This window comes from Companilactobacillus zhongbaensis (genome assembly GCF_003946515.1).
Classification (GTDB): domain Bacteria; phylum Bacillota; class Bacilli; order Lactobacillales; family Lactobacillaceae; genus Companilactobacillus; species Companilactobacillus zhongbaensis.
In genome coordinates, this window is the sequence record NZ_RHOM01000004.1 from 1 (window position 1) to 57,671 (window position 57,671).

59 protein-coding genes (1 of these 59 running past the window's edge) are annotated in these 57,671 nt (G+C 38.2%); 5 read left to right on the forward strand and 54 right to left on the reverse strand.

The window, feature by feature from the left end; translation table 11 throughout:
• Positions 1 to 184: 184 nt before the first annotated feature.
• A complete protein-coding gene (rpsO, locus tag EKM69_RS02655) occupies positions 185 to 454 on the reverse strand; it encodes a 30S ribosomal protein S15 (protein ID WP_125702624.1) in 270 nt (89 codons plus the stop codon).
• A 215-nt stretch (positions 455 to 669) separates the two neighbouring features.
• Here rpsO and rpsT point away from each other — a divergent pair, with 215 nt between their 5' ends.
• Complete coding sequence (gene rpsT / locus EKM69_RS02660) at positions 670 to 921, forward strand: 30S ribosomal protein S20 (protein ID WP_125707856.1); 252 nt, start codon at positions 670 to 672, stop codon at positions 919 to 921.
• Between the two features lie 128 nt (positions 922 to 1,049).
• On the opposite strand, the gene holA is transcribed toward rpsT, so the two are convergent.
• From holA to EKM69_RS02750, 18 genes are all read right to left on the reverse strand, one after another.
• Positions 1,050 to 2,063 carry a DNA polymerase III subunit delta gene (holA, locus tag EKM69_RS02665; RefSeq protein ID WP_125707858.1) on the reverse strand — a complete coding sequence of 338 codons (1,014 nt, stop codon included), beginning with the start codon at positions 2,061 to 2,063 and terminating at the stop codon, positions 1,050 to 1,052.
• 5 nt (positions 2,064 to 2,068) lie between these two features.
• Positions 2,069 to 4,306, reverse strand: coding sequence for a DNA internalization-related competence protein ComEC/Rec2 (locus tag EKM69_RS02670; RefSeq protein WP_125707860.1), 2,238 nt, complete (start codon positions 4,304 to 4,306; stop codon positions 2,069 to 2,071).
• Positions 4,306 to 4,932 carry a helix-hairpin-helix domain-containing protein gene (locus EKM69_RS02675; RefSeq protein WP_125707862.1) on the reverse strand — a complete coding sequence of 209 codons (627 nt, stop codon included), beginning with the start codon at positions 4,930 to 4,932 and terminating at the stop codon, positions 4,306 to 4,308. Before EKM69_RS02675 ends, EKM69_RS02670 begins: the two co-directional genes overlap by 1 nt.
• A gap of 64 nt (positions 4,933 to 4,996) precedes the next feature.
• Complete coding sequence (locus EKM69_RS02680; RefSeq protein ID WP_125707864.1) at positions 4,997 to 6,037, reverse strand: SepM family pheromone-processing serine protease; 1,041 nt, start codon at positions 6,035 to 6,037, stop codon at positions 4,997 to 4,999.
• A 4-nt stretch (positions 6,038 to 6,041) separates the two neighbouring features.
• Positions 6,042 to 6,536, reverse strand: a complete 495-nt coding sequence (gene coaD / locus EKM69_RS02685; RefSeq protein ID WP_125707866.1) for a pantetheine-phosphate adenylyltransferase — start codon at positions 6,534 to 6,536, stop codon at positions 6,042 to 6,044.
• Positions 6,536 to 7,090, reverse strand: coding sequence for a 16S rRNA (guanine(966)-N(2))-methyltransferase RsmD (rsmD, locus tag EKM69_RS02690; protein ID WP_125707868.1), 555 nt, complete (start codon positions 7,088 to 7,090; stop codon positions 6,536 to 6,538). Before rsmD ends, coaD begins: the two co-directional genes overlap by 1 nt.
• Positions 7,090 to 7,359 (reverse strand): YlbG family protein, encoded by a 270-nt coding sequence (locus EKM69_RS02695; RefSeq protein ID WP_125707870.1) that lies wholly within the window; start codon positions 7,357 to 7,359, stop codon positions 7,090 to 7,092. Before EKM69_RS02695 ends, rsmD begins: the two co-directional genes overlap by 1 nt.
• A gap of 4 nt (positions 7,360 to 7,363) precedes the next feature.
• The gene (locus EKM69_RS02700; RefSeq protein ID WP_125707872.1) at positions 7,364 to 8,539 is read right to left on the reverse strand and encodes an FtsW/RodA/SpoVE family cell cycle protein; all 1,176 of its coding nucleotides are present in this window, start codon (positions 8,537 to 8,539) and stop codon (positions 7,364 to 7,366) included.
• 713 nt (positions 8,540 to 9,252) lie between these two features.
• A complete protein-coding gene (gene typA / locus EKM69_RS02705) occupies positions 9,253 to 11,100 on the reverse strand; it encodes a translational GTPase TypA (protein ID WP_225423815.1) in 1,848 nt (615 codons plus the stop codon).
• A 71-nt stretch (positions 11,101 to 11,171) separates the two neighbouring features.
• The gene (locus EKM69_RS02710) at positions 11,172 to 11,954 is read right to left on the reverse strand and encodes an inositol monophosphatase family protein (protein ID WP_125707876.1); all 783 of its coding nucleotides are present in this window, start codon (positions 11,952 to 11,954) and stop codon (positions 11,172 to 11,174) included.
• Positions 11,926 to 12,237 (reverse strand): UPF0223 family protein, encoded by a 312-nt coding sequence (locus tag EKM69_RS02715; protein ID WP_225423816.1) that lies wholly within the window; start codon positions 12,235 to 12,237, stop codon positions 11,926 to 11,928. The genes EKM69_RS02710 and EKM69_RS02715 overlap by 29 nt, the downstream gene beginning before the upstream one ends.
• 69 nt (positions 12,238 to 12,306) lie before the next feature.
• Positions 12,307 to 13,734 (reverse strand): dihydrolipoyl dehydrogenase, encoded by a 1,428-nt coding sequence (lpdA, locus tag EKM69_RS02720; protein ID WP_125707879.1) that lies wholly within the window; start codon positions 13,732 to 13,734, stop codon positions 12,307 to 12,309.
• A gap of 7 nt (positions 13,735 to 13,741) precedes the next feature.
• Entirely contained in the window at positions 13,742 to 15,028 is a 1,287-nt protein-coding gene (locus EKM69_RS02725) for a 2-oxo acid dehydrogenase subunit E2 (RefSeq protein ID WP_125707881.1), read from the reverse strand.
• 33 nt (positions 15,029 to 15,061) lie between these two features.
• A complete protein-coding gene (locus EKM69_RS02730; protein ID WP_125707883.1) occupies positions 15,062 to 16,039 on the reverse strand; it encodes an alpha-ketoacid dehydrogenase subunit beta in 978 nt (325 codons plus the stop codon).
• Entirely contained in the window at positions 16,039 to 17,145 is a 1,107-nt protein-coding gene (gene pdhA, locus EKM69_RS02735) for a pyruvate dehydrogenase (acetyl-transferring) E1 component subunit alpha (RefSeq protein ID WP_125707885.1), read from the reverse strand. Before pdhA ends, EKM69_RS02730 begins: the two co-directional genes overlap by 1 nt.
• Positions 17,146 to 17,266: 121 nt before the next feature.
• Complete coding sequence (locus EKM69_RS02740; RefSeq protein ID WP_125707887.1) at positions 17,267 to 18,262, reverse strand: D-2-hydroxyacid dehydrogenase; 996 nt, start codon at positions 18,260 to 18,262, stop codon at positions 17,267 to 17,269.
• Positions 18,263 to 18,316: 54 nt separating this feature from the next.
• A complete protein-coding gene (locus tag EKM69_RS02745) occupies positions 18,317 to 19,066 on the reverse strand; it encodes an LrgB family protein (RefSeq protein WP_125707889.1) in 750 nt (249 codons plus the stop codon).
• Positions 19,050 to 19,511, reverse strand: coding sequence for a CidA/LrgA family protein (locus tag EKM69_RS02750; protein ID WP_125707891.1), 462 nt, complete (start codon positions 19,509 to 19,511; stop codon positions 19,050 to 19,052). The genes EKM69_RS02745 and EKM69_RS02750 overlap by 17 nt, the downstream gene beginning before the upstream one ends.
• 189 nt (positions 19,512 to 19,700) lie before the next feature.
• Between EKM69_RS02750 and def the strand changes: the two genes are divergently transcribed.
• The 4 genes from def to EKM69_RS02770 all read left to right on the forward strand — a co-directional run bounded on the left by def (position 19,701) and on the right by EKM69_RS02770 (position 23,324).
• Positions 19,701 to 20,261 carry a peptide deformylase gene (def, locus tag EKM69_RS02755; RefSeq protein ID WP_125707893.1) on the forward strand — a complete coding sequence of 187 codons (561 nt, stop codon included), beginning with the start codon at positions 19,701 to 19,703 and terminating at the stop codon, positions 20,259 to 20,261.
• A 154-nt stretch (positions 20,262 to 20,415) separates the two neighbouring features.
• Positions 20,416 to 20,628, forward strand: a complete 213-nt coding sequence (locus tag EKM69_RS02760; RefSeq protein ID WP_125707895.1) for a DNA-directed RNA polymerase subunit epsilon — start codon at positions 20,416 to 20,418, stop codon at positions 20,626 to 20,628.
• Positions 20,629 to 20,631: 3 nt separating this feature from the next.
• Positions 20,632 to 22,323 (forward strand): ribonuclease J1, encoded by a 1,692-nt coding sequence (gene rnjA, locus EKM69_RS02765; protein WP_125707897.1) that lies wholly within the window; start codon positions 20,632 to 20,634, stop codon positions 22,321 to 22,323.
• 41 nt (positions 22,324 to 22,364) lie between these two features.
• Complete coding sequence (locus tag EKM69_RS02770; protein WP_125707899.1) at positions 22,365 to 23,324, forward strand: diacylglycerol/lipid kinase family protein; 960 nt, start codon at positions 22,365 to 22,367, stop codon at positions 23,322 to 23,324.
• A gap of 68 nt (positions 23,325 to 23,392) precedes the next feature.
• Here EKM69_RS02770 and EKM69_RS02775 read toward each other — a convergent pair whose 3' ends face one another.
• From EKM69_RS02775 to EKM69_RS02945, 35 genes are all read right to left on the reverse strand, one after another.
• Entirely contained in the window at positions 23,393 to 23,707 is a 315-nt protein-coding gene (locus tag EKM69_RS02775) for a rhodanese-like domain-containing protein (protein WP_125707901.1), read from the reverse strand.
• A gap of 1 nt (position 23,708) precedes the next feature.
• Positions 23,709 to 24,125, reverse strand: a complete 417-nt coding sequence (locus EKM69_RS02780; RefSeq protein ID WP_125707903.1) for a hypothetical protein — start codon at positions 24,123 to 24,125, stop codon at positions 23,709 to 23,711.
• A 21-nt stretch (positions 24,126 to 24,146) separates the two neighbouring features.
• Positions 24,147 to 25,037 carry a nucleoside hydrolase gene (locus EKM69_RS02785; RefSeq protein WP_125707905.1) on the reverse strand — a complete coding sequence of 297 codons (891 nt, stop codon included), beginning with the start codon at positions 25,035 to 25,037 and terminating at the stop codon, positions 24,147 to 24,149.
• Positions 25,027 to 25,647: a TIGR04282 family arsenosugar biosynthesis glycosyltransferase gene (locus tag EKM69_RS02790; protein WP_125707907.1), complete on the reverse strand. Its 621-nt coding sequence runs from the start codon at positions 25,645 to 25,647 to the stop codon at positions 25,027 to 25,029. Before EKM69_RS02790 ends, EKM69_RS02785 begins: the two co-directional genes overlap by 11 nt.
• Positions 25,640 to 26,647: an aminoglycoside phosphotransferase family protein gene (locus EKM69_RS02795; protein ID WP_125707909.1), complete on the reverse strand. Its 1,008-nt coding sequence runs from the start codon at positions 26,645 to 26,647 to the stop codon at positions 25,640 to 25,642. Before EKM69_RS02795 ends, EKM69_RS02790 begins: the two co-directional genes overlap by 8 nt.
• On the reverse strand, positions 26,647 to 27,321 hold the full coding sequence (locus tag EKM69_RS02800) for a TIGR04283 family arsenosugar biosynthesis glycosyltransferase (RefSeq protein ID WP_125707911.1): 675 nt from the start codon (positions 27,319 to 27,321) through the stop codon (positions 26,647 to 26,649). The genes EKM69_RS02795 and EKM69_RS02800 overlap by 1 nt, the downstream gene beginning before the upstream one ends.
• Positions 27,322 to 28,311 carry an ABC transporter ATP-binding protein gene (locus tag EKM69_RS02805; RefSeq protein WP_125707913.1) on the reverse strand — a complete coding sequence of 330 codons (990 nt, stop codon included), beginning with the start codon at positions 28,309 to 28,311 and terminating at the stop codon, positions 27,322 to 27,324.
• A gap of 1 nt (position 28,312) precedes the next feature.
• A complete protein-coding gene (locus EKM69_RS02810; RefSeq protein WP_125707915.1) occupies positions 28,313 to 29,098 on the reverse strand; it encodes an ABC transporter permease in 786 nt (261 codons plus the stop codon).
• Positions 29,095 to 29,847 carry an ABC transporter permease gene (locus tag EKM69_RS02815; protein WP_225423817.1) on the reverse strand — a complete coding sequence of 251 codons (753 nt, stop codon included), beginning with the start codon at positions 29,845 to 29,847 and terminating at the stop codon, positions 29,095 to 29,097. The genes EKM69_RS02810 and EKM69_RS02815 overlap by 4 nt, the downstream gene beginning before the upstream one ends.
• Before the next feature lie 112 nt (positions 29,848 to 29,959).
• Positions 29,960 to 31,195, reverse strand: coding sequence for an ABC transporter substrate-binding protein (locus EKM69_RS02820; protein ID WP_125707919.1), 1,236 nt, complete (start codon positions 31,193 to 31,195; stop codon positions 29,960 to 29,962).
• Between the two features lie 12 nt (positions 31,196 to 31,207).
• On the reverse strand, positions 31,208 to 31,861 hold the full coding sequence (locus EKM69_RS02825; protein WP_125707921.1) for a TVP38/TMEM64 family protein: 654 nt from the start codon (positions 31,859 to 31,861) through the stop codon (positions 31,208 to 31,210).
• A gap of 4 nt (positions 31,862 to 31,865) precedes the next feature.
• Positions 31,866 to 32,849: a TVP38/TMEM64 family protein gene (locus EKM69_RS02830; RefSeq protein ID WP_225423818.1), complete on the reverse strand. Its 984-nt coding sequence runs from the start codon at positions 32,847 to 32,849 to the stop codon at positions 31,866 to 31,868.
• A 158-nt stretch (positions 32,850 to 33,007) separates the two neighbouring features.
• Positions 33,008 to 34,045 (reverse strand): sulfurtransferase, encoded by a 1,038-nt coding sequence (locus tag EKM69_RS02835; protein WP_125707923.1) that lies wholly within the window; start codon positions 34,043 to 34,045, stop codon positions 33,008 to 33,010.
• Between the two features lie 345 nt (positions 34,046 to 34,390).
• On the reverse strand, positions 34,391 to 36,826 hold the full coding sequence (gene recD2, locus EKM69_RS02840) for an SF1B family DNA helicase RecD2 (RefSeq protein ID WP_125707925.1): 2,436 nt from the start codon (positions 36,824 to 36,826) through the stop codon (positions 34,391 to 34,393).
• Positions 36,819 to 37,463: a tetratricopeptide repeat protein gene (locus tag EKM69_RS02845; protein WP_125707927.1), complete on the reverse strand. Its 645-nt coding sequence runs from the start codon at positions 37,461 to 37,463 to the stop codon at positions 36,819 to 36,821. Before EKM69_RS02845 ends, recD2 begins: the two co-directional genes overlap by 8 nt.
• 8 nt (positions 37,464 to 37,471) lie before the next feature.
• Positions 37,472 to 38,122 carry a histidine phosphatase family protein gene (locus EKM69_RS02850; RefSeq protein ID WP_125707929.1) on the reverse strand — a complete coding sequence of 217 codons (651 nt, stop codon included), beginning with the start codon at positions 38,120 to 38,122 and terminating at the stop codon, positions 37,472 to 37,474.
• A 671-nt stretch (positions 38,123 to 38,793) separates the two neighbouring features.
• Positions 38,794 to 39,912 (reverse strand): tRNA 2-thiouridine(34) synthase MnmA, encoded by a 1,119-nt coding sequence (gene mnmA, locus EKM69_RS02855; protein WP_125707931.1) that lies wholly within the window; start codon positions 39,910 to 39,912, stop codon positions 38,794 to 38,796.
• 13 nt (positions 39,913 to 39,925) lie between these two features.
• Positions 39,926 to 40,264, reverse strand: coding sequence for a hypothetical protein (locus EKM69_RS02860; RefSeq protein WP_125707933.1), 339 nt, complete (start codon positions 40,262 to 40,264; stop codon positions 39,926 to 39,928).
• Between the two features lie 53 nt (positions 40,265 to 40,317).
• Positions 40,318 to 41,466, reverse strand: coding sequence for a cysteine desulfurase family protein (locus EKM69_RS02865; RefSeq protein WP_125707935.1), 1,149 nt, complete (start codon positions 41,464 to 41,466; stop codon positions 40,318 to 40,320).
• A gap of 21 nt (positions 41,467 to 41,487) precedes the next feature.
• Positions 41,488 to 42,177 carry a 5'-methylthioadenosine/adenosylhomocysteine nucleosidase gene (locus EKM69_RS02870; protein WP_125707937.1) on the reverse strand — a complete coding sequence of 230 codons (690 nt, stop codon included), beginning with the start codon at positions 42,175 to 42,177 and terminating at the stop codon, positions 41,488 to 41,490.
• Between the two features lie 15 nt (positions 42,178 to 42,192).
• Positions 42,193 to 42,477: a hypothetical protein gene (locus EKM69_RS02875; protein WP_225423819.1), complete on the reverse strand. Its 285-nt coding sequence runs from the start codon at positions 42,475 to 42,477 to the stop codon at positions 42,193 to 42,195.
• 1 nt (position 42,478) lies between these two features.
• Complete coding sequence (locus tag EKM69_RS02880) at positions 42,479 to 43,051, reverse strand: NUDIX hydrolase (protein WP_125707939.1); 573 nt, start codon at positions 43,049 to 43,051, stop codon at positions 42,479 to 42,481.
• 826 nt (positions 43,052 to 43,877) lie between these two features.
• The gene (locus EKM69_RS02885; RefSeq protein WP_125707941.1) at positions 43,878 to 44,093 is read right to left on the reverse strand and encodes a cold-shock protein; all 216 of its coding nucleotides are present in this window, start codon (positions 44,091 to 44,093) and stop codon (positions 43,878 to 43,880) included.
• A 9-nt stretch (positions 44,094 to 44,102) separates the two neighbouring features.
• Complete coding sequence (gene ileS, locus EKM69_RS02890; RefSeq protein WP_125707943.1) at positions 44,103 to 46,880, reverse strand: isoleucine--tRNA ligase; 2,778 nt, start codon at positions 46,878 to 46,880, stop codon at positions 44,103 to 44,105.
• 215 nt (positions 46,881 to 47,095) lie between these two features.
• Positions 47,096 to 47,833 carry a DivIVA domain-containing protein gene (locus EKM69_RS02895; protein ID WP_125707945.1) on the reverse strand — a complete coding sequence of 246 codons (738 nt, stop codon included), beginning with the start codon at positions 47,831 to 47,833 and terminating at the stop codon, positions 47,096 to 47,098.
• A 16-nt stretch (positions 47,834 to 47,849) separates the two neighbouring features.
• Entirely contained in the window at positions 47,850 to 48,647 is a 798-nt protein-coding gene (locus EKM69_RS02900) for a YlmH family RNA-binding protein (protein ID WP_125707947.1), read from the reverse strand.
• Positions 48,648 to 48,914, reverse strand: a complete 267-nt coding sequence (locus EKM69_RS02905; protein ID WP_125707948.1) for a YggT family protein — start codon at positions 48,912 to 48,914, stop codon at positions 48,648 to 48,650.
• 14 nt (positions 48,915 to 48,928) lie between these two features.
• Positions 48,929 to 49,342, reverse strand: coding sequence for a cell division protein SepF (locus EKM69_RS02910; protein WP_125707950.1), 414 nt, complete (start codon positions 49,340 to 49,342; stop codon positions 48,929 to 48,931).
• A gap of 16 nt (positions 49,343 to 49,358) precedes the next feature.
• Positions 49,359 to 50,609: a cell division protein FtsZ gene (gene ftsZ / locus EKM69_RS02915; protein WP_125707952.1), complete on the reverse strand. Its 1,251-nt coding sequence runs from the start codon at positions 50,607 to 50,609 to the stop codon at positions 49,359 to 49,361.
• Between the two features lie 48 nt (positions 50,610 to 50,657).
• Positions 50,658 to 51,995, reverse strand: a complete 1,338-nt coding sequence (gene ftsA, locus EKM69_RS02920) for a cell division protein FtsA (RefSeq protein ID WP_125707953.1) — start codon at positions 51,993 to 51,995, stop codon at positions 50,658 to 50,660.
• Between the two features lie 76 nt (positions 51,996 to 52,071).
• Positions 52,072 to 52,773 carry a cell division protein FtsQ/DivIB gene (locus EKM69_RS02925; protein WP_125707955.1) on the reverse strand — a complete coding sequence of 234 codons (702 nt, stop codon included), beginning with the start codon at positions 52,771 to 52,773 and terminating at the stop codon, positions 52,072 to 52,074.
• Positions 52,774 to 52,790: 17 nt separating this feature from the next.
• A complete protein-coding gene (gene murG, locus EKM69_RS02930) occupies positions 52,791 to 53,891 on the reverse strand; it encodes an undecaprenyldiphospho-muramoylpentapeptide beta-N-acetylglucosaminyltransferase (RefSeq protein ID WP_164505832.1) in 1,101 nt (366 codons plus the stop codon).
• Between the two features lie 13 nt (positions 53,892 to 53,904).
• Positions 53,905 to 55,269 carry a UDP-N-acetylmuramoyl-L-alanine--D-glutamate ligase gene (gene murD, locus EKM69_RS02935; protein ID WP_125707959.1) on the reverse strand — a complete coding sequence of 455 codons (1,365 nt, stop codon included), beginning with the start codon at positions 55,267 to 55,269 and terminating at the stop codon, positions 53,905 to 53,907.
• Positions 55,270 to 55,279: 10 nt separating this feature from the next.
• The gene (gene mraY, locus EKM69_RS02940) at positions 55,280 to 56,245 is read right to left on the reverse strand and encodes a phospho-N-acetylmuramoyl-pentapeptide-transferase (RefSeq protein ID WP_125707961.1); all 966 of its coding nucleotides are present in this window, start codon (positions 56,243 to 56,245) and stop codon (positions 55,280 to 55,282) included.
• A gap of 13 nt (positions 56,246 to 56,258) precedes the next feature.
• Positions 56,259 to 57,671, reverse strand: partial view of a penicillin-binding transpeptidase domain-containing protein gene (locus tag EKM69_RS02945; protein WP_125707963.1) — the 3' portion only. Its footprint extends 759 nt past the window's final position; 1,413 of the gene's 2,172 nt are visible here — the last part of the coding sequence; its start codon lies beyond the right edge, outside the window; the stop codon is at positions 56,259 to 56,261.

Below are 57,671 nucleotides of genomic sequence, written 5' to 3' on the forward strand. Positions count from 1 at the left end.
AAGAATATAAAAAAGACCAACGCAAAATGGTTACGTCGGCCTCAAGTCATATATAGCTAGCTAGCAACTACAGTATACAAATTTTTTTTCGTAATGGCTAGTAGCTTATTTAGTGCACCCTATTATTAGGTTTATTTCATATAAAAAGCCTCCAAACAAATGGAAGCTTCTAAATATCTACATATTAACGACGTAAACCAAGTGACTTGATCAACTCACGGTAACGTTGAACATCCTTGTTTCTCAAGTATGAAAGCAAGTTACGACGGTGACCGATCTTCTTCAACAAACCAACATATGAATGGTGGTCTTTCTTGTTAACTTTCAAGTGGTCGTTCAATGCGTTGATGTCATAAGTTAAAACAGCAACTTGAACTTCTGGAGAACCTGTATCTCCATCTTTACGAGCGTACTTTTTGATAATTTCGTTCTTTTGTTCTTTTGAAATAGCCATGCTTTTTCACCTTTTCCTTTATAATTTAGCCGTACCATGCAAAACGTTGGTGATTCGTTTAACAGAGCAACGGTTAACACAGCTATTAAGGTTACTATATAAAGAGAATTTTTTCAAGTGAAGTTTTTTTGAAACAATGCATTGCATTGGAGATAAACCTTAGGTATAATATGCGTATTGTGTTTATAACAAACAATTAATCGGAGGTGAAATTAATGCCACAAATCAAATCAGCTATCAAACGTGTAAAGACTGCCGAAAAAGCTAACCTTCGCAACAATTCACAAAGAAGTGCTATGCGTTCTGCAATCAAGAACTTCGAAACAGTTGTTGCAAACAACGGTGATAACAAAGAAGAATCATACAAGAACGCTGCGCGCGCAATTGATATGGCCAAATCAAAAGGCTTGATTAAAGCTAACAAAGCTGCACGTGATAAGTCACGTCTTTCAAAGAAATTTAAATAGTAATTTCTTAAGCAACTGAATGGTTGCTTATTTTTTTTGCACTATTTCTACCTATATTATGACATTTTAAACGGTATTAAAAAAGCGACCGAAAAACTTTCGGCCGCTTTTTATGTTTCTCAAATATCTTAGGCAAATTTAGCGATAAAAAGATCAAATAACAATTCCTTATCACCCTGCCCTGATTTAACTTGATAATCCAGATCGACAATTTCTTGAAACATTGCCGATAAATCATCAAGTTTTAAATGACGAGATTGTTTGAGCGACATCTTCACCCGGTATGGATGGATCTTTAATTGTTTAGCAATGGTAGCCTCACTCAATCCTTTATTACTCAAGATCTTCGTTTGGATCAATGAGCGTAGTTGCGATGTAAAAATCGCTGTTAATAAGATTGGATCGATCTTCTGAAGTAAAAATTGATGATACAATTCTTCTGCTTGATAGACGTTGCGACCTAATATTTGATTCATTAAGTCAAAAACATTGTCATCCAAACTTTGTGGTACTAGCTCGTTGACCGCTGCTGTATCGATCATCTTCGTTTGCATGGCATAAAGTTTTAATTTATCCAATTGATTTAACGCCAAAGAATAACTACCTTTAGTCTTGTTGACCAACAGTTCCATGGCATTATTTTCAATTTGGAAGCCTTCGCTATTTAACTGCTTAGCTAACTCCTTTGCCAATAAATGACTATCGAGCTTACCTGCATCTACCTCAGTCGCTGATTTTTTAAGTTGTTTTGTGATTTTCTTTCGCTGATCTAATTTCTCGTATGTCGCATAAATAACCAAAATCGTTGATGGTGTGGGATTCTTTAAGTATTCAATCAATAAATCAACATTTTGTTCAAAACTGTGCTTGATTTTCTCACCGGTCAAAAAATAAGGGTCTTCGGCAAACACCAGACGCTGTTCGCCAAAAAATGGTGCTGAGATTGCTTCACCGATCATATCTTCGAGCGAAACATCAGTCAGATCAAAGCTCGCAAAGTTCATCTCAGCTTCTTCAGGTGTCATTAATTGTTTAAAAAGCTGTTGCACCTCTTGTACAAAAGCCGATTCTTGCCCTGTAACATAATAAACATTATCAATTTGCCCTGATTTTAGTTGCTTCTTTAACTCGTTGATTTTCAATGACTTCACCCTATAAACGTGTCTAACTTTTGATAGTTACTAAATGGAAAATAGTACCAAGTAATCATACCATACTCTGCCGTATTGAGATGTTGGACATGATATTTGTCTAGACGCTGGATAGTTTCTTTATTTGGATGCCCATATCGATTGTTGATCCCTGCAGAAATTAAGGCTAATTTTGGCTCAGTCATGTCTAAAAGTTGTTCACTAGTGGATGTTTTCGATCCATGGTGGCCAGCCTTTAAGATATCAACTCGAAAAGCTTGCTCTTTTAAGATCCTATGTTCACTATCTTGATCCAAATCTCCGGTAAAAAGCCAATTCGTCTGTTTGATTTGGGCCAACATTGTCAACGAATCTGGGTTCTCACCAATGCTGGGTTTGTTAGGCCACAATACTTGCCAATTGATGGGCCAAGTTGAAAACCGATCTCCTTGTTTCAATTTAGTAAAGACTGTTCTGGGGTTATTTTTGATCAAGTCACTGATACGCTTGTTTTGTTGCAACCCAGTTCCAAAGCTGACTTGATTAACCGGAAATTTGTCCAATAATACTTCGATGTTACCGATATGATCAGTATCCTTGTGTGATAAAAACACGCGATCAATGTGACTTACCCCTAACGATTTTAAATACGGCAAGGTCGATTTTTCCACTTGTGTCAAAGTTTTCTTTTCTTGCCATGGTTTTTTAGCGAATGATAAAGTTCCTCCGGTGTCGATCAACATCGTCTGACGCATCAAGGGAGTCGTGACCAAAATACTGTCACCCTGCCCAACATCGATCATCGAGACTGATCCATACAAAGGAAACTTCACCCAAATTAGTGATATTAAAAAAACCATCAAGTATTGCCTGAAATATCGATTGAATAACTTTTTATGCTCGATGTTAAATAACGCGATTACTACTAAAGCTAGAATCGATATTATTGGAAATTTTCCCACGATAAAATTCAAATTTGAATCATTGGCGAATACATTGAGAAAACCATAAATACCCTCGAATATCTGATTAAAGAAATCCCACAGCTTAGGTAAATAATTTAAAAATAACGCCGAAAGTATTACCGTGGGTATGATTAAGTAATTGAAGAGCGGAACGAAGATCAAATTCATTAAAACAATCAATAAATTCAACTGGTATGTGTAAAAGCTAACGATCGGCATGCTTAATAAATTCATTTTGATCGTCGTCATAAAAACTTGATCCTCTTTTAAAAAGAGTAAGGCTCCCGACAAAATAAAACTCAGCTGTCCACCCATTTCGATAAAACAAAACGGATCTAGTAACAGACAAATCAAAACGGTCAAGCTAAAGACATCAAGACTACTGATTTTCAAATGAATCTTTTTAAAGACAATTGCTAACAATGCCAACACGATTGCTCGACTGATCCCCGTTTTTAATCCTACAAAAATCCCATAGATCGGCAAGATGATCAAGAAAGTCCATTCGATCCATTCCTTAGGTAATCGGCAAAAAGAACTCGCTTTATATAGGAAAGTGATCAAGATAAAAATATGTAATCCGGACAAGCTAAATAAATGGATCACTCCTAGCACGCTCAAGACTTGGTAAAGTTCTCGTGCATCTTGGCTAGTATAACCGACCAACAAGCCTTGAGCATGTATCTTTAGCCATTTTGGCAAGCGACTCAAATAATTCAGAAATTTAATTTTCTGTAAATGGATCCAGTCAGCGAAATCTCGTGCTTGGTGTTCCCTGACGATGACGATTTTCTTTGATTTGACCGACTCAAAAATCCCTCGATGATTGGAGTAAGTTTTAAAATCAAATTCCCCTGGATTTCTCGGCCCAGAGATATAACTGATTTCTCCGTCGACAATTCGGCAATCGACTGCGTGATCCAACGATTGCCAGCTCTTTTGGGTTTCTTGATCGCTCAATTTGTTAAAAAATTGATAGTATTGAGCTTCATGTACAAATTTTCCACTCAAGGAATCTCCATTAACATGGATTTCATCCGGATAAATAGTTGCTGTTTTAACTTCTTTGGTTAATGGCGGAGCATCCAGATGTTGGTCGACCGTAAAGAAGTAAATCCCAAAAACTGCCATGATCACCGTCGAGCAAAGGAATATCTTTGTTTTCTTCAAGTAATAAATCCTAATCAAAAACAAGATCAAGGCTAGGCTTGCGATAACGAAATGATCATTGAAAATCAAAAAAGACATCCCTGTGGCCATGATTGCACTAAAAATCCAATAACCACGCATTATATTGTTAAGGAATCACGCAATGTATCAATTGTCTTCGTTCCAAATCCTCCGACCTTTGTAAGATCTTCAATTTTTTTAAATGGGCCCTTTTGCTCACGAAATGTCACGATTTTCTCGGCTTTTTTCGGACCGATCCCTTTAACCTTTTGAAGATCTTCCACAGTGGCAGAATTTAAGTTGACCATTTCTTGACTGCCACTCGCCGGATCAGCTCCTTTAGGTGACGTAACAGTTTTAACTTCACCGTTGATAGGAATATAAATTTGCATAGCATCGGTCACTTTTTGAGCACGATTGATCTGCTTAACATCGGCGTCGTCACGCATCCCACCAGCTGTTTGTATAACGTCATATACGATAGCCCCTTCCTTTAAATGGTAAACGCCAGGATTATTGACCGCTCCTTGAATATCGACGGTCAAATGCTTACCACTTAATGGCTTGGTACTCGATTTTGTCTTCTTTATTTGTTGCGTGGATTTCTTCGATGTACTAACAACATTAGCTTGATTTGCCGTAGGTCGTTGATAAAAGCCTTTATACAAAAAAGCTCCACCAATTACTAAAACTACGACTATTATTGCTACCTTAAACTGTTTGATTTTTTCCAATAAAACTTCCATTTTTATCACCTCAAACTAAAGTACGCAAAAAAAAGCCATTCTCACGTCAACGCGTGAAAATGACTTATTTTTCTAGATAATTAATGGCATCGTCCAAAGTCTTGACTGGAACAATTTTCATCTTAGTATTGATCTTTTTAGCAGCTTTCTTAGCTAAATGGTAATTGTTGACGTAATTAGGATCATACTTCTTGATCTCTTTAGTAACGGGATCATCTGGAGCGAAGAAAATCGTAGCCCCTTGTTCAGAAGCGGCGACGACCTTCTTGTCGATACCACCGATCGGACCAACTGTCCCATCGGGACTGATCGTACCAGTACCAGCAATCGTACGTCCTTGTTTCAGGTCTTTATGAGCAACTTGAGAGTAAACTTGTAAAGTAAACATCAAACCGGCCGATGGACCGCCAATTTCACCAGCATCGATCTTCGTCTTCGGAGTACCAGTGGCGACTGTGTCGTCGATCAAAGTAATCCCTAATCCGTAGCGTTTAGTCTCCTTCAACTTGACCAAACTTCCCGTAGCGGATTTTTGCTTATCATCATGCAAAAATTTGATCGTCACTTTAGCATCCTTATCGAGTTTCTTAACGTAGTTGATGAATTGCGTCGAACTCTTAAACTTGTAACCGTTGATCGAATTGATGGTATCACCGACACTCAATTTATTTTTGAAGTCAGAATTATCCATTAATTCCATCACGTAAACACCTTTATAAACCTTTTTGAAAGGCTTATTAGCTTTGTCATACGCAGCTTGAATAGCACTATTCGTGGCTGATTTCATATAATATTGCTGAACTTGAAAATATTGGCTAGTACTTTCGTCACCCATCAAAGCTTCACGAGGATATGCTGTTTCAAAATCATTTCCAAGAGACTTAACTAATAAAAATGGTGTCGCCTGTTCAATACCAACTGTAGTTAATAACAGGTCTCCTTTGGATTTATCTTTCTTACCAGCAACCTTGACGTACTGAGCAGTCGATTCAGCACTTCCGGGAACTTCCAAGAAATAATTGGTCGGTAAAAAGAAAAATAAAACAACGACCAAGAAAAGAAAAATGCCACCAAGAATTTTGTTTCTGGATTTATTGAATTTCAAACGTTTAGTTTCCCTTCTGCAATCGTTTTATCAATTCAGGAGCCACAGAACTCGGAACAAACTTAGAAATATCACCGTTGAACTTCGCAACTTCTTTGATCATTGACGAAGAAATTGTACTGTACTTACTGTCTGATATCAAAAAAACAGTTTCCAGATCGTCATCTAATGCTTTATTGATCGACGAAACACCGGATTCATATCCAAAATCATCTGCATTACGCATCGATCTAACTAAAAAAGTTGCGTGATGTTTTTTGGCTAATTCGGTCGACAATTGATTTTCACCATCGACAACAATAACATTGCTTAGATCAGCAACCTCATCTTCAATGAACGACTTCTTTTCCTCATAAGAAAACAAATATCTTTTTGAAGTGTTAGTCATCGGTGCCACGATCAATTTATCAAAAAGCTTGGCCGCTCGTCGGATAATGTCTACGTGTCCATTAGTAATAGGATCAAAACTTCCTGCGTATAGTCCGATTTTCTCTGACATTACTTTCCTCCGTATTGATATAGTGCAACTTTCGTATCTTTATAATCTTTTTTCTTGATCAACTCTAATGAAGTTAACCCACTGAGGTCGATTTCATAATCAGTCTCATCAACAATAATGGCACCATCTTCGAGTAGATCTTGCTCGATCATATCTTGAATCAGTGTCTCAGTGATTTTCATTCGATAAGGTGGATCAAGAAAAACTAGTCCAAACCTAACCTTATCATCAGAAAAATTCTTCAAGGCTTCAGTAGCAGCCATTTTGAGAACTGTAAATTGTTCCTCACTTTTAGTTTTTTCAACATTTTCTTTGATGACTGAAATAGCCTTATAGGCTTTATCAACTAAGTAAGCGTGGTCGTATCCTCTTGAAATTGCTTCGATCCCTAGTGAACCAGTCCCGGCAAATAGATCCAAAACGTTGCCATCATTAAAATAAGGCGTGATCATACTGAACATAGCTTCTTTGACTTTTCCAGAAGTTGGTCGAGTATTTTTACCCGGTACTGGCTTTAAATTGAGACCTCGAAATGATCCAGATATAACTTTCATTAGTCCTCTTCCTCAGTATCCTTACCAGATACTTTCATTTCAAAATGTTCGTCTAATTCTTTACGATGTGCCATTGAGATCCGCTTGACGAATTTTTTCGAGAGTAATTCTTTCTTGATCTCAGGTGCACGGCTAGAATTGACGTAGAGCATCACGTATTTCATTTTAGGTGAAGTGTAATAGATCGTGCCATAATGCTGCAACTTCTTCTTCCACTTCATCGAATAAAGCCAGATATACATCGCCTGGCGTTGCGTTTCTTTAAACATTGAATCACCTTGATTTAATTGATTGATACTTTTCAGAAGCTTCAAGATTTAAAACGATCCCTAAAGCTAATGATAAAATAATCATACTTGAACCACCATAACTAATAAATGGCAGCGTAACACCAGTTAGTGGAATAAAGCCTAACAATCCACCAACATTTAAAACTGTTTGCGTCAACATCATTGTTGCCACACCATACAATACGAGTGAGGTATAGGTATTTTTTGAGCGAATACCCATCAACAACATTCTTAACATCATCGTTGTTAACAATCCTAAGACGATCAAGACGCCGACTAGTCCTAATTCTTCACTAATGATCGATAAAATAAAATCGGTGTGAGGTTCCGGCAAATATCCACGTTTTTGAATACTATTACCAAGTCCAACACCAAAAATACCACCATTACTAATAGCATAAAAAGAGTTAACAATTTGCGCACCAGCATTTTTTTCCAATGCAAAAGGATGCAACATAGCCAAAAATCTTTGATACTGATAAGTATGAACAAAAAACGACGGTTTAACAGTAAGAACAAAAGTTAACCCAGCAGCAGCAAGGCCAATTATGGAAGAATTCATAATGATCATCGTTTTACTAGGCATCGAAGAAGCCGAAATCAAAACAATACAAAGAACCGTCAAAATCATCGATCCACCGACATCAGGTTGAGCAAAAACCATCACAATAATAGTAAACAAAAACCAAAATTGAGCCTTATTGTCACGATACATAGCACCAATAGTCATATCACCCAAACGATCCTCTTTCGAAGTCAAAACCAAGGCCAAATACAAAATAAAAACAATCTTAGCCAACTCCAAAGGTTGAAAGTTAAAAAACTTCAAATCGATCCAACCAGAAGCACCATTAACACGACTACTAGGACTAACAAAACCTTTAACCAGCAAAAATAGTAAAGAAGTCCAGGTAACAATACCCAAAATAACCAAAACGCCCCGACTCTTCAAAATATTTTCCTTAAGCATAAAAGCCAAAAAACAGACCCCCATACCAACCAAGGCAAAAAGAGCTTGTTTAATCAAATATGAGGTAGTATTCCCACCTTGCACCATCGTATTATAAAAACTAGACGAATAGACCATAACAACCCCAATGCCCAACAAAAGCACATATGGAATAGCGATCCATAAATCAATCAGCTTAATCTTCTTCACATCAAAACTCCCAAAATCTAATAATAAGATTATACCACCAAACAATATCATGTAGGAAACCATGATACATCGGAGAAAAAATAAAACCCAAAAAAGAAAGACAAGTCAAACACATAAGTAATCTCTTATCCATCATAAAGAATAAAGCCAAAACAAGCAATTAAGAAAAACCAATAAAAACAAGAAACAAAAACCACTGCGATTTTTACAAAGCGACGAAGGAGCAGCGTGAAAGAGCAAAAAATGAAACGAATCAACTAAGAAGAAATAACAATGTAATCAAAATAAAATACAACCGATGACACCCGAAGCATAAATTGAAATAGATAAAACTCGAAGACTAACTCAAAACATCAAACCAAATTAAATCCATCTACATAAACCAAAGCATCATACCACAATAGAAATAAGTACCGTGCCCCCACAAAATCAGTTAGTTTGATCCATCCTAGGTTCTGCGGAGGGTGGAGAGAATTCGCTGTCAGGTGTGAAATTCTTCTTAGCGACGAAGGAGCTTAGAAGAAGACTCGTATTTGAGATCGTCGAAGTGGTCTCCTTCGAGGAGCTCAAATCGACGTCCACACCGTTCCACAGCGCAATTCTCGGAACCCTCCGCAGAACCGGCAGTGAACCACCAACAAACAAACCAAAACCAACAAAAAAATACAAAAAAAAGCTAGAGACAAAAATCATCCCTAGCTTCAAAACAACATCTATGCCTTCTTAGACATCTTACGTTGCTTATCATACTTCTTACGTTCATTAGTATTCAAAATCTTCTTACGAAGTCTTACATTAGTAGGTGTTACTTCACAAAGCTCATCTTCGTTCAAGAACTCAATAGATTGTTCAAGTGACATATCCTTAGGAGTCTTGATAGCTGCAGCATGGTCTTTACCTGAAGCACGAGTATTAGTAAGGTTCTTACCTTTAGTAACAGTAACAGCGATATCTTGGTCACGGCTACTTTCACCAACGATCATACCTTCATATACATCAACACCGGCACCGATGAACAATGTTCCACGGTCTTCAACTGATTGCAAACTGTATGTAGTTGATGGTCCTTGGTTGATTGAAACCAAAGCACCTGATCTTCTACCTGGTTCCCAGTTCTTAACAACTGGCTTGTATTCTGAGAATGTGTGGTTCATGATACCGTAACCACCTGTCATTGAAAGGAATTCTGTTGAATATCCGATCAATCCACGAGAAGGTGCAGAGAAGACCAAACGAGTTTGACCGTTTCCTGTACTTTCCATGTTACCCATATCACCTTTTCTTTGAGCCATTGAGTCAATAACTGATCCAACGTATTCGTCAGGTGTATCGATAGTAACTTCCTCATATGGTTCGCAGTTAACGCCATCAACGTTCTTGTAAATAACTTCTGGACGTGAAAGTTGTAGTTCAAATCCTTCACGACGCATTTCTTCAACAAGAATTGAAAGGTGAAGTTCACCACGACCTGAAACCATCCATGTTCCGGCTTTATCAGCATCTTCAACCTTCAATGAAACGTCAGTGTGAAGTTGTCTCTTAAGACGTTCTTCGATCTTTCTAGCAGTAACTTCTGTACCTTCACGACCAGCAAATGGTGAATCGTTTTGTAAGAACATCATTTGTAGTGTTGGTTCGTCAATACGAAGTAATGGTAGAGCTTCTTGATGGTCAACTGGTGTAACAGTTTCACCAACGTAAATGTCTTCCATACCTGAAACGGCAATCAAGTCACCGGCTTTAGCAGTTTGAATTTCAACACGATCTAGTCCCATGAAACCAAATAACTTGGTTACTCGGAAGTTCTTCGTTGAACCATCCAGCTTCATAACAGTAACTTGGTCACCTACTGAAATTGTTCCTCGGAAAATACGTCCGATACCGATACGACCAACATAGTCGTTGTAGTCTAGTAAGGCAACTTGGAATTGAAGTGGTTCGTCTGAGTTGTCAACTGGAGCTGGGATTGTCTTGATGATTGTGTCAAACAATGGCTTCATTGTGTGTTCTTGATCATCAGGATTTGATGAATAACTTGAAGTACCGTTGATAGCTGAAGCATATACAACTGGGAAATCAAGTTGGTCATCGTTAGCACCTAATTCGATAAATAGTTCGAGTACTTCGTCAACAACTTCTTCAGGACGAGCACCTGGTCTATCGATCTTGTTAATAACAACGATAGGTGTCAAATGTTGTTCAAGAGCTTTCTTAAGAACAAAACGTGTTTGTGGCATTGTTCCTTCATAAGCATCAACAACTAGCAATACACCGTCAACCATCTTCATGATACGTTCAACTTCACCACCGAAGTCCGCGTGTCCTGGTGTATCCAAAATATTGATCTTCTTGCCATCATAATCAACCGCTGTGTTTTTGGAAAGGATTGTGATACCACGTTCTCTTTCAATTGCGTTTGAATCAAGGGCACGATCTTGAATTTGGTAATGCTCCCCTAATGTGTCTGATTGCTTTAGCATTTCGTTAACTAAAGTTGTTTTACCGTGGTCAACGTGGGCGATAATAGCAATATTTCTAATATCTTCTCTTGTTTTAGTCAAATTACTTCTTCCTTCCATATAACATGCGTTGAATAACTTGCAATAAAAAAACTGTGATTGTAATTCACAGTTTAGTTTGAATTTTTAACTGTCTTAAGTACATCAGAAACTGCGTTCTTTGTACCAGCTATTACGACTTGTGATTGTAGCATATTAACTGGTTGTCCGTCAACTCCCACAACCATCAAGCCCATTGTCTCACAAAGTACTCGACCGGCTGCTAGATCCCAAGGACGCAAATAAGACATGTAGATCACTTCTTTACCCTTCAAAAGGTGTTCAAAGACTAGGCCTGCACAGCCCAGAACTCGCAAACCACTGCTCTGACTGACAACTTCTTGAGTATTATCGAAGTCAGCAAGAACCATCGGTGCGGAAATGATCACCAAACCATCCTTTAAAATTGTATCAGAAGGTGGTGTCAATTGGCGATCATTTTCGAAAACTCCTAATTCTGGACCACCATGAAAAATCTTATTTTCCATCACATTGATAATCCCGCCAACAAAGGGTTTTCCATCTAAATAAACTCCGATCATTGAAGCAAAACTGTCGTGACACTTAACAAAATTCATTGTCCCATCGATGGGATCGACAAAAAAGACTAAGCCTGCCATGGACTTAACGTCATCACCATAACCTTCTTCACTCACGATCGTGGCGTCAGGAAAATGGTCTTTGATTATGCCAACGACATTTTTTTCGGTAGATTTGTCAAAATTAGTCACTAAGTCATTAGGTCCCGATTTAGTGTCGACATTTTTATTCTTGTTAACATCTTCACGAAGACTTTGACCGACTTTTGACAGCAACTCTACTAAAAAATTATCTATTTCTTGACTTGTCTCTTTCATAATGTAGCCTGACTTTCTCATTACTTGGTGTAGTTTGACTTTGCTTAAATACTTTATAAATCGAGTATCCTGACTCTAGTTCAAATTCCTTATCGAGTCTGCGTTGATCCATTTTCATTGGAACAACTTCGCAAAAGGAGCGGTATTTCTGCAAAAATGTTTCGCGTTTGATGCCTTTTTCATACGCAGCTTCAACAGCGTTGTATAAGTCAATAACCTTGACTATATCGTCATTACTCCATTCAGGTTCTAGTGGATAACTGTAATTTTCTCGCATCGTCATACTCCCCCATTCTTATTACACTTCTAATGATACAAAAAAAGCGATGCAATTGCATCGCTTTTAAGTAAATTAAACGTGTGTTGGGAAACCAATAAGAATATCTGCAGCTTCTTGTACAGGTTCGCCCAATGTTGGATGTGGATGAATTGTCAAAGCAACATCTTCCGCATTCAATTGACAGTTAACTGCCAAGCTTAATTCAGAAATCAATTCACTAGCACCAGGTCCAACAACTTGAGCACCAATGATTGTGTTTGATTCTTTTTCAGCAACGATTCTTACGAATCCTTCTGCTTCATCCAATGAAACGGCACGTGCATTTCCGGCAAATGGGAACTTAGCAACGTTTGTTTCGATTCCTTTGTCTTTAGCTTCTTCTTTAGTCAAACCAACTGAAGCTAGTTCAGGGTCTGTAAAGCAGACAGCAGGAACACCGATGAAGTCGTTTGCTGTATTCTTACCTGAGATAGCACCTGCAGCAACCTTAGCTTCAAAGAAAGCTTTGTGAGCTAGAGCTGGACCAGGAACGATATCACCAACGGCATAAATGTTAGGAACTGATGTACGACCTTGTTCGTCGACTTCGATCAATCCACGATCGTTAGTCTTAACGTCTGTCATTTCAAGTCCAAAGTTGTCTGTGTTAGGACGTCTACCAACAGTAACCATGCAGTAATCTGCGGTAACTGTTTGTTCCTTACCATCAACTTCATAAGTTACAGTAACGTCTTTGTCAGTTTCATCAGCTTTCTTAGCCATTGCGTTAGTAATAATATCTACGCCTTTAGCTTCAAGGTTCTTCTTAACAACGGAAACCATGTCTTTTTCAAAGTTAGGAATGATTTGTTTTGTACCTTCAAGAATAGTTACGTGTGCACCAAGGTCAGCATAAGCACCAGCTAATTCTGATCCAACGTATCCACCACCGATAACTACGAATTCCTTAGGAATTTCTGGTAGGTTCAAACCACCTGTAGAATCAATGATACGGTCGCTAAACTTGAATCCTCTGATTTCAACGGGACGGCTACCTGTTGCCAAAATCAAGTTCTTGAACTTAATTGTTTGGCCTCCACCGTTATCCATGAATTGACGAGGACCGCTTGGCATTACACGTAATTGTGTATTGCTATCTAAGTAAGCTTCACCATTGATCAATTCAACTTTGTGTTTTTTAAGAAGCATGTTAACACCACTTGTCATACGATCAACAACTTGTGTTTGTTTCCATTCTTGAGTCTTTGAGAAATCAATTTCGGCACCTTGTGTTGTAATTCCGTAAATTGATGAGTCTTTGTCTTGTTTTAGTCTGTTACCTGCGGCAATAAGAGCCTTTGAAGGTACACATCCAACGTTTAGACAAACACCACCAACTGTGTCTGATTTTTCAATAACTGCGACTGTTTGGCCATATTCTGCTGCACGAATAGCTGCAACATATCCACCAGGACCTGAACCAATAATTACTGTATCTTTTTCAACAACATTTTCTGCCATGTTTTATCTAGCCCTCCATTAATAACATATCTGGATCATGTAGAAGTTTCTTCATTAAGTTCAATGCGTTTTGTGCTAAGGCACCATCGATCAATCTGTGATCATAACTCAATGAAAGTTTGAGCATCTTACCAACTTGGATATTGCCCTCTTCATCAACATAAGGTTCGTTAGCAATCTTACCAACACCTAAAATAGCACTTTCAGGTTGGTTGATAACTGGTGTGAACCAGCCACCACCGATTGAACCAACATTACTGATAGTAATTGAACCGCCAGACATCTTATCCATGCTCAACTTGTTGTCATAAGCAAGTTGTGAGTTTTCAGTGATTTCTTTGGCAATTTCAAACATACCTTTAGAATCAGCGTTCTTAATGTTTGGAACGTATAGACCATGGTCAGTGTTTGTTGCGATACCAACATTGTAGTAGTGCTTGTAAACGATTTCTTGTGTTGTGTCATCGATTGAAGCGTTGAATTCTGGATATTCTTTCATTACAGCAACTAAGGCTTTAACGATGTATGGCAAGAATGTCAAATGAATATCTTTGTCAGCAGCGATCTGCTTGTACTTCTTACGGTTAGCCATTAATGCTGAAACTTCAACGTCATCGAAACTTGTAACGTGAGGAGTTCTATGTTTACTTTCAGACATTGCCTTAGCAATAGCCTTTCTAGTCATAGTCATCTTTTCACGAGTTTCAAGTTCAGGTGTAGCTGATGTGTAAGGTTTGATTGGTGTAGCTGTTTCTGCTGGAGCAGCGGCTGCTGCAGGAGCTGCAGCTGCGGCTGGTGCTGCTGCACCTGAACCTGCTGCATCAACGTCTGCTTGTGTGATTTGTCCATGCTTACCTGATGGTGTAACTGTTGAAAGATCAACACCCTTATCACGAGCATATTGACGTACTGATGGCATTGCTAAGTAATTTTCATTAGCTGAGCCAGTTGCTTCTGCTGGAGCTGCGGCTGCTGGTGCAGCATCTGCTGCAGGTGCAGCGTCTTCAGCTTTAGCATCGTCTGCTGCTGGAGCTTCGTCGTCACCTGTATCGGCTGATCCATCATCGATAACGATCAATGTATCACCAATTTCAACAGTATCTCCTTCTTGAGCCACGATTTGTTTTACAGTACCAGAAACTGGAGAAGGTAGTTCCTCAACTGATTTATCATTTTGGATTTCAACTAAAGAATCGTCTTCTTTAACTTCGTCTCCTTCTTTAACAAGCCAGCTAGCAACTTCACCTTCGGCCATTCCTTCACCTAATTCAGGTAATTTAAATTTAAAGGCCATGTTTAGAACCCTTCCCTTCTATGCTTTAAAAAATTAGTAGTTTAAAATTTCGTTTGCTTTTTCGACAATTTCATCTGCGCCAGGAATCCAGTAATCTTCGGCCTGAGCAAATGGATAAACACTATTTGGAGCGGCAACTCTACCAATTGGTGCATCGAGTGAAAGGATGGCATCTTCAGCGATTGCTGATGCTACTGTAGCACCAACACCGGCCATCTTTTGTGCTTCTTGAACAACGACAACTTTATGTGTCTTTTCAAGTGACTTGAAGATTGTTTCTGTATCGATAGGTGAAACTGTTCTAAGGTCGATGATTTCAACAGAAACTCCGTCCTTAGCCAATGTTTCAGCAGCTTTCTTAGCTTCATTAACTTCAGCACCGTAAGCCACAATAGTAATATCTGTTCCTTCTTGAACAACGTTTGCTTTGTCTAATGGAACAGTGTATTTACCTTCTGGAATATCGTCTTTCATTGAACGATATAACTTAAGGTTTTCCATGAATAGCACTGGGTCATTGTTTTCAATAGATGAAATCAATAGTCCTTTAGCATCATATGGGTTACTTGGCATAACAACACGTAGGCCTGGTGTTGATGCAAAGTAGTTTTCTAAGTTATCAGCGTGCATTTCAGCAGTATGTGTACCACCACCGTAAGGTGTACGGATAGTAATAGGAGATGTTTGCTTACCGTTGAAACGGAAACGCATTCTAGCAGCTTGGCCCACGATTTGGTCCATAGCTTCAAATGAGAATCCCATGAATTGAATTTCTGGGATAGGACGGAATCCTTTAACACCTAAACCTGTTGCTAATCCTAAGATACCTGATTCAGCAAGTGGTGTATCGAAGACACGTTCTTCACCATATTTTTCTTGTAAACCTTGAGTTGTTCTGAAGACACCACCGTTTTTACCAACGTCTTCACCGAAGATCAATGTTTTGGGATCATCTTCTAGCATGATGTCCAAAGCATCAGTGATAGCCTTAATATAAGTCATTTTTGCCATTATTCTTTAGACTCCTTTGCTTCGAATTTTTCGATTTCTTTTCTCAATTCTGGAGTTGGAATTTCAAATGTACGTTTCAACATATCTGAAACTTTGTCCTTAGGAACAGCATCTGCTTCCTTGATAGCATCCTTGAATGAGTTCTTATATTCTTCAACAAGTTTGTCTTCTTGTTCATCTGACCAAAGTCCCTTGTCTTCAAGAACCTTTCTCAAACGAATGAGAGGATCTTTTTCATGCCAAGGTTTAACTTCGTCTTCAGTTCTGTAACGTTTAGGATCATCACCAGCACTTGAGTGAGCACCATAACGATATGTTAATGTTTCGATCATTACAGGACCATTTCCAGCTGTGATATAGTCACGAGCAGCTTTAGCTACAGAGTAGCAAGCTAAGATATCCATACCATCAACTTGAACACTAGGAATACCAGCAGCAACGGCTTTTTGAGCCAATGATGGAGCAGCTGTTTGCTTGTGTCTTGGTGTTGAAATAGCGAAACCATTATTTTGAACGATGAATAGTGTAGGAGTTTGGAATGCACCAGCGAAGTTCATTCCTTCGTAACTATCACCTTGTGAAGTACCACCATCACCTGTATAAGTGAAGGCAATTGTATCTTCTTCTTTATTCTTCTTGATACCAAGACCAACACCGGCAGCTTCATCATATGCAGCACCGATAATGATTTGTGGCATCATTGCATTAGCTTTGTACTCGTTACCAACAACATGTCCTCTTGACCACAAGTAAGCTTCTGTTACTGTAGCACCATGTTGGATAAGTTGAGGAACATCACGATAAGCAGGTAATAAGTAGTCTTGCTTCTTCATAGCTAAGACAGTACCCATTTCTGATGCTTCCTCACCTTCGGTAGGAGCATAAAATCCCATACGTCCTTGACGTGAGAAGTTCATTGTTTGTTCGTGCAATGCACGTTCCCAAACCATTTTCTTCATAAATTCAACTAAGTCTTCATCAGAGAATGAGTCGAAAGTTGCTTGATCTACAACTTTTGAATTTTCATCCAAAACCTGAATTGGCTTAGGCAAATTTGCCAAGTCTTTCTTAATTGCTTCAAAATCAACAACTGATTTATTTGCCATTATTCACATTCCTTCCATAAAAAGCTAAAACACTCACAGAAAAACTGTAAGGGTTTTCAATACCTTTAGTTTATCATTTTAAAACGAAAACACAAGTTAATTTCTGTAACATTTTCATTTTTTAATTTAAATCAATTTCGTTATCAGATTTTCCATTTTGTAATTCATCGAGCATGGAGTCCAACGAAATGGTTGCCATGTTCTTTACAGCTGTAGTCGTGTAAAAAGCAATATGTGGTGAAATAATGAACTTAGGATTATCGATCATATTTGATAAAAGTTCGTCATTTAGTGACTCACCACTGCGGTCTGTGTTGAAAATACCTACTTCGTTTTCATAAACATCAAGCACAGCACCAGCTAGTTTTCCTGAAACTACGGCATCATATAAGTCTTGTGTCTTGATCAGATCACCACGTCCGGTATTAACAACAATGGCATTTTCTTTCATTCCGGCAATACTGTCTTTATTGATAACCGTGTTACCCTTGCCAAGGCTTGGTAGATGTAGTGTTACAACATCTGATTGCTTCAAAAGTTCATCTAGAGAATCCACATAAAGACCTTGTTTTTCAATGTCGTCATTGTGGAACTTATCAAAAGCAATTACTTTAGCGCCAAATCCTTGATAGATCTTAATTGCTGCACGACCGATCCGACCAGTACCTGCTACACCGACAGTGAGTTCATTTAATTCGCGACCAATGTCTGGAGCCCACTTGAAATTATGCTTGTCGACTTTTCTGATCATAGATTTCATACTTCTTAACAAAATCATCAAGCCAGTTACAGAATATTCGGCAATTGCTGTTGGTGAGTAACTAGGAACATTGGTTAACTTGATATCATTTTTCTTCAGTGCGTCAAATGGAACATTGTCAACACCGACATTTCTTAATGACATTACGTGAATGCCAAATTCATTCATCTTGTCAAAAATAGCTGGGTCGTAAGGTAATTGTTGATAACAAACTACCCCGTCATAACCTTTAGCTAATTCAATTGTTTCAGGATTCAATAAATCAGATACGATCTTAACTTCAATGTTATTGTTCTTCGACCATTCTTCAATGTAAGGTCTTTCATCTTCTCTAACACCATAGTCAATAAGCTTCATAAATTAATGCCTCCAAGAATCAATTTTTAATACAATTTAATAATAATCGGTCTGTTAAACTAAGCCAACCCATTTTGCAAATATAGGCACAACTAAGTCAGTTACGACGCCAATTACTACTAATGAAATCGATGCCATGGCACCTTGGATAGAACCTAATTGAACCGCTTTCGCAGATCCAACTGTTTTTCCAGAAGTACCAAGACCTAAACCGACACCGATAGGATCTTTTTGTAGTCTGAACAATTTAACTAATTGATCACCTAACGCCAAGATAATAACGGCATTTAAAATACAAGTCATTGCAGTGATAGCCGGTTCGCCACCGATACCTGCTGCAAGAGGCATAGCAATAGCCGTGGTTGCTGATGATGGTAATAATGATGCAATAACACGATCAGACAAGCCCATTGCTTTTGTTACGCCATAAATCACGGCAAGCGAAATAAACAGACCGATGATCAACGCTAACAACAATTCGACCCAATATTTCTTGACCAGGTCATTTCGCTTGTATAGAGGTACAGCAAACGCAATCGTTGCTGGGCTCAACATCCAAAATAGGAAGTTTGCGCCAAGATGATTTTTAGTACCACCTTGCCAGTAAGCATCATAAACCGCAGTTGGTGATGCTCCTGTAAGATGTTGGATCGTCCATAAAACGAAGATTCCTAACACCATACCAACAAATAGCGGTTGGAATAGGAAAAATCCGTTGGACTTACGGAATAAAAATACACCGATCAAATAAACTACGATCGAAACAAAAATACCGAAAAACGAGTTGTTAATTATTGCCATCATTATCCTCCTGACTTACAGCCTTACCATTTCCTCGGATCTTAGAACTTATCGCAATGATAAATTTAGCTGTGTAAGAAATTACCACTAGTAACACGATCGTGGAGATAATAATTGCAATGATCAACATTATTCCATCAGATTTGATAATATCTAAGTGGGTGTATAACTGGACCCCTGATGGTACGAATAAGAATCCAATGATACTAATTAGGAACGTAGACATTTGCTCTACTTGATGGAGTTTGACGATCTTTGTTGTCAATAAAAAGTACAATATCAACAATCCCCAGACAGGTGCTGGAACTGGGAACGATTTAGGCATAAACATTGCAAGAATGTTTGAAACGAATAATACAGAAACAAAGATTGCAATTTGAACCAAAATATTAGAAGGTTCCTTTTCTTTCTCCTTTCCTACAGCTGACTTTTTTTTAGAGTCATCCATAAAAGCCCTCTCCCTTATCTATGTATTTATGTAACCGCTAACATTGGCACATAAAAAGAGCTTACCATATTCTTAATGGAGATGTGAAATAGAATTTCACAAATAAATCATATTTAAATTGTAAAAAAATTGGCAAACTAATTTATAATAGAGATACTATGTTAAAACAAGACATTATTGGAGGTTAATATGTATTTAATGAAAGATATCGTCCGTGATGGCGACCCCGTATTAAGAAAAGTTAGTGAAAATGTGAGCTTCCCACTCAGTGACGAAGATAAGCAACTTGCTCACGACATGATGGAGTATTTGATCAACAGTCAAAACGAAGAATTTGCAGAAAAACATCAACTTCGTGCAGGTGTTGGTTTGGCCGCACCACAAGTTGGTGTTTCGAAAATGATGGCTAGTGTCCTTGTCCCTAATGAAGAAGATCCTGAAAAGCCACTTTTGAAAATTACATTGATCAATCCTGTCATCGTTCGTAATTCAGTTCAAAACGCTGCACTCGAACAAGGTGAAGGCTGTCTCTCAGTTGATAAAGATGTTCCTGGATTCGTTCCTCGTTCCGACCGTATTACCATCAAATATGACGACTTTGAAGGAAATTCACAAACGTTACGTGTTCGTGACTACCCCGCTATTGTTTGCCAACATGAAATCGATCACTTAAACGGTCACTTGTACTATGACAAGATCGACAAAAAGAACCCATTTGAAATCGATCCAAGTACCGTCGTTATTTCCTAATTGCCAGTCTTTCCAGTCAGTCGATTAAGTATACTTACAAATATTTATATGTTAAAATTGTGGTACTTGTTGATTACTCAACCAAATGGACTGAAAAAGGCTTAGGTAAAGCCGTTTATGCTTTACTCAGCTATATTTAAAAGGAGAATTTATAGTGATATACAAAGTTTTATATCAAGAAAAGAAACAAGATAACCCCCGTCGTGAATACACACATTCACTTTACATGGATGCAGAATCAAGCATCGACGTACGTGAAGCAGTAGAAAAAAACACAAATTATGATATCGAATTGATTCAAGAGCTCGATGAAAAGCATCTTGAATATGAACAAAAGAGTCCTAATTTCAAATTAACGGAGTTTTAGTTAATGACTCTAAATGTAAAGAATAATGAAGTTTCTGTTTTTGCCATTGGGGGCCTTGGCGAAATCGGAAAAAACATGTACGGAGTTGAATACCAAGACGAGTTGATCGTCATTGATGCTGGTATTAAATTCCCTGAAGATGAACTACTAGGAATTGATTACGTCATTTCCGACTACAGTTACTTAGTAGAACATCAAGATAAAATCAAAGGTCTATTTATTACCCACGGCCACGAAGACCACATCGGTGGAATTCCTTATTTATTGAAGCAATTACCAAATATTCCAGTTTATGCTGGTCCTCTAGCCTGTGCGTTGATCAAAGGTAAGCTTGAAGAACACGGCTTATTACAATCAACCAAATTAAATGTATTAAGTGAAGATTCAGTAATCAAATTTCCCAAAACAAGCGTAACATTCTTCAGAACTACTCACTCTATCCCTGATACGTTAGGCGTTGCAGTCCATACGCCTGAAGGTGTCATCGTTGAGACTGGAGATTTCAAGTTTGACCTTACTCCTGTTGCCGGTCTACCATCACCTAATTTACAAAAGATGGCTGCACTTGGTTCAGAGGGTGTCTTACTTTTAATGTCAGATAGTACGAACGCTGAAATTCCAACTTTTTCAAAGTCTGAAAGATCAGTTGGTCTAACGATCCACCAAATCTTTGAAACAATCAAGGGTCGGATCATCTTCGCAACTTTCGCATCGAATATTTACCGTGTATCGCAAGCTGTTGACGCTGCGATGAAAGAAAATCGTAAGATTGCCGTCTTCGGACGAAGTATGGAACAAGCAATCGAAAATGGTCGTGAACTCGGCTACTTGAACATCCCTGATGATATGATCATGGACGTCCATGAACTTAACCATACTCCTGCTAACGAAACCTTGATCTTATGCACCGGTTCTCAAGGTGAACCATTAGCTGCTTTAAGTAGAATTGCTAACGGTACTCACCGTCAGATCAGTATCCAACCTGGTGATACAGTTATTTTCTCAAGTAACCCTATCCCTGGTAATACTATCAGTGTCAACCATTTGATCAACCAACTCTCCGAAGCTGGAGCCGAGGTCATCCATGGTAAAGTTAACAACATTCACGCATCTGGTCACGGTGGCCAAACTGAACAAGAATTAATGCTTCGTTTAATGAAGCCTAAGTTTTTCATGCCGATCCACGGTGAATACCGGATGCTCAAGATCCACACTGAGCTTGCTCAACTTTGTGGCGTTCCTGAAGAAAATACCTTCATCCTCGAAAACGGTGATGTCTTAGCTTTAACTAAAGACTCATGTCATCGTGCGGGACACTTCCCTGCTGGCGATGTTTATGTTGATGGTAAAGGTGTTGGTGATATTGGAAACGTCGTTATCCATGATCGTCAACTTCTTTCCGAAGAAGGAATGGTCGTAGTTGTAGCAACTATCGATTATAAGAAACACATCGTCTTAGCTGGTCCAGATATCTTATCTCGTGGATTTGTCTACATGCGTGAATCAGGTGAATTGATCAATCAAGCACAAAAACGTGTCTTCCACTTGATCAAAAACGCATTTGATGATGAAGAAGTCAAAGTATCTGAAGCACATCTGAAACGAATTATTATTGATGGACTTCAAGATTTCCTATACAAACGTACAGCCAGAAATCCTGTAATCCTTCCAATGTTAATTTCTACTTCAATCTAGCAGATCATTTGATCTGCTTTTTTATTTTTAAGGGGAAACTAATGGCTAAAATCAAAAAATTAGAAATTTTATTCAACCAAAGAGCGGGGAACGGTCAATCTAATCACACTTGTCAGAAGATTCAAAAGTTTTTAGATGAGAACCAGATCAGCTATCAAATCCACAAGACACAGACCGATGGCGATGGCGTCAGAATTGCTCGTGAGCTTGCTGACCAATTGTCAAACGACCAAATGATTTTAGTCATTGGTGGTGATGGTACACTTAATCAAGCTTTAAATGGTGTAAAAATCTCTCAGTATCCACAAACCCCACTAGCATATATCCCGAGTGGCTCGGGTAACGACTTCAGTCGTGGGGTCAAGATCAAGCACCAAGATCCAGTAATCTTGTTACAAAAGATCTTAGCCATGTCTGCTCCAGTCGAAATTGACGTCGCTAAGGCAACTGATTTAAAAAAGAATCAAATAAAATACTTTGTCAACAACATTGGCATGGGCTTTGACGCTAGTGCAGTGTACTACACGAATCACTCCAAGCGAAAAAACATCCTAAATTCCTTGAAATTAGGCACCCTGGCCTACGTTTCCAGCCTAGTCAAGGTAATTCGCTTGCAAAAAGGGTTTCCTATTGACGTTCTAGTTAATGGCGAAACAAAGCATTTTGACAATGCCTATATTGTTACAGCAACCAATCACCCGTATTTCGGTGGAGGTGTAGCAATCGATCCAAAGGCTGATCCCTTTGATCACAAGCTTGACTTAGTAGTCGTCAATAAGATCACCGGATCTACCTTCGTCAAACTATTCATGAAACTACTGACAAATGGATCACACTTGGACGATCCTAACGTCTGGCATACACAACAAACACAGTTCACTATTTACGATCACCATCCAGAACAAGGACAGATGGACGGTGAAGAATTAGGTGAACATGCCTTCGAGATCCAATTTGAATCGAAGACACATGCATTTTGGTTGCCGGTTACTCGAAAATAGTCAAAAAGGCGATAGCAATCTAGTTCATCAACTAGATTTGCTATCGCCTTTTTCGTTTCATAGATTCATTAATATTTAGTAATTGGACCATCCCATGATACCATACCGCCAGAAACATTAACCACATCATATCCCATGGCAGTCAGCTTCTTAGCAGATTTACGACTATCAACACCTGAGTGGCAAATGATATATACTTTGCCATCTGGGTGGTAGTTTCCCGCTTTGATCTGTTTCCAGGGAACATTAGGAGCTCCCGGAATATGCCCCTTTTCATATCTTTCTTTTACTCTAACATCAATAATTTGAATGCCTTTATCCCCACGCATTTTTTCAATTAGTTGGTCATTAGTAATACTGGTGATTTTGGTAAATATTGACATGTTATTTTCTCCTCAACTTTTCACGTATTATTGTGACTACCACTAACTGTAATAATAATGCTACGCCCAAGCTTGCCAAATTGTAATAGTACAATGGATCAGCAATATTTTTGGGAATTAACATATAAATGAAGACAAATACACTTAGGAAAAACAACCACAAGTAACGCAACATCTTCTTACTCTTGGATTTTCCTAATCTAAGTCCCCAGAAAATAATTAGTAAAACTGAAATGACAAGCAAAATTATTACAAAATACAACGCCAATTTTACTGGATAGTTTTCATTCATGAACAAAATTTGACGCATAAACCCCAGGCGCGTGTTATATAAATTATCTAATTCTTGAGGTAGCCATAAAAAGACTGCTTCAAAAATAGCGATTATTACTACACCGACTCTTTTACCGATACTCATTAGCTATACTCCCCCTAATATTTAACGATATAAATTTAATTTTGATATTAGTTTATCATTCAATTGATCCATATTTTTAATTTGGTAAACAATTGTTATTTTATGACCATTGGGAACGGTCACCCGATCTATCAAACCGCTTTTCAAATTGTCTTGGTTTGCATGTATAAAAATATCCTTAACGATGAATTGATTCAAATCAAGCATAGCTTCTGCGGTAATACCGTCCCAATTGATGGTTCCATCTAAATCCCACCACTCAACATTTTTCTTGAACCAATTATTCAGTGAATTATCTAACCAGCTTGCAGATTTTTTGTTTGATTTAGCCATTTTTTTAGCAACTACATCTCCCGACAAAATTCCATCCAAAATGAATTGGCCACTCACTAGTATCAATTTACATCCACTATTTAAAACTGCTTCGGAAGCAATATTAGAAACTGATAAATTTAATTCATCTACCGGAACACCATTGATAAACAAAGGTTCGAAAATTCCACCCATAATCACGATTTGCTTAACTTTTTTAAAAAATCTTTCATCGATTAAACTAGCTTCATACAAATTATTCATACTACCAGTTGCCAAAATAGTAACCTGTCGTGGGTATTGGTTGACCTGATTGACCAAAAACTTTGCTGCTGGTGACGGCTGAGAGATATCGATCGACTGTTCTTTTTCTAATCCAGGATATTGTTCTATTTTTAAATCAAACAATTCCTTCATTAAATGTGATTGGTTTGCCACCTCTGCTACAGTACCATTACCAAATGTTAAGGTATTACCAAGCAAGTCGATCTCTGGACACTTATTTAAATAAAGTAAAGTTAATCCATCATCGACATCCCTACCATCAATGCCAGTTGTATTATCACAATCATAAATTACCTTTAAGTGTTCATTCGACATATTTTGACTCCCTCTGCCAATCGGCTGAAAAATCTACATCAGATAACGATTCAATTGCTACTGCTGACACCTGATTTCTTTTAGCCAAATTTAGTGTTGCCGCAAAAACAGTATCAGTGCTCCATCTGATTGGTACCGATAAAAATTGGGTTTGATCGATCCTATTCTTCATTCCGAACAAATAATATCCCCCATCCCAAGTTGGTCCCAATACAATATCTGACTTATCTAATTGTGAAAAGGCATTTTGTAAGGTTTCGACATTTAACCTGGGTATATCACTACCAGTCAAAACGATTTTTTTAAATCCTAATGTTTTGACGTGGTCAATTGCATTCGACATTTTATTACCGATTGAGCCATTTGATTGTTGGAAAACATTAATTTTAGATGGCAACTTTAATAAAAATTTTTCAGATTGAGCCTGATCTTCAGAATAATAGGCCAAAAATATTGTGACGTCTTCTAATCCATGCGTTATCTTTAATAAATGATTCAACATTTTACTTTGAATATCAGCAGCTTGTTGTTTGGAATAATCCGGCGTTAAACGTGTTTTGACAAATCCAGGATTCGGTATTTTTGTAAAAATTATGTACGCTTTATCCATCGATATTCACCCCATATTCTTTCAACAATGGTTTAGCAAAATCTATGGTCAAGTACATTTTACTTCGAAGATAAATCTCTTCATTTTGAATCGGCTTTTCATCATAAGTAGTTATTAGCATGGCACACCACGACAAAGCTCGTAGCAACAAAAACGGCATGTAAGAAATTACTGATTCTTTCACCTCTTCATAACTTCTTTCGACTAGCCGACTATAATATAGTAAGAATTGATCAACCTGTTTCTGACTTAAGATGGTATCAGTCCTCCACAATGTTGTCGTTTTCGCCAAGAATTGCGTTAAATCTTGAACACTATTGCTATATACTGGTTTTTCCCAATCAATCAAATATCCATAATCATCGGTAATCAAGAAGTTATTGGAATTGACCTCAGTATTGACAATATTTTGAGGTTGCTGCGAAAAATATTGATCATCCACATGATTATTGCACCAATTAAAAAGTGTCGTTAAGATCTTTTTCCCATCTTTATCGACTTTATTAGACTGAAAAACGGTTTCTAATAAAGACTTGGCTTCATTGATACGATCACTACAAATATTTGTCTCGGTTATTAATTGAGATATTTGATGATCATCCAAAGTTAAACGATGCACGTCGCCAAATATTTCAGCAGCTTGTGACAGATCCCTCTCATAAATTAACGGTCTCCCAGGAAGAAATTGCTCAATCAAAATGTCATGATCAAAATACTGTTTCGAATCATCTAACAACAGTGGTTTCGGTGTCCGACCACTGGGAAAAAGCATGTTCAATGCTTGAAATTCATACCTTGCTTGTTTTGCTTGGTTAATTTGTGAACCATAATTGATTCTAAAAACAAAGTTTTGCCCTAAATTGTCACTGATGAAAAAATTACGGTTGTATTCTCCCTGCGCTAAAAAATCAACTTTTTGAACCTCACCCATGTTACATTCGGTATTGATCGTTGCATTTTTCAGATACTCTTTGATCTTCGATAATATTTGTTGTTCCATCATTTTTCTCCGCGATAATATTCTTTTTGTAATTTAGCAACGCTTGTTCCCATTTGATAACGGATTTGGTAAAGTTGCATTTTCAAAAAAGTTGCCCAATGACCTTGTTGTTGATACTTTCGAGCACTAGTTAAGATAGGTATATTTAATTGTTGAACATTTATATGCTTCCGACGCAAAATTTTACTCAGTTCATAATCTTCCATTATTGCTATTTGCGGATATCCACCTAAAAATTCATACAATCGACGGTCGATAAATAAACCTTGATCACCAAATATCAATTTTCGATATTTTGAGCGCAGATTGGTCCCAAATTCCATCATCCGAAAAAACTTTTCTGGTGCATCAAAATGAAGGTCAAAGTACCCCACATTAATGTTCGTTTTACTTAATAACGGCAGCGGTGATCCTGAAGGGAACTTCGAATCCGCATGCAGAAATAGAAGTTTTCTACCTAAAGCTTTTTGACTTCCACTTTGTAACTGCATGCCTCGATTAGCCCTAGTGTGTTGGTATTTGAAATCAGAAACCAAATAATCTGGTCTTCGTCTCTCTTGCCCATCCACAACGATAACTTCGACATCATCTAAATTCCAAGCTAATAATTGTTTTTGCATAATTTTCATTGCAACATCATCATGATAAATTGGAATGATTATTGATAACCACATTTAGTACACCACCGGTTTTTTATCAAAATAAAAGCTGTATTGGTCACCTATTTTCACCAGATTAGGCCGACAATCAAAACTAACAGTTACAGAATCCATCCTGACTGTCACCCTTTCAACACTCCCCAACCAAACCTTATTTACTACTTCAGCGAAAAACGCTGGATATTCTGTTTTTTCCAAAGTTACTTGATTGGCATACGGGATATATAAGTATCCTTGCGGATTATTTTTTAATTCGACTTCCCCTCGATAAATAAGCGAATCAAAGGTATTTCCCGTTACTTTTCCCGAAATAAAATTGGCCTGACCGAGAAATTTGGCAACTTCAATATCAATCGGATCTGATTCCAATTGTTCTGGTTCAGAAATTTGTTTGATGGATCCATCGATCAAAATAGCAATTCGTTTTGACAATAAATATGCTTCATTTTTGTAATGTGTAACAAAGACAATGGTTACGTCAAATTGACTCTGAATTTGTTGAACAAAATTCAACATTTCAATTCGTAAATTCTCATCCAGACTGGAAAATGGCTCGTCCATCAGTAATAACTTTGGTCGTAAAATCATAGCACGAGCCAATGCAACTCTTTGACGTTGACCGCCCGATAGTTCGTCAGGGTAACGATCAACTAAATCCGATATGCCCATTACTTCGGTAATTTTTGCCAAACGTTCTTTGATATCATCCCTTTTTACCTTACTCATCCGCAGACCAAAAGTAATATTCTTAGCCACAGTCATATGGGGGAACAATAAATACTCTTGAAAAACCATTATTCCCTTTGGATTTTGATCACTTTCACTCGTAAACTCACCAGATGAAGGCTGATCAATTTTAGCTAGAATGTTCAACAAGGTGGTTTTTCCGCTTCCTGAAGGACCCAAAATTGCCACAATAGAATTACTTTCTATCGCTAGATCAATATTTTTTAAAATGTGTTTGTCTTTTTTTACTTGATTAATTTTCTTCAAAAAGTACGTCAAATTAACCCCTCCGACGATTACGAATAATATATTTATCAATTAAAAACAGTGGTATTAACGTGACAATTAAGAAAGTAAATGCATAAATTGCTGCAATTTTATATTTTCCGGCCGTTGTGAAAGGAAACATTCGCACTGATAAGGTTAAAAATTTTCCGTCACCTACTAACAACGTGGCCAAATATTGTGTCATTGATACGACATAAGTCATCAAAATTGCTCCTTGCAGTCCTGATTTACTCATTGGGAAAGTTACATTCCAAAATGTTTGCCAATTATTTGCTCCTAGGTTCTTACTTACACTTTCAAAAGCATTTCCATTTTGTTCAAAATTATCCATTAAAAGCTTGATGGCATACGGTAAATAAAACAATGTGTGTGCAATAACAACACCTACGAAACTGCCGTTGAGACTAAATTTGATCATAACAAAATCCAAATTAGTCAATAATGCAATACTTGGAATTATCAACGGTAAGTATACTAATAGGTTGATAACTTTTTTTCCAAAAAAATCATAATGTGCTAGTAATATCGCCGTTGGATAAGCAATCGCTAAAGTCAAAATAATCGTACCCAAGGATAGTAAAATACTCTGAGTCAATGAATGGATCAGCTCAGAATTAGTAAAAAGCATTTTTATTAAATTTTGGAATTCGAGCTGCTGAGGTAATATATCCGGATAATTCCAACTGCTACCGATTGCTAATAAGAAAATCACGATCAGCGGAATAACGATCAGCGCACAAAAAATGAACGTCCAGATATTATTTAATAGGTTTTTCATCTGTTTCCTCCAATCCGACCACCAGGAATCTTCTTGGAGATTACTAGTAATACTGCTGCAAAAACAATCGAGAAAACTGACAAAATCATGTTTAGGCTCATTACCAATGGAATTTGTGTGATATCGCCTTGAACATAATAGTTGTAAATATAAACCGGTAATAATTCTTTCTGCTGATTTCCTAAAAGAAACGGCACTTCATAAGATCCAAAGTTGAACGAAAAATTAATTATAAACGCATTTACCAATGCCGTTTGGATCATCGGTAGTGTAACATTCCAAAAGGTTTGAAACTTGTTGGCACCTAAATTTAAGGCTACTACTTCATACTTATCATTCATCTGTCGTAATACCAGCATCAGTGAAACAATGACGAATGGAATTTCCTTATACAAATAAGTAATTATGACACCGATCTGGTAGTTATCATTTAACAACAAGGGAAATTGTTCCGTTGATTGTAGCAATCCTAAGTGAATCAAAATATTGGGAACGACGCCGGTTTGACTTAGTAACTGAAATAATGCAATGACTACAAAAATATGCGGTAGCATTACGGGTAATTCCGTAATTCGAAAGACTATTCCACGATCTTTTTTATGACGATATAAGGTAATTGCAATCATCATACCAATTATGCAAGCTAAGAAAGCACTGACAACGGAAAATAAAAAAGTGCGCCAGCTAATACTCAAAAAGCTAGCATCGCTCAACGCACTAATATAGTATTCCCAAGTAAATTTTTTCATATTTAACACGGGATAATAACCAAAACTAGTTATTAATGATTTGAAAAGTGCACTCAAGAAAAACAATAGAAAAAATAAGCAAAATGGTAATGATAACAAAATGATATTTTTTCTATTTGTCATTCAATACATGCTCCTTCCATAATTGTTCAATAATGGGGATCTTCTTACCTGAAACCTCTGGCAAGCGTTTTTTCGCTAACTCATTAGCTGGAACGGTATTATTAGTTTCGACTGAATCATCTAATTTTTGTTTCATGTTTTGGGGCATTTTTGCTGAAGAATAAGGTGAAACTGTAGCTCCATATTTAGCATCTAACCGTTTAGTTTGTGCTTCCGGACTCAACATTGTATTAATCAAAACCACGGCAGCCGATTTATTTGGAGCAGTTTTAGGAATAGCTAAGTAACTATAATTACCGATCATTCCGTTATCAAATAAGAACGTCTCAGCTTTATCATCAAAAAGCCCAGCTTGCTTTTGCGTGGCAACATACATTTGATTGTACGAGAAATCCATTGCAATCTGACCATCAGCAAACATTTTATCCATTTGTGCAGTTGTCTTTGGATAATTTTGACCTTTTTGCCATAAATATGGTTTCAATTCATTCAAATAATCTAAGGCTGGTTTTATTACTTTGTAAATGCCTTCTTTAGTTGCGGGGGCTTTGTCGAGTTTGTCAAAACCAACAGTTTCATAAATTATATTTCTGACAAAAGCACTACCAGTAAAATCAGGTGGAGCCACATACGTCAGCTTTCCAGGATTTTCTTTAGCCCAAGCTAGCAACTTCTTGGCACTAGTTGGGTAATCTCCGTTAAACATCTCTTTGTTTCCAATTAAAACAAATTGAGCATTTCCATATGGAATTTCTTGATTCTCGATCTTAGTTCCCATATCTGTTTTAGTGTCTTGATCATTTTTTGACATGTATTTCATGTTCGGTATCAATGATGGCTTGATCGTATCCAGTAATGATAACTTTTTAGCATTGTAAAAGTTTTCGCCATTGATCCACAGCACATCCATATTGCCAGTTTGCTTGTTGGCTTCTTTTTCAGTTGTTAATTTATTAATAATGGTATCAATGTCCATAGGTACACGTTTAACGGTAATACCTTTTTTCTTCATCATCGGTGTAACCACTTCATCGACCCAACGATTTTGTGCATCATTTCCACCAAAACCATAGTAAGTTACAGTTTTACCCTTTGCATTTTGTAAGGCTTCTCGATAACTGGCAGGCATAGTTGAACTGTTATCTTTTTGACCACTGGAACATCCCCAAAGCAACAGTAATGGCAGCAACAATACTAAAAATTTGAAATATACTTTTTTATTCAATATATTCTCCCCCTAAATCATTTTCTTGTGTTGTCCAATTTTTTTCGGAATATATGTTAGTAAAAATAAAACAATACCGAAAATAGTAAACTTCAAGGTGAGTGACCAAGATACACCTTCCGTCAATATATCGGATGCCATGTACGCATAAATAAAGCATGCCGGTAACATGGTAATTCCTGAGATAATGCTAAAACGCCAAAATTTCATTGGTGTCAAAGCATAAGCATAGCTTTGAATCGCATATGGAAAAATTGGCACTAGTCTAGTTAGGATTAAAAATGAGACCCCATTTTCATCAACACCATGCATGATTTTCTTAAAGGTCGTTTTATCTCCATATTTTCGATACACCTCGTCACGCAAAAGTGTCCGTCCTAAAATAAATGAAATACTAGCCCCAACAGTACTTCCAATAACTGTCAATAAACCTCCAATGAAACCTCCATAGGCAATCCCAGCAACGATTGCCAACAATCCACCTGGGAGCATAAAAACTGCCGTGATGATACATAGCAAAATAAATGCTAGGTATCCGATCATCCCTTGGTCTTTAAACCAAGCTTGCATTTCTGGAACGTTTTGAAGTTCAGAAATCAAACCGGTTTTATAGAAAATAAACACACCTACTGCTATCAAAACGATAAAAGCTATTACTTTTTTCATCCACTCACCTCTTCACTTGCCTATTCTTCACGATTCTTTTAGCTAAAAGTGATAGCACGATCAAAAGAACAAAGGCAATAATCCCTATAAATAATAAATTTTTATTTCCATCCAAACTACCGCCGACTATTGAATAAACGATAGTTGCTGGCAGTTGGCCTATCCCTGTAGCAATCAAAAACTTGCCAGTTTTCATATCAGTGAATCCCGCTCCATAGCTGACTTCATCAAATGAGACAAAAGGCAATAGTCTCAAAATAATGATCGTGAAATCACCATATTCATCAAAAAAACGGTCCATTTTCGAAAGAGCATTTTCCGTTATCAATTTTTCCGCAAAAGGACGGCCCAGACCGCGTGCAATATAAAAACACAATAATGCTCCTATCATAGAACTAGTCCATGATAAAGTTGCTCCCCAATACCAGCCATATAAATAGGCATTTGCGAATGTTAAAACGAACGCAGGTAATGGTGCCAAAATAGATTGAAAAATCATCAACAAAGCTGATATCAGTGGTCCATAAGCACCAAATCCATTGATATAATCTCTCAGTGCTTTGATGTCCATTTTTACTAGCATCGCTGATATGTTATTAATAAAATCTCGATATGCCGGGATCACGTAATACAATCCAACTAGCATGATCAGCACCACAACAGTTAATACCATGCCTATTTTTGACTGAATGGTCATTTTCTTGAATTTGTGATTAGTTTTGATTTTTTCAACTGGATGATAATAATTGTCGATAATTAAGATAACCAAAGTAATAACAATTATCATCAATAACAGTATCGCAATAATGTTGCCTGATACGTTGGTGTGAAACATTTGATTAAAGATAGTCCCTAAAACAACAATTAGCGGTACCAAATGGTAAACCGCTAATAGTGTCATCAATATGATTATCGTTATCCAAAATGTTTGGCCCAGTCGAAAAATCGCCCAATTTTGTCGTAAATGTTTTCCGTAATATAAATACATTAAATAGACGATTATGCAAACAATTGGAATTATCCAACCGACCACAATATTCGAGCGTATCCAAGTGATTTTATAACATAACAACGATACAAATATGCCGATGATCAAAGAGTTGTAGATTATCCGCAATTGTGTCATTGTCATACCCCATTAATATTCTATTTGAGAATCTTTACGTTGTCAGAACGTGGATCTCCTACTTGTACTTGATACTTAGAAGGATTTTTCTTGTGGGCTTTGTCCCAAGCATACCAGCCACCATCAAATACATGGATGTTCTTCCAACCAGCTTGATAGGTAATCAAAAAGGCAGTAGCTGCTCTCCAACCAGTTCCACAATAAAAATCGATATTGCTGTCTGGAGTAATACCCCATTCTTTCCATGTTGGTGCGATTTCGTCAGCAGTTTTAACTGTTCCATCTTTGTGCAACAAGTATGCTGAATCTGCAGATGTCTTACTTGTTTTAGCATAAACAGCACCCTTTGGCTCACCCTTGGCCTTGATATATGAATAGCCACTAGTCTTACCAGTGAATTCTTTCCATGAACGAGTACTTGCTAAAATAACATTTGGATCGGCTTTTTGTTGCTTCTTGAAATCTGCTGGTGTCTTGATTAAATATGAAGCATTAGCTGGTGCTTTAACTCCAAATTTCTTAGCAGCCTTAACTGATTTTTGGCTTCCCTTTTGAATCTTATAATCAGCTTTCTTCCAAGCATCATATCCACCATCAACTACCTTGATATTATCAACTCCAGCCCATAATGCAGCAAATGCTACACGACTAGCAGCATTAACATCAGTCGAATAAACAATCAAAGTAGTTTTGCTAGTAACACCGTTTTTCAAAAGCAATTTTTTGATTTTCTTTGCTGAAAGAATATTCCATTGATTTTTCTCAGATTCAACTGAGTTAGTGTTAATGTGCAAAGCACCAGGAATGTGTCCCTTCTTAAAAGTTGAATCATTACCATATGATGCTTCAAAAACCTTATAATTTTTAATCTTGGTATTATTATTAATGACCTTATTGGTCCATTTTGGAGTTACGAAAACTTTTGGACCTGTTTGTGTCGTCTTTTGATCTGCATTATCATCCGCAGCTTTTACATTAGTAACTGAACTTAGTGCGACTGATGAAAGCGCTAACACAAAAATCAAAGCGACAAGAACGAATTTTTTAAAAAACTTCATGGCTCCCCCTCATAAATCTTAATTTAAACCCCGTAAAACGCTCAATTGTTACATTTTGAACATATCGACGTTCTAATTATAAACATGGAAATTGGGAAACACAAATATCATATTTGAATGCATCTATTAGTATTAATAGATAATATCTATTAATTGATATTATCAAATGCTGTATGTGTATTGGATTCAACGTTTCTAAAATCGATTCTTTGTGATTCTATAGTCATGGATATATAAAAAATTATATCGATATTTATTTACTATCTGTAAACTTGACTATTTTGATTATTTTGTCAAGTTTGTTGCTTTTTCACAAAAAAATAAACCTCAAAATTATGAGGTTTACTACTTTTCGACCGGCATGAAATCACTAGGTTTTACACCGTCCATCCCAATCATCGGATCAATCGAGTTGGCCATGATTTTATCTAAGGTCAATCGATTATCTTGAGTTTGGTCGACCTTTTCGGAAGTTTCATTAAAAACGTCCTGACTTGGTGACTCTTGAACAACATCTGCCTCTTTATGTGCAGACGTTTCAACAATCGGCTTTTTAAAGACGTTGCTTAATCTTTCTTTCAAAGTGGTATTGCGTTCGCTTGATTTATCGGTGATAGCTCTTGAAAAAGCCGAACGGTCACCTACCATGATCAATAGTTTCTTTGAACGTGTGATTGCTGTGTATAGCAAGTTTCGACGCAGCATTCGTGATTCTTCATTAACTAGTGGCAAGATCACCACTTCAAATTCCGAACCTTGAGCCTTATGGATCGACGTACAGTATGCCAATGCAATATTGGTCCAGTCTTTTCGATCCAAGACTACTTCGTTACCTTCAAAATCAATCACGATCTGATCGACTTTTTCTTTATTTTCCTTAGCCAAGATGATTCCAACAATCATCCCGATCTCACCGTTGAAGACATTATCTTCTGGTGAATTGACTAGATAGACTACCTTGTCATTGATACGGTAGTGTACATTTCCAATCGATACTTCTTTTCGTTTTTGTGTCATCGGATTGACAACATTTTGGATCGTCGCATTCAGATTATCGATCCCAGCCATTCCGCGGTACATTGGAGCTAAGATTTGAACATCAGCAATGTTGTAGCCATTTTCTGCTGATTTAGTAATGATCTGCGAGACGGCTTCAGGAATGTCTCGACTATTACGGCTAACAAAACTCCGGTCAGCTTTTTTAACGAAAAGATCATCATCAACGATACCTTGATTGATATCGTGAGCTAACTGAATGATGGACGAATCGTCATCCATCCGATGGATCTCGGTTAAGATCGTGCTGGCAAAAACATCACTAGCAATCATATCGGCAAAAATTTGACCTGGTCCAACTGATGGCAATTGGTCCCTATCACCTACCAAGATGACTTGAGTACCTGGTTGAACTGCATTGATCAAAGTCCGGAACAGGCGGGTATCGACCATCGACATCTCATCGATGATCAACAATTTACAGTCTAAGGTCGGCTCGGCGTACTCATCATCTTCCGTTCCAGTCAATCCTAACAAACGATGAATCGTCATCGCTGGTAAGCCGGTAGTTTCACCCATGTGTTTGGCTGCCCTTCCAGTGGGAGCGGCTAAAGCTATGGAATAGTTCTCTGACGAAGGATCCAGTGTCTCATCGTTTAAGCGCGCATACATGGCTACGATTCCGTTGATGATAGTCGTTTTACCAGTACCAGGACCACCTGTCAGGAGGAAAATCGAGTTGTTGAGTGCGGCCTGAATCGCTTTTTGTTGAGAAGTATCATAACTGACTTTGAACTGTTCTTGAACTTTCTTCAAATTCTTCTGGTAATCAGCATCGCTCCACTCACGTTCCTGGAAAGTATCACTGATCATCTTCAAAGACTGTGCAATAGACCACTCACTGTCAAAAATAGCCTTCTCATAGATTTTTTCATCATCGACGATCAATTGACCGTCTTTAACTAATTCCTTCAGACACGACTCAATTTTGTCCGGTAAGTCATCACCTGAATTGCGGTTCCGCAAAGTTCTCATGGCTTCTCGAAAAAGAACTTCATGAGTTACGTATGAATCTCCCGAAGCATTGACTATATTATCAACGACTTGGATCAAAGCACCCTTGATCCGGCGAGGATCATCTTCAGGAATACCCAGTTGACGAGCGAGTTCATCAGCTCGCTTAAAACCGATACCTTTGATCTCCAAAACTAATTTGTATGGGTCTTCGGTAATCTTGTCCAAAGTGTTGCCACCGTATTTTTGATAAATACGAGCCGACAAAACATTACCAAAGCCATAATTGCTCAATTGAAACAGCGTTTGTTCAGCTTGATTCGAATTAGAAATTTGTTCAACGACTTGGTCAGTCTTTTCCTTACCTAACTTCAAAAAATCCAAAGCGTGGGGATCTCGCATGATCTTATCGATGGCATCATTTCCTAGTTGATCAACGATTTTTTCAGCCGTCTTCTTCCCAACGCCAGGAAATTCGTCACCAGAGAAAAAGCTGATCAATTCCTTACGACCGCTAGGGCGACTATGGTGATAAGTCTCAGCTTGAAATTGCTTACCATACTTAGGATGATCGACTAAGTGACCTTCAAACTTATACTCTTCTTCCTCGGAGATTTCGCCAAAACTACCAGTAATGACAATATCCTTACCGTCCCAGTCGGTATTAGTTTTCTTGATCTTGATAGTAAAAATCTTGAATAAATTTTCCGGATTCTCAAAGAAAATGGCCTTCACAGTTCCAATAAAATATTGATTATTGTCTTCAGTCATTGCTACCTCCATTTTCCGTTAAAAATCTTTGCAGATCGGCTAATTTCTTCTCGTGTTCAACAAAGTACTTTTCATCCAATGACTTCGCTTTTTCTAAATAAGTTTGATAAGGACGTTCTAAGTTCATCAAACAAATAGCGATGTTAAAAAAGTATTTTGCTGTCGGCTTCAACTCGACTGCTTTCTGATAATAATCAATAGCTGACTCAAAGTTAGCATTCGTCATCAAAAGATCAGCTAATAATTCATTAGACAAAACATCATTCGGCGCTTTTTCCACGGCTGTCAAAGCAAAGGCAATCGCCATATTGGCCTTACCTTGCTCGTTAAGCGTCTTAGCTTTCATATAATAAGCTTGAAAACCGTAATCAGCAGCAATCAATCGATCAAATATTTCACTAGCACGATCAAATTTATCAGCTAAATAATAAACATTCCCCAAATTGTATAACAAGTCATTATTATTAGGAAACAACGTCAAAGAACGAGCCAGCAATTCTTCTGCCTGCTCGAGATCATTAACGTCCACCAAACTAGCTGAAAGTTCCAAAATAACGTCCAGCTGCTGATTATTTTTATTTAATTTTGCCACGAGTTTTTGAATGTGAGCTCGCTTAAGTTCTTCTTGACTACTCATGTACTACCTCAGATTGTATCAGTACTAGATAATTTCTTATTTAAAAATTTCGTCTCATTCCATTTGACCAATGAATAATGTCCATTCTCATACTTCAAATGAGTCAAACTAGAATTAGACAAGCCACCATTTTTACGGAGGTCAGCGATAGATGTGCCCAACAAAGCTTGGATCATCGCAACCAAAGCAGCACCATGACTAACTAATAAAATTGCCGCATCATCTTGATATTCAGAAACAATTTTATTAATAGCATCATTAGACCGCTTAATAACAGATTCAAACGATTCTCCATGAATCTTAGAAGCATCATATTTCTCCGGTTCCACACGAAAAGCATGAATAACATCAGGAATCTTCTTCTCCAGATCCACAAAACGCTTGCCTTCCATATCCCCCAGATCAAACTCCTTCAAACCATCAACCTCAGTCAAAGGAATCTTCTTACCAAGATCATCCAACAAAATTTCAGCAGTTCTCTTAGCACGCAAAATCGGACTAGTATAAGCATGTTGAAAAGGAACATCCTTCAACCGGTGAGCCAACAGCTTAATATCATTAATACTCTCAGGCAACAAAGGCGAATCCCCATGACTCCCCTGATACTTACCTTCCAAATTCCACTGCGTCTTACCATGTCGAACAAAATACAAATCCATCTTCATACCTCTTATAGTTGTAATACTACAATTATGGGGATTATCGGCACTTTTTTCAAGTATAAGAGGAAGTAATAATGGAAAGACTGTTCAAATAAAAAAACTTTCAACCCTCCTAAATCCAAGGCGAGAGTGCGCGAAGCAGCACGCGAGCATGAAAGATTAAATCCTTTGCTTGAGGGTTGAGGATGAAGGTTTTGATTTCGAGGTTTTGATTTCGAGGTTTTGATCTTACAAGTAAAGGTAGAAACTGAGATAGACCGCAAAACCTAGGACGCGCAAAAAGTGCCAACTTGATCAAAAAAACTCGGTCCCCATCAAACAAAGGGGGGATTGTTGCACTATCTAGACGGAGGGGGCCGGGGATACAGCCCTCAGTGGTGAAATTCCTCTTAGCGACGAAGGAGCTTAGAGGAAGGTGCAGTTTTGAAACAAGCGAGCGGTTTATGCTCGATTGGTTCAAAATGTGCCCACCACGTTCCAGCGGCTGTATCCCCGGGCCCCGGAGTCGGCAGTGAACCTCAGACCAAAATACCACCTCAAACCAAACCACCAAAAATCACAAACGTACAACCAAACAAAACGCTTCCAGTCCGCCAAAAACTCTCTCACCTCAAGACAAGAGCAAACAAAAAAACAGCTTCCATCAAGGAAACTGTTCCTAAAAAACATTATACATACTGCAGCTTCTTAGCATTCATATAAGCACAGTCAATAGTAGCGCCACCAAGACACTCCTCGCCATCATAAAAGACAACTTCCTGTCCAGGAGTAATAGCACGAACTGGATTATCAAAATCAACAGTAACCTTACCATCATCCTTAACATGCACAGTAACGCCAACATCTTGCTGACGATATCTAAACTTAGCAGTAGCATGGAAATCACTACCATAATCTAATCCAGTAATAAATGAAAGATCAGAAGCATCCAAATGATCAGCATAAAGAGCAGGATTCTCATATCCTTGATCAACGTAAAGAATATTCTTGCTCATATCCTTACCGACAACAAACCAAGGATCATTTGACTTAGCATTTCCGCCAAGACCTAATCCTGATCTTTGACCGATAGTGTAGTACATCAAGCCCATGTGTTGGCCCTTTACTTCACCATCAGGTGTCATCATAGTACCAGCTTGAGCAGGCAAGAACTCACCTAAGAACTTTCTGAAGTTTCTCTCACCGATGAAGCAAACACCAGTTGAATCCTTCTTCTTAGCTGTAGCCAAACCAGCCTCTTCAGCAATTCTTCTAACTTCTGACTTTTGCATTCCACCGATTGGGAATAAAGCCTTTTGAAGTTGATCTTGTTGAACAGTGCTCAAGAAATAAGTTTGATCCTTGTTAGCATCGCCACCGCGCAACAAATGAACTACACCGTTGTCATCGCGGATAGTTTGGGCATAGTGACCCATAGCAATATAGTCAGCATTAAGTTGGTTAGCATAGTCTAAGAATGCCTTGAACTTAACTTCCTTATTGCACATTACATCGGGGTTTGGAGTTCTACCCTTACGATATTCTGCCAAGAAGTATTGGAAAACACGGTCCCAATATTCCTTCTCGAAGTTAACGGAATAATATGGAATTCCGATTTTATTTGCTACCTTTGCTACGTCTTCGTAGTCTTCTGTGGCTGTACATACTCCTGAATCATCTGAGTCATCCCAGTTCTTCATGAAGACGCCAATTACCTCATAGCCTTGTTGTTTCAACAAAAGAGCACTTACTGAGGAATCAACTCCTCCACTCATTCCAACAACCACGCGCTTTTTTGTATTGTCCATTAAAATAACCCTCTTACTTCTTTATCAAGATGTTCTTTTCCTCTAAAAAGTTCATCATAAATTTATAATCGTCGATCTCCGACTTAGTATCTTTACCTTTGTAAATATTAATATTGTGTAAACCACTTTTATCTGTAATAGACATTCTCAAATGAGAAAACCCTTCTGAAACAGAAATTTTTAATAAAAATCTTGCATCATATGGAGAAGTTCCTGAAATTGGTCTTTGTAGTTTGAAGTGATCATTGCGTCCTTCAACAAATCCAGCATCCAATAGTGAATATTTCTTGATGTCTGGAGCAATTTCGTAAATATCTTTATCGCCTAATACTTGTGCTTGATTTTTTTGCATAATAGAGTCCCCTTAATTATTAAATTCTCAATAATTAGTTTGCTCATCTTTTATTAATTAGTCAAGTCCTTAACGATTTCAGCCATCTTATTAGTGAATTTTTCGACTTCTTCCATCGTATTATCTTTACCAAAACTGATCCGAATAGAATCGTTTAATCTAGGACTATTCTCGCCAAACATTGCCGTTAAGACGTGGGAAGGTTCAAGACTTCCGGCTGTACATGCAGAACCTCCGGAAATAGCGAATCCTTCCAAGTCCAAACGTGTTAACAAAACACTCTTTTCAATTCCTGGCAAGTACAAATTTAACACATGATTTAACCCATGTGCGTCTGTGGGACCATTTACTTCAAAATTGATGCCTTGTTCTGTCAAAATAGATTGAATTTTTTGTTTGAAAGAATAATAAGTTTCGCGACGACGTTTCTTTTCATCATCGTCAGCAATCTTGACCGCTTCAGCAAATCCAGCAATAGCAGGAATATTTTCCGTACCAGCCCGACGTTTAGTTTCTTGATCGCCACCCCTAATATATGAAGGAATGTGTTTATCAGCATTTTCATATAAAAAGCCGATAAATTTTGGACCATTCAGTTTATGTGCTGAAGTCGATAAAAAGTCGATATGTTCAGCTTTAACATCGATATCTTCCGTTCCGAATGCTTGGACAGCATCAGTGTGGAAATATGCTTGATGGTCTTGTAGTAATTCGCCGATCTCTTTGATCGGATTAACAGCACCGACCTCATTGTTACCATACATGATCGAGACTAAAATCGTATCGTCTCTTAAGGCTTCTTCAACTTGTTCGACTGAGATTACACCTTTTTCATTCGGTTTCAAATAAGTAACTTCAAAGCCTAATGTCTCCAAGTATTCCATTGGACGCAAAACAGCTTCGTGTTCCGTTTGATCGGTAATAATGTGTTTACCTAAATTTTGTCGTGACAATGCGGTCGACATGATCGCGGTGTTATCACTTTCTGTACCGCCACTAGTAAAGACGATCTCAGAATCCTTAGCATTAATGCTTTGAGCAATAATGTGTCTGCTGTCATCTAAAACTTGACGTGCCCTGCGACCGTAGTAATTAGTCGAAGATGCATTACCAAAATTATTGATCATTTGGTCATGCATGACGTCGATAACTGAATCGGCCATGGGCGTAGTGGCAGCATTATCTAAGTAGATGTATCCCACTTTAAAAATCCCCTTCTCGATCTATTCCTGATCTAAAAAATTCAATAGCATTTGAACAGACTTTTGACCAGCCTGAACAACGAATTCGTCGAAATTAACACTTGCATTTTCGTCACCAACATCACTCATTGAACGGATCACAACAAATGGTGTTTGGAATTGAGTACAAACTTGTGCTACAGCTGCACCTTCCATTTCTGAAGCCAAGGCATCAGGGAAAGCTTTTTTAATTGTAGCAATTTTTTGCTTATCGTCAATAAATTGGTCTCCAGATACGATCAATCCCTTGTGATAATTCAAATGTGTTTTATCAGCAGCAATTTCAATTTGATTAATATAGAAAGGATCGGCATCAAAATACAAAAGACTTCCTGGCAATTGTCCCATTGCATAGCCTGATTCAGTGACGTCGACGTCGTGATAAGCTAACTTATCAGAAATCACAAGATCACCGATCTTCAAGCCTTCACCAATACCACCAGCAGAACCAGTATTAACGATAAAATCAGGTTGAAATTTTTCATTCAAAATAGTGGCCGTCATTCCTGCTTGAACCTTACCAATACCACTTTGTGCCAAAATAACTTGATGGTCACCATAAGTGCCCTCAGTAAACTCGACATTAGCAACCGTAGTTGCTTTAAAAGCATCCATACTGTCCTTGAATAATTTGATTTCTTCTTCCATTGGTACGATAACGCCAATTCTCATGTGTGATAGCTCCTTCTATATAAAAAATAAAATTAAAAATACAATTATAATTAAGCCGAATACAGTAATAATCGCAATATTTAGCTTTTTTTTCAATTTATTTGTCTTATTTTCAAAAGATAATTCTTTTTCTTCTTTAATTTGATCAGGATGTTGTTCCTGGTAACGTTTTTCGACCTCTTGACGCTTTTGTTCAGCCTGACGTCGTTGCAATTCTTCTTCAGTAATAACCGATCCACTACCGGCATCTTGATCTTGACCATTAGACTTATTGATCAAATTCTTTAATTTAGCAAACATCTTATTCACCTTTAGCAAGCAATAACTTCCAATAAGTAACTGCCCAGATTGATTTACCGTCACAAATAGTTCCATCTTCGATATATTTTTCAGCTTCTGCAAGTGTCAATCTCTCGACATTCAAAAACTCATCAGCATCCAAAGGCCGTTTAAATTCGACCGGTTGCAAGTCTTTAGCCGCAAAAATAGTGATCTTCTCATTAGAATAACCAGGACTAGCAAAGAAAGCAGTAACCTTCTCCAACTTATCAGCATCAGTAGAAAGTCCCAACTCTTCATCCATCTCACGCAAAGCAACTTCCTTAAGATCACTACCCTCATCAGGATCGATCTTACCAGCAGGAATCTCCAAAGTCTCCTGCCCTAAAGGAGCACGCCATTGACGAACAAAAATCATCTTATCATCAACAAAAGGAATAATCCCAACGGCCCCATGATGTTGAACAACCTCACGAATGGCAGGAATACCATTAGGCAAAATAACTTGTTCAACATCAACATTAAAAATCTTACCCCCGAACATCCTACGAGAAGCAACAACTTCCTCAAAATACTTAGAATCTTCCTTACGCATAATCCTACCTCGCCATCCTTAGAATCATCGGCAAAAAAAGCCGACATCGTTAAACTGCAATCATTATTGTAACATATAAAAAAGAGCGTGGAGGGGCACGGTCAGCTGCTGAGGATTAACGCATGTAGTCGCACAAGGTGCTGCGAAGCAGTGCCGCGACTACATGTGTTAACCGGAGGCCGCTGTGCCCTGGAACGCGTTTCCACTATAAAACGGGCAACGTTTGGCAACAAAACAAACGAGGTTTGGTAAAAATAAACAAGTAATAACAATAACCATACCCAGCAAAAGCAATCGCGAGAGTGCAGTGAAACAGCACGCGAGCCACCCCAAAAGAAGAAGTAACCATATAAAATCCCACACGGAATTCAATACCATCTAGAACATCACATGAATTGGAATTGGAATTGGAATTGGAACTGGAACTTACCAACATAAAAAACATTTGAGATAGACAAGTGAAAAATAGGACGAGCAAAAACAGCCAACTTAACCAACAAAAATCGGTAAAACCCAAAAAATGGGGGGGTGATTGCACCATCTAGACGGAGGGGCCCGGGGATACAGCCCTCAGTGGTGAAATTCTTCTTAGCGACAGAGGAGCTTAGAAGAAGGTGCAGTTTTGAAACAAGCGAGCGCACTTTGCTCGATTGGTTCAAAATGTGCCCACCACGTTCCAGCGGCTGTATCCCCGGGCCCCGGAGTCGGCAGTGAACCACCAAAACAAACTACAACCTCTATCCAAACAACCACCAAAAATCACCAACATCCACCAAAGCAAACCCCCACTGTCCGCCAAACTCTCCTACAAAAAACAAAAAAAGCGCTAATCAGCGCTTTCCTCGTTAACAATAGTAATATTGACAGCCTGTGGTCCCTTATACCCAGGAGCAATCTCAAAAGAAACAGACAAACCTTCCTGAATATAAAAATCTTCTCGGTTCAAAACCGAATCAGCGAAAAAGAAAATATCACTTTCACCGTCGTTAATAAACCCAAAACCTCGCTGCTTATTAAATCTAACTACTTTACCTTCAAACATCTAATCAACCTAGTCTTCAAAGCCTTCGCTTATAGTTTGTGGATATTCTTCAGTAACTATCTTAGCACATCTAGCACAGAAATTAGGGAAGTTTGAGTCAGAACCGACATCAGTCTTAGTCATCCGACATCTAGAACAAACTTCACCATCGGCTTTTTCAACTAGCACTGCACTGTCTTCATATTCGTCTGCACCAGCTGGAGCTGAGTCAACAACTTCAAATTGAGAAACGATCAACAATTGACTGACATTGTCACCCAAGTTAGATAATGTTTCTTTCAAGTCATCTGAAGGACAAATTGTAACTTTTGCTTCTAGAGACTTACCAATTAACTTGTTATCACGAGCGACTTCGAGTGATTTCAAGACATTGTCTCTAAAGTCCATGAACTTAGTCCATGTAGCTTTGATATCATCAAAGTCAGCTTGTTTTTCAGGCTTAGGCATTTCAGCTAATTGAACGTATTCTTCAGGTTCCTTCAAGTATTCCCAAACTTGTTCCATTGTATGTGGCAAGATTGGTGTCAATAATTTAGATAATGCGACAACACTATCATAAATTACTGTTTGCATTGAGCGTCTTGAATGTGAATCTTCAGGATCGATGTAAACAACATCTTTAGCAAAATCAAGATAGAATGTTGAAAGATCATTCGTCAAGAATTTCAAAACTTGTTTGTTTACTGAAGCAAAATCGTAATTATCGTAGTCTTTAAGGACATTTTCAATCAAATCATTCAACTTCATTACGATGTACTTGTCTTCTGGACGTAAGTCGGCGTATGCAACACGATTCTCTTTTGGATCAAAGTCAGTTGTATTAGCTAACATGAATCTAATTGTGTTACGGATCTTACGGTATGATTCTGAAGTTTGTTTGAATGAATCAACTGAGACAGAGACATCAGAACTAGCGTCGACTGAAGCAACCCAGAGACGAATAATTTCCGCACCAAATTGTCTTTCGATGTCACTAGGAGCAATAACATTACCTAGTGATTTACTCATCTTAACGCCATTTTTATCAAGGGTGAAACCTTGTGATAAGACTGCCTTATAAGGAGCTACACCGAAGGCTGCAACTGATGTGATCAACAATGAGTTGAACCAGCCACGATATTGGTCAGAACCTTCAAGAACTAAATCAGCTGGGAAAGTTAAATTGTCACGCAATTTAGCAACACCAGCATGGGCTGTCCCGGAGTCGAACCAAACATCCATGATGTCAGTTTCTTTAGTGAATTCGCCGTTTGGACTATTAGGATTTGTGTAGCCTTCTGGTAACAAGTCCTTAGCATCACGTTTAAACCAAATATCTGAACCATATTTACCAAACAAATCAGCCACGTGGTCGATGATTTCTTTAGTCATGATAGGTTCACCATTTTCAGCATAGAAAATTGGTAGTGGAACACCCCATGCACGTTGTCTGGAGATAACCCAGTCACCACGGTCACGGATCATGTTGTAAAGACGTTTTTTACCCCAATCAGGAATAAAACTAACTTTTTCTAACTCGTCGAGTAGTTGTTGTCTAAACTTATCAATTGAAGCAAACCATTGTGGTGTAGCACGGAAAATAACAGGTTTCTTAGTACGCCAGTCATGTGGATAACTGTGAGTGAAGAATTCTAATTTCAATAATGATCCATTATCAGTCATTCTCTTAGTGATCAACTTGTTAGCATCATCATAGAAGACACCCTTGTATTCAGGAATCTCATCAGTAAAGCAGCCGTGAGCATCAATTGGTGAAAAGACTGGCAACTTGTATTTCATACCGACAACAAAGTCATCAGCACCAAAGCCAGGAGCTGTATGAACTAAACCAGTACCATCGTCTAATGTTACGTGGTTACCTAAGATCAAAAGTGATTCTTGATCGTAAAGTGGATGTGTAGCTGTAAGTCCTTCAAGATCAGCACCCTTGAATTCTTTCAAGATCTTAACATCGTTCCAACCCAATTCTTCTTTCAAAAAGTCGATTCTGTCTTGGGCTACAACGTACTTCTTACCGTCAGCATCGATTTGAACGTAATCAAATTTAGGGTTCACACAAATGGCTTCGTTTGATGGAATTGTCCAAGGAGTAGTTGTCCAAATGATGAATGAAGTATCATTGTCCAACAAGTCTTTACCATCACGAACTTTGAAAGCTACGAAAATTGATGGTGATTTAATATCATGGTATTCAATTTCGGCTTCAGCTAATGTTGATTCTGAAGATGGTGACCAATAAACTGGCTTTTTACCACGGTAAATATAGCCTTTGTCAACCATTTCACCGAAGACTTTAACTTCTTCTTTTTCAAATTCAGGTTGATAAGTGATGTATGGGTGATCCCAATCAGCTGAAACACCTAAACGTTTAAATCCGGCCATTTGCTTCTTAATTTCATTTTCAGCAAATTCTTGACACATTTTCCGGTATTCTTCCATACCGATTTCCTTACGTTTAACACCTTTTTTAGCTAATTGTTGTTCAATTGGCAAACCGTGAGTATCCCAACCAGGAACGTAAGGTGAACGATATCCGTCCATTGATTTGTAACGAACGATGATATCCTTTGAGATCTTGTTCAAAGCATGTCCCATGTGGATGTCACCATTGGCAAATGGAGGACCATCTAATAATTCGAAAGTTGGCTTGCCTTCATTTAACTTTTGTCTCTTTTCATAGATCTTATTTTCTTCCCAAGCCTTTTGCCATTCGGCTTCTTTGTTAGGAAGATTTCCACGCATTGGGAATTTTGTTTTACCTAAATTCAAGGTATCTTTTACTCGCATGTCTTTCACTCCTTATATTTATCAACATTAAAAATAATGCATTAAATAAAAAAAGAACCCATCCAAATTAGGACGAATTCTTCGCTGTACCACCTATTATTGGTATAAAACTTATCTAATTGTCGAAAAGTTGATATACGTTGATCTACTTAATTTACTAGTCTCACACCAACACTAGCTCGCTGAAAATATTCTTCGACCCGCACTTGTCTTTTCTAATTATTATTGCCGTTGTCAGAATCAAAATTAAATGTTGGACCGTTTTGGTCGTTATTAATCGTGTATGAATCTGACGTCCTGTTATCAGGAATGTTCTCATTATAATCCACTTGATTAGAATTTGGAACACCCTCAGCAGAATTTTGATTTTCAGAAACTGAATCTTGTGGATCCAAAGCAACTTCTGGTGCTGTTTCATCACTGGCACCGATCCGTGATTTCAAATCATCAGTCGGGGTTTGTTCGAGCATCTTATTCCATTCCGGACTTTCAACATAATCAAGTTGTTGTTGTAGCATCCGCTGTAAAGTTGCCCGAAAGGCACTCGTCCGACTCTTAAGATCATCTGTTTGGATCGTAACTTGTCGAGCCTTGTCAGAAGCATCTTCTAGGATCTGGTTAGACTTAGTTGTCGATTGATCTAATAAGTCTCTAGCTTTACTTTGGGCTTCTTCAGAAATCACTTGAGCTTCTTTTTCAGCATTAGCCTTCACTTTATCAGCTGCATCTTGAGCTACCAAAATGGATTGATTCAAAGCATCCTTCATATCAGTAAAATATTTCAACTGTGACTGAGTTTGCTTTAATTCTTTTTGGAGCTGTGCATTTTGTTGAAGCGCTAAATCATAGTCATTGACTACTTGGTCTAAGAAATTGTCGACTTCTTCCCGGTCATAGCCACGAAACTTTCGATCAAACTCTTTATTATGTATTTCGATAGGCGACAATACCATCTAACCACACCCCTGATCACTTTCTAATTATATTTACAAATAAAATGTACTTGTTATTATGAGATTTCCCCATAATATTGTTTACTCTTATCCGTCCGTAACCTCTGACACTGACAGTATCAAACATCGTTACAAAAGAACTGGCATTACGATCAACGACCCAATTCAGCTGAACACGACCATGCTCCACTAACGATTTAGCGACCGTTCGGGAAACATCATAAACTTCAGCAATTATCGTATCTAATCGCAATGACTGGACGTTGATCGTCTCGTCTTCTGATTCGTCGATCGGCATCAACAAATCTGTCTGAAGGTTTTTTTTAATCAAATGAATCTTAAATGAACCTATTTTATCGACTTGGTCTTCAATATATTTACCGATATTATCAAAGACAAAAAATTGCCATCTTTTGCCGTCAGTAATAATATCCCCAAAATGATCCCGTTCAACTCCAGATCCAGTCAATGATCCTAAGATCTGCCCATGATGTAAGTTAGCAAACTTTTCTGGGTAACGGATTTCATAAAGTAAAATCTTGAAGTCAGACTGTTTAGGTACAAAATAATCAGGAGCAATAATGCCCCTGACTCTTTCTGCCCCTTCGTATCCACCAAAATAGTGAACAAATAAATCATCATACTTGTTCACTAAATTGTCTAGGATCGCGCGTTCGCGCAAATTCAAAAAATCTGTCAGTTGGGGTATATACATTGTTTGTGTCCGAAGTAATAAATCACCGATTTTATCGATAAAGGGCTTTTCTTCTGGGCGGAAATATCCGCTAGTAATTACCTTTGTTTTATCACTCATTTACACTATATAAAAAATCACCCTTGCTAGGACCTGTATCAACACTAAGGCAATGATCGGTGAAAAATCGATCATACCGATCCGTGTTGGTATAATTCTCGAGATCAAATTTAGAAATGGCTCTACTAAACTTCTTACAAATCTTCCAACGACCGAATTGTATAGCGCAGGTATGAAAGTCAAAACGCAATAAACGAATATGAGAATTTCATACGTCCGGAATAAATATGCGATCATTAATGGCAAACCGGCCATAACTCGAGTCATTTAATATCCTCCGTTTATTCACCTATGTCAGGTATACTACCATCTATTTGAAATTTAGGTGGCGTGCAAAGGAAGATCTTGTCTCCAACACGTTTGATCTCACCGTTTAAGGCATAGACCGTTCCTGTTAGGAAATCTACGATCCGCTTTGCTTGATCATCTTTAATGCTGTTAAAGTTCACAATAACAGCTTTGTTGTTCAAGAGTTGTTTCGCAACATCTTTGGCGTCAGCGTAAACTCTTGGTTGAAAAATAGCAATCTTATTGCTTGCTGACTTAGTGCTACCAGATTCGATGGAAACGACTTTTTGGTTATCAGAATAATCTACTGATTCTTCTTCGGTTGGTTGGTTCGTTTTTTGTGAGGCATCATAGTTTTCGTCCTCACCGAGACCGAAAAATGTTCCTATTTTTTGAGAAAATGCCATAATTAAAACTCCCTAATTATTTATTTCTGCGCTTGAAAATTGGAGGCGTTGAGTCATCATCGTCATCGCTTAAGTCAATTGTTTCTGGCTTTTGGAAAATGTCGAAGTCACTCTTTTCACCAGCAACGTTGTTGACTGATTTGTCGCCACCTGCTTGGTTAATGTCCCAGTTAGAGAATGGGTCACTATTGCTTGGTTGTTGTTGCTGTGGTTGAGCTGGTTGGTCGTTTTCTTTACGATCTTGACCATCAAAGACAGCATTAGGATTGTTTAGATTCAAACGACGGTTACGAGGTTCTTTCTTGCCACCTTCAGTTTCAACACCTGTTGCGATAACAGTAACTTTAACTTGATCACCAAGTGTTTCATCGATTGATGTACCAAAGATAATGTTGACGTCTTTAGTAGCTTGGTCAGTAACGATTTGAGCTGCATCTTGTGCTTCAAATAATGACAAGTCAGGTCCACCTGTGATGTTAAGTAGGACTTGTTTAGCACCATCGATCGATACTTCAAGAAGTGGTGATGAAATAGCTTTGTTAGTAGCATCAGTAATTCTGTTTTCACCGTTGGCTGTACCAATACCCATAAGAGCTGAACCTTGATCAGACATAACAGTCTTAACATCAGCAAAGTCCAAGTTAACGAATCCTGGTGATGTGATCAGGTCAGAGATACTTTGTACACCTTGTCTCAAGACATCATCAGCAATGCTGAAAGCTTCGTTCATAGGTGTCTTCTTGTCAACAATCTCAAGTAACTTGCTGTTTGAGATCAAAACTAGTGTATCAACGTCTTTTTTCAATTCACTAATTCCGTCAGCAGCAAATCTTGAACGTTTAGAACCTTCAAAGGCGAATGGACGTGTCACTACACCAACAGTCAATGCGCCACTTTCTTTGGCGATGTTTGCCACGATAGGAGCAGCACCTGTACCTGTTCCACCACCCATTCCGGCAGTGATAAAAATCATGTCTGCGCCTTCTAAGGCTTCTTTAATAGCTTCTTCACTCTCTTGAGCGGCCTTTTGACCGATCTCAGGGTTTGAACCTGCACCTAGACCTCTAGTCAATTTAGGTCCTAATTGGATCTTTGTTTCAGCTTGAGAACTTTCAAGTGCTTGGACATCTGTGTTAGCTGCGATGAATTGTACACCCTTAATACCAGTGTCGACCATGCGGTTAACGGCGTTTCCACCGGCTCCACCAACACCGATCACTTTAATTACTGCCCCCATGTTTTCGTTTGAATCTAATGAATATTCCATTAAGGAGTTCCTCCTATTACCTGTCTTGAATATAGTTAACTTTTATAATTAATCAAAAAACTTACTCCAAAAGTTCTTCATGCCTTCCATCCGTGAACCTTTTTGTTTCTTCTTAGGCGAAGACTTCTTCGGTTGCTCAGCTGGTTTTTGAGTTGACTTTTGTGTATCCTCTGGAACCGGTTGAACGCTTGGTCTTGGAGCTGAATCATTTTGGTTAATTGCAGCACCGTTGACTACATTGTCGGCAATAATTCCGATATCGTTCAAATTGGATGCGTATGTTACTAAACCTAAACCTAGCGCGTATGAAGGATATCTCATCCCCATTTGTGCAGGGACATAGCTTCTGACTTTAACGCCAAAAACATCTTTAGCAAGCTCCCCGATCCCTGATGTAGCAGCGACTCCACCAGTTAAAACAATTCCTCCTGGTAAAGTCAATGCTCCTGCATCTTCAAGTGGTCCTTTGAGTCTTGTAAAAATCTGTTGAAGTCGAGCTTCAATGATCTCTGACAAATACTCTTCTGAAATAGTTTCCGGTTCAGATTGACCTACTACATCAACACTGATTGTATCATCAGTATCAGCATTTTCCGAATCTGCTGTACCATAATACAGTTTTAATTGTGCAGCATTTTCAACTGTGGTATTTAAAACGACTGAAATATCGTGAGTGACGTAGTCGCCACCTTCGAAATCGACTGTCGATAACTTGAGATTGTGATCATGAACTACTGATGCAGTAGTTTGTCCGGCACCCATATCAATAATGATAGCGCCAAAATCACTTTCTCCTTCGTTAAGGGCAACTTGGCTCAGTGCCATAGGAGTGATAACTTTATGAACAATGTGCAATCCTGCTTTCTGGATCGCTTTCTTCGTATTGTGAACAATCGTCTTAGGAGCAGTGTAGATGATCCCCTTCATCTCTAAACGAACTCCGATCATTCCCCTTGGATCACGGATATTATTAAATCCGTCAACAGAAAATTGCTTTGGAAGTAGGGAAACTACTTCACGTTCACTAGGCAAATTTTGGATCATAGCTGCAGCCATGACCTGTCGAACATCATTTTCTGTAATTTCTTTAGATTGCGTGCCAACAGCAATCATCCCCTGGCACTTCTCGATTTGAAGCATGTTAGCTGAAATGCCAACAACTACTTCCTTGATCGTAATATTTGCCTGAGTTTCTGCTTTTTTTACGGCTCGTTTTATGGCACCGGCAGCTTTATCAATATCTACGATAACGCCACGACTTACCCCTTCAGATCGCTCACTTCCGACACCAACGACGCTTAATTTATCGTCTGATGCTTCAGCAACTACCACTTTAATAGAGTTTGTACCAATATCAAGGCCTACAAAGAACTCTGAATTGTCCATAGACAGTGGTTGCCTCCTTAACTAATTAAAAAACCATTCATTAAAAAATTTTAACACAAAAAAGATTATATTGAACCTATTTCTTCTTATCAAACGGATAAGAATAGGCACCGATCTCCATATCGATGACGCCCTTCTTTTTCATTTGTGAAGCGATGCTAGGATAATATTTCATCTTTTTGTCAACTGTTCTAATATCCGCAATCACTTTATTACCGTCATTCATATCGATTTTGATCCGATATGGATTAACTTTATTAGAAGCGTTATGGATCTCAGAAATATTATTTTTTACGCTTTCTGGCATTTTTTTATAAATTTTAGTTATTTTTACTAAATCAGATTTTTTATCAAAATCTGTGTAGATGGGATAATTCCCAGTGTAGGATTTCAATTTATTCGATAAAATTTTCCCATTATCAATTATTCTATAGTAATATCCATTTTTGTAAATAAGCCCGAGCGTCGGATACTCATCTACCACAATCGTTAAATCACGTAAATTACTCGTTTTAAAGGAAACTGATCTTACTGATGGGAGTTTCTTATGCGTCTGTTCAGAGATCGATCTATGCTTCAAAAAAACACCGACCAACAGCGAGTTATCGTTGATCTTAGTAGCATCGATCACTTGCTGAGCACCTAGGTCATTGACTCCTTTAACAGTGATATTTCGCACTTTACTGAATGAAGATCCTAAGTATGCCAAAATTATAATAACGATGGCGATAAATAAAATAATAAAACTTTTTTGATAACTTTTGGCCTTTTTTGACATATTGTTGACCCCTACTACTATTTCTTGACTAAATCTAACAATACTTGGATCAGTTTGTCAGAAGCATCGGGAACTCCATTTTCTTTGGATGCTTTTGACATTTTTGCTAATTCTTCTGGATCGGTCATGATGTCGGAAACGGTATTGAACAACTTATCTGCCGTTAAATCTTTTTCTACTAAGACTTTTGCGGCCCCATTCGCTGCCACGGAATTAGCGTTTACTGTTTGATGATCATGCGTCACATAAGGACTAGGAATGAAGATGGCCGGAATACCTAAGGCAGTTATCTCAGCGATACTAGTTGCCCCACTTCGACCAACGATCATGGTCAAGTCTGGTAAGATCTCCGGCATGTTATCAATGTATGGTTGCACCGAGATATTTGGCAATTCAAGATATTTTTGATTGATCCGTTTGATCACGCCATCATAATGCACTCGACCGGTGACAAATAACATTTGAAAGTCTGCTTTAGCAAATTCATCTAAGGCACCAATGACTGCTTTATTGATCGGCTCGGCTCCACGTGAACCTCCAAAAATCAAGACCGTAGGTTTACTTGGATCTAAATCGACATCTTTTAGCCGATCATTCTCCTTTATCCCTGCAGCTTCTTGAGCTCTAGGGTTACCAGTAAAGACAATTTTCTTCTTCTCAGAAAATTGATTTTCGGCTTGAGTGAAGGCAATCGCAATTTTGTTGACGAAATGACCTAAAAACTTATTGGTAATTCCAGCAATTGTATTTTGTTCATGAATAACCGTTGGAATGTGTAACTGGTGAGCAGCATAAACTACCGCACTAGAAACATAACCACCAGTACCCACTACGATATCTGGTTTAAATTCCTTGATGATTTTCTTGGAACGGCTGATCGAAGCAAAAAACATTTGCATAACTTTGACATTTTCCAAGGTCAACTTACGCTTGAAGCCACTGATCTTGATAGTTTTGAAGTCGATCCCTTCACGGGTAACGATCTTACTTTCAAGACCTTTTTCAGTACCAACGTAGAGCACAGCTTCGATCATATCTCGTTCTTGGAGACGTTTGATCAATGCCATCGCTGGATAAATATGGCCCCCAGTTCCACCACCAGAGACGATAATTCTCAGTTTAGTCATATTTTTACCCCTTTAATTTTTCAACTTCGTCGATGAACAGATCTCCACGTTGTTCAAAGGTGTCAAATTGATCCCAGCTTGCAGCAGCTGGTGAAAGTAAAATGACGTCACCCTTGGAACTTTGTTGATAAGCTTCCGGTACTGCTTGTGACAAGTTTTGAACTTCGATAATATTGCTGATCTCAGCTTTTTCAGCGGCGTCGATCATCTTAGTAGCCGTTTGTCCATAAACGATGATGTTGTGGACTTTTCCTTTCAAATAAGGAACTAATTCGTTGAAGCCATTTCCACGATCCAAACCACCGGCAATCAACGTGATTGGTGCCTTGAATGCTTGCAATGCTACGATGGTAGCTTCAATGTTTGTAGCTTTAGAGTCATTGTAAAATTTACGATCATTGAATTGATCAACATATTGGATCCGGTGTTTAACTCCTGAAAACTTGCTTAATACTTCGATAATGTCGCCGTCTGAAACGCCAAAAATCTTAGCAACGTTAATTGCAGCTAAGGCGTTTTGAACGTTGTGTTCACCAGGAACCTTGATGTCATCGATATTCATGATCAAATGACGGTTGTAATAAATGTTGCCTTCAAATTCATAAGCACCAAAACCTAATTCTTGTTGGTCTGAAAAAGGAATGATCGAAGCTTGTGACTTCTTTGCTAGATCACGCCACTCTTTTTGATTCCAGTTAACGATGAAATAATCATCTGCTGTTTGGTTTTTAGTAATGTGCATTTTTGCATTGATGTAATTTTGACGAGTCTTGTGAAAATCCAAATGAGCTGAATAAATGTTGTTCAACACAGCGACATGTGGATGTAAATTGATAGTTCCTTCAAGTTGAAAACTCGAAAGTTCAGTTACGACAACATCGTCTTTAGTAGCTTTTTGGATGACATCGGAAATAGGAATACCGATGTTTCCTGCATAATAAGATTTCTTGAATTGAGGAGCATGGTCAAGCATTAATTGGATCAAAGTAGTTACGGTTGTCTTACCGTTAGTTCCGGTAACAGCAACCATCGTAGCGTCTGAACAACTATATGCGATCTCAGGTTCAGTGATGACCGGAATGTTCAATTGTTCAGCACGCTGAATCAAATCATTTGAATATGGGATCCCTGGATTTTTAACTAGGAAGTCATATGATTCGTCGATCAAACTAGCATCATTACTACCTGTGATAACTTCAAAGCCCTCGTCTAACAATGCTTGGGCTTCAGTGTTACCTTCTAGTGGATTTGAATCGACTACTTTAACCTCACAATTGATTTTTTTTAAAAGCTTGGCTACTGCATAACCACTTTTGGCTAATCCTAATACTAAAATTTTCTTATTTGCGTAACTACTATTCATGACCATAACTTACCTTCTATATAAAAATTATTAAATAAATTGCTGAGAATGCGGCACCAAAGAGCCAGAAAATGATATCGATCTTCCATTCACTCCAGCCCAGCATTTCAAAGTGATGATGGATCGGCGTCATCTTAAAAATACGACGATGGAATACTTTGAACGAGAACACTTGGAGCATGACACTGGCTGTTTCGATCACATAAACTAAACCGATCAAAAGTAATGACCAGTAACGTCCTAATAAGATCGAGATGGCAGCTAGTCCAGCACCGAGGGCCAATGAACCAACATCTCCCATAAATATCTTGGCTGGTTTGTGGTTGAAGATCAAAAAGGCTAGTAATCCACCTACCACTGAGAAGCACACAATTGCGATGTCAGCCCGGTCTTGGTTCAAGGCTATAATTGCATACGTTAAGTATGAAATGGCCCCTAGACCGCCTAATAAGCCGTCTAGACCATCAGTTAAGTTGGTTGCGTTTGAGAACCCGACTAACCAGAAAATCGTGAACAAGACAAAGATGACTGCTGAATCGATTGAGAACCAACCTGGAATTGCAAATTTCGTTGGTAGTTTGTCATTGAAGTACACCACTAAAAAGATAGCAGCAACAATGATTTGCAAGATCAATTTTTGAAGAGCTTTCAAGCCAAGATTTCTCTTCTTGAAGACTTTGATGAAGTCATCGATAAAACCGATGCAACCAAACAAGACGATCACTAAGGTAGTGATCATCAAAGCATGTGTCATTTGGTTGAGCCAAGCTCCGACCCAAAGGTTAGTAATAGCCATGGCGATCAAGATCAAGAGTCCGCCCATTGTAGGAGTTCCTGACTTTTTCTCGTGCCATTTTGGTCCTTCTTCACGGATCGATTGACCTTCTTTGTGTGCGATCAAGTAGCCGATCAAAAATGGCATGAAGATCGCAACGATTGCAAAACTACTAATTATATCGATAAATATTTTACTAAGTTCCATGGATAGTCCCCACTTAATTATTATTCTCCAGTGTTACTTTAATTTTACCACTGTCATTGATTATTTTTCCTGGTTTAATGGATTGTCCTGTAACATATCCATCTCCGGAAGTTACGACTGTCCGACCGGTGATCTCGGCGAACTTGAGTACATCGTTTTTCGACCATCCAGTTAAGTCTGGCATAGTCATTGCTCCATTAGTCAACATAACGATCCGTTGACCAGGCATGACTTTTTGACCACTAGCTGGTGATTGTTGAACGATCTTATCCCCTGTTCCGACGATGCCTGATTGAAGATCTAATTTCTTGATCTTCTTTTCAGCTGAAGCAACAGTTGAATTTAAGAAGTTAGGCATGTCAACGTATTGACTACCTGCTTCCACATTTTCACCACTAGTATCATCTTGAGTCATTAATCGTTTAACTAACGGATTAAAGATCTCAGAGATCATTTTTTCAGCGGCGACTGACATGATCTGTGGTTGTTTCATTGTAATGTAGACGATGTAACGAGGTTTGTTGTATGGCACCATACCAGCAACTGAGTACAAGTAATTGCTTGAGCCAGACAAATAACCACCAGCACCAGCAATTTGGGCAGTACCGGTCTTAACGCCGACTTTGATTCCTGGAACTTTATAAACCATTCCTGTTCCGTATTCTTCGGTAATAACCCGACGCATTTGTTTGCGGACTTGTTTAGCAGTATCTGCTGAAATTGGATGACCAACCACGTCCTTTTTGTATTTCTTCGTTGTCTTACCAGTTGCTGGATCAACGATCTTATCAACGATTTGTGGTTTGACCATCTCTCCATCGTTGGCAACAGCCGAAAATGCTTGGAGCATTTGGATCGCATTGACATTCACACTTTGACCAAATGAAGTCATAGCTTGATCACTGGAATGTTTGTAAGAGATTCCACCAGCAATTTCATCTGGCAACTCAATACCTGTTTTTTCACCGATCTTGAATTTTTTCATGTATTTCATCCAAGTATCAGCACCCATTTTTTCTTCCAAGTGGACCATTCCGGTATTTGAAGATCTTGGGAAGGCTTCTGATTCGGGAATATAACCCCAACCAACATCATTCCAGTCACGGATTGTCCGACCACCTACTTCAACAGCACCTGATTGATACAACTCGTTAGGGTCGTAGTTTCCCGTTTCGATAGCAGCAGAAAGAGTCAAGATCTTCATAACTGATCCAGGTTCAAATTGGTCTTCAACTAAAGTATCACGCCAACTTTCTGACATGCCTTTTCCAGTTGACGGATTAAAAGTTGGACGCTGTGAAGCTGCTTTGATCTGGCCAGTCTTTGAATCCATAACGATAACTTGCAAGTTTTTTGGTTGATATTTATCTTGAACACGTTGACTCAAGATCTCGACGTATTGTTGGATCTTACTGTCGAGCGTTAA

Bases quoted from the DNA above. Each gene is read 5' to 3' on its own strand.
- EKM69_RS02825 (WP_125707921.1), bottom strand. From the start codon at position 31,861: ATGAAAAAAGTAATAGCTTTTATCGTTTTGATAGCAGTAGGTGTGTTT.
- EKM69_RS02850 (WP_125707929.1), bottom strand. From the start codon at position 38,122: ATGGATTTGTATTTTGTTCGACATGGTAAGACGCAGTGGAATTTGGAA.
- EKM69_RS02845 (WP_125707927.1), bottom strand. From the start codon at position 37,463: ATGAGTAGTCAAGAAGAACTTAAGCGAGCTCACATTCAAAAACTCGTG.
- def (WP_125707893.1), top strand. From the start codon at position 19,701: ATGTATTTAATGAAAGATATCGTCCGTGATGGCGACCCCGTATTAAGA.
- EKM69_RS02795 (WP_125707909.1), bottom strand. From the start codon at position 26,647: ATGGAACAACAAATATTATCGAAGATCAAAGAGTATCTGAAAAATGCA.
- rsmD (WP_125707868.1), bottom strand. From the start codon at position 7,090: ATGAAAGTTATATCTGGATCATTTCGAGGTCTCAATTTAAAGCCAGTA.
- coaD (WP_125707866.1), bottom strand. From the start codon at position 6,536: ATGTCAGAGAAAATCGGACTATACGCAGGAAGTTTTGATCCTATTACT.
- EKM69_RS02780 (WP_125707903.1), bottom strand. From the start codon at position 24,125: ATGAGTATCGGTAAAAGAGTCGGTGTAGTAATAATCGCTATTTTTGAA.
- EKM69_RS02925 (WP_125707955.1), bottom strand. From the start codon at position 52,773: ATGTCAAAAAAGGCCAAAAGTTATCAAAAAAGTTTTATTATTTTATTT.
- EKM69_RS02905 (WP_125707948.1), bottom strand. From the start codon at position 48,914: ATGACTCGAGTTATGGCCGGTTTGCCATTAATGATCGCATATTTATTC.
- rpsO (WP_125702624.1), bottom strand. From the start codon at position 454: ATGGCTATTTCAAAAGAACAAAAGAACGAAATTATCAAAAAGTACGCT.
- ftsA (WP_125707953.1), bottom strand. From the start codon at position 51,995: ATGGACAATTCAGAGTTCTTTGTAGGCCTTGATATTGGTACAAACTCT.
- murD (WP_125707959.1), bottom strand. From the start codon at position 55,269: ATGGTCATGAATAGTAGTTACGCAAATAAGAAAATTTTAGTATTAGGA.
- recD2 (WP_125707925.1), bottom strand. From the start codon at position 36,826: ATGACTGAAGACAATAATCAATATTTTATTGGAACTGTGAAGGCCATT.
- ftsZ (WP_125707952.1), bottom strand. From the start codon at position 50,609: ATGGAATATTCATTAGATTCAAACGAAAACATGGGGGCAGTAATTAAA.
- lpdA (WP_125707879.1), bottom strand. From the start codon at position 13,734: ATGGCAGAAAATGTTGTTGAAAAAGATACAGTAATTATTGGTTCAGGT.
- EKM69_RS02725 (WP_125707881.1), bottom strand. From the start codon at position 15,028: ATGGCCTTTAAATTTAAATTACCTGAATTAGGTGAAGGAATGGCCGAA.
- rpsT (WP_125707856.1), top strand. From the start codon at position 670: ATGCCACAAATCAAATCAGCTATCAAACGTGTAAAGACTGCCGAAAAA.
- EKM69_RS02815 (WP_225423817.1), bottom strand. From the start codon at position 29,847: ATGAAAAAATTTACTTGGGAATACTATATTAGTGCGTTGAGCGATGCT.
- EKM69_RS02810 (WP_125707915.1), bottom strand. From the start codon at position 29,098: ATGAAAAACCTATTAAATAATATCTGGACGTTCATTTTTTGTGCGCTG.
- EKM69_RS02775 (WP_125707901.1), bottom strand. From the start codon at position 23,707: ATGTCAATATTTACCAAAATCACCAGTATTACTAATGACCAACTAATT.
- EKM69_RS02715 (WP_225423816.1), bottom strand. From the start codon at position 12,237: ATGACGATGCGAGAAAATTACAGTTATCCACTAGAACCTGAATGGAGT.
- EKM69_RS02835 (WP_125707923.1), bottom strand. From the start codon at position 34,045: ATGAAGTTTTTTAAAAAATTCGTTCTTGTCGCTTTGATTTTTGTGTTA.
- EKM69_RS02730 (WP_125707883.1), bottom strand. From the start codon at position 16,039: ATGGCAAAAATGACTTATATTAAGGCTATCACTGATGCTTTGGACATC.
- EKM69_RS02830 (WP_225423818.1), bottom strand. From the start codon at position 32,849: ATGTATTTATATTACGGAAAACATTTACGACAAAATTGGGCGATTTTT.
- EKM69_RS02750 (WP_125707891.1), bottom strand. From the start codon at position 19,511: ATGGATGACTCTAAAAAAAAGTCAGCTGTAGGAAAGGAGAAAGAAAAG.
- EKM69_RS02740 (WP_125707887.1), bottom strand. From the start codon at position 18,262: ATGAAGCTTATTGACTATGGTGTTAGAGAAGATGAAAGACCTTACATT.
- EKM69_RS02710 (WP_125707876.1), bottom strand. From the start codon at position 11,954: ATGAAAGAGACAAGTCAAGAAATAGATAATTTTTTAGTAGAGTTGCTG.
- EKM69_RS02800 (WP_125707911.1), bottom strand. From the start codon at position 27,321: ATGTGGTTATCAATAATCATTCCAATTTATCATGATGATGTTGCAATG.
- EKM69_RS02860 (WP_125707933.1), bottom strand. From the start codon at position 40,264: ATGCAAAAAAATCAAGCACAAGTATTAGGCGATAAAGATATTTACGAA.
- ileS (WP_125707943.1), bottom strand. From the start codon at position 46,880: ATGCGAGTAAAAGATACCTTGAATTTAGGTAAAACAAAATTCCCAATG.
- EKM69_RS02880 (WP_125707939.1), bottom strand. From the start codon at position 43,051: ATGCGTAAGGAAGATTCTAAGTATTTTGAGGAAGTTGTTGCTTCTCGT.
- EKM69_RS02785 (WP_125707905.1), bottom strand. From the start codon at position 25,037: ATGTCGAATGAACACTTAAAGGTAATTTATGATTGTGATAATACAACT.
- EKM69_RS02875 (WP_225423819.1), bottom strand. From the start codon at position 42,477: ATGTTTGCTAAATTAAAGAATTTGATCAATAAGTCTAATGGTCAAGAT.
- EKM69_RS02895 (WP_125707945.1), bottom strand. From the start codon at position 47,833: ATGGTATTGTCGCCTATCGAAATACATAATAAAGAGTTTGATCGAAAG.
- EKM69_RS02770 (WP_125707899.1), top strand. From the start codon at position 22,365: ATGGCTAAAATCAAAAAATTAGAAATTTTATTCAACCAAAGAGCGGGG.
- EKM69_RS02670 (WP_125707860.1), bottom strand. From the start codon at position 4,306: ATGCGTGGTTATTGGATTTTTAGTGCAATCATGGCCACAGGGATGTCT.
- pdhA (WP_125707885.1), bottom strand. From the start codon at position 17,145: ATGGCAAATAAATCAGTTGTTGATTTTGAAGCAATTAAGAAAGACTTG.
- EKM69_RS02675 (WP_125707862.1), bottom strand. From the start codon at position 4,932: ATGGAAGTTTTATTGGAAAAAATCAAACAGTTTAAGGTAGCAATAATA.
- EKM69_RS02870 (WP_125707937.1), bottom strand. From the start codon at position 42,177: ATGAGAATTGGCGTTATCGTACCAATGGAAGAAGAAATCAAATTATTC.
- rnjA (WP_125707897.1), top strand. From the start codon at position 20,632: ATGACTCTAAATGTAAAGAATAATGAAGTTTCTGTTTTTGCCATTGGG.
- EKM69_RS02790 (WP_125707907.1), bottom strand. From the start codon at position 25,647: ATGGATAAAGCGTACATAATTTTTACAAAAATACCGAATCCTGGATTT.
- EKM69_RS02695 (WP_125707870.1), bottom strand. From the start codon at position 7,359: ATGTTTAAAGAAACGCAACGCCAGGCGATGTATATCTGGCTTTATTCG.
- EKM69_RS02900 (WP_125707947.1), bottom strand. From the start codon at position 48,647: ATGAGTGATAAAACAAAGGTAATTACTAGCGGATATTTCCGCCCAGAA.
- EKM69_RS02885 (WP_125707941.1), bottom strand. From the start codon at position 44,093: ATGTTTGAAGGTAAAGTAGTTAGATTTAATAAGCAGCGAGGTTTTGGG.
- EKM69_RS02745 (WP_125707889.1), bottom strand. From the start codon at position 19,066: ATGATGGCAATAATTAACAACTCGTTTTTCGGTATTTTTGTTTCGATC.
- EKM69_RS02910 (WP_125707950.1), bottom strand. From the start codon at position 49,342: ATGGCATTTTCTCAAAAAATAGGAACATTTTTCGGTCTCGGTGAGGAC.
- mnmA (WP_125707931.1), bottom strand. From the start codon at position 39,912: ATGGACAATACAAAAAAGCGCGTGGTTGTTGGAATGAGTGGAGGAGTT.
- mraY (WP_125707961.1), bottom strand. From the start codon at position 56,245: ATGGAACTTAGTAAAATATTTATCGATATAATTAGTAGTTTTGCAATC.